The following is a 56189-nucleotide window of genomic DNA, read 5'->3' as shown; positions in this document are numbered from 1 at the left end:
TTCACGCCACGATTCCGTGATGCCACTTACAATGGCCAACCGACACATAACGCATACCAACGAGAGGCCATGTCGTCATTCCATACGCACGCCGCCAACTACGTTCCTGAAACCGCTTTTGGCATCTGGTTCCTGCGAACCCATACCTGGGAGCATCACGTCCTGCGCGTCGCGATCAACGATCTCAAGCGGCTTCTGCCCGGCCCGCTGCCTGCCGCGCCGGTGATCCTGGACGCGGGCTGCGGCCAGGGCAAATCGTTCGCACTGCTGGCGGCCGCGTTCATGCCAGTCCGCATCGTCGGCGTCGATTTCCATCGCGAGTCGCTCGACCACGCGGCCGAGGCGGCGAGCCGCTGCGGCACGGCCGTCGACCTGCACGAGGCCGATTGCGCGCAACTGCCGCTCGGCGATGCCAGCGTCGATCTGGTGTTCTGCCATCAGACCTTCCACCATCTCGTCGATCAGGAACGCGCGCTGGCCGAATTCCGCCGCGTGCTGAAACCGGGCGGCCTGCTGCTGTTCGCGGAATCGACGGAAGCCTACATCAAATCGTGGGTGATCCGCCTCCTGTTCCGCCATCCGATGCATGTTCAAAAAAGCGCCGACGGCTATCTCGCGATGTTGCGCGACGCGGGCTTCTCGTTCGGCGCTCGCAACGTCTCGCTACCGTATCTCTGGTGGAGCCGAGCCGCCGATTTCGGCCTGTTCGAACGGCTCGGCCTGCACCACCCGAAGCCGGGCAGGCGCCGCGAAACGCTCGTCAACGTGGTCGCGCAAAAGCACGCCTGACGCTGCCCGCGCGCCGCGATACGATCGCGGCGCGCGGGCGATGCATCACTTCTTCAACGTCACCACTTCCCCGGTCAGCGCCACGCCGGCCATGATCGCGCCGGCACCGCAGGTGAACTCGGTCGCACTCGCACGCAGGTCGTTCTTGTAGTTGCTCTTGATGTCGATGACGGCATTGCCGCCTTCCTTGCGAGCGCGCTCCTGCAGCGCGATTACGGCCGACAGGAAGACGTGCTGGCAGGCCTCGAGATCGGACTTGCCGAACGCGTTGGTCTTCTTGTTGGTAGCAAACTCTCCCTGCCGCTTCACGACGACCGGATGCGGCTGTCCGGCGAAGTACAGCGAGACGTCGTCACCAACCTTGCCGGCGCCGGTCTTCAGCGCGTCGTCGATCGGATAGGTGCTCACCGAGTTGCGCGCCTGCGCCTGCGAGACGGCGAGCAGCGCGACGGTGGCCGTGACAAACAGCATGCATTTCTTCATGGTCATCCCCGGGCGGTCGGTTATCGGGCATCGAGCAGCACGACGTCGCCCGACACCGCGATCGCGCCGGCGCTGCCGCTCACGCCGCAGGTGAAGCTGGTCTGCGAGTCCGAACGCGTCTCGTGGAAGCGCGTCGTCACGTTGATGACGGCGTTGCCGCCGTGCTCGGCGGCGTAGGCCCGCAGGCGGCCCAGCGCCTCGTCGAGCGCCTTGTTGCAAACCTCCTGCTCGGCGTCGGTGCCGCGCGCGAGGCGCACCGATTCAGCGTGCACGCCGATCTGCTTCTTCACGCCCGGATGCGCCTGGGCGCCGAAGTACAGCGTCACGCCGCGCGTGTCGGCGGTGGTGGCACCGCCCGTCAGCGGCAGCGAACGCACGACGGTGCCGCAGCCCGCCAGTATGGCGGTCGCGGCCAGGATGCCTGCCAGATGTCGTTGATGCTTCATCATGCTTCCCTCTCTCCTGTTCTCGGTGGTGTGGTATCGGTATGCGTTGTCATGCGCCATGCCAGGCGTCGAACAGCAGGCTCGCGCAGCTGCCGCCGAAGCCGAACGACACCGACATCGCGCGCGCGATGCGCGCCGCGCGCGTCTCGCGCACGAGCGGCACGCAGTCGAGCGCGGCATCGAGCTCGCCGCGGGTGGCGCTGCCGGCCACGAAGCCGTCGCGCATCATCAGCAGCGTGTAGATCGCCTCGTGGACGCCGCTCGCGCCGAGCGGATGCCCGGTCAGCGCCTTGGTGGACGAAAAGGCCGGCAGCGCGGCGCCAAACACGGCTGACAGCGCGTTCAGCTCCTCGAGGTCGCCGAGCGGCGTCGAGGGCGCGTGCGTATTGATGTAGTCGGGCAGGCCGTCGGGATCCCGTGTAGCGTCGTCGAGCGAGGCGCGAATCGCGCGCGCGATGCCGGCCGCGCGCGGCGTCGCCATGCCGCCGTGGTCGGTACCCTGGCCGAAGCCGCTCAGCTCCGCGTAGATGCGCGCGCCGCGTGCGAGCGCATGGTCGAGCGATTCGAGCACGACGATGCCGGCGCCCGAAGCGATCACGAAGCCGTCGCGGCCGGCGCCATAGGGCTGCGAGGCGAGTGCGGGGGTGTCATTGAAGCCGCGTGAGAGCGCCCCCATCGCGTCGAACATCAGCGTCATGTTGTCATGCAGCGCCTCGCTGCCGCCTGCCAGCACCACCTCCTGCAGGCCGCCGCGAATCAGCTGCAGCGCCTGGCCGATCGCCAGCGTCGAGCTGGTGCAAGCCGACGACGGCGTGTAGGCCACGCCTTCGATGCCGAACAGCTGCACCACGCCGGCCGACGCGGTGCTGCTCATCGCCTTGGGCACCACGTAGGGCGGCGTGCGGTCGAGGCCGCGCGCGCCGGCGATCTCCATCGCCTCGTCGTAGGCGCCGATCGAGCCGATGCCCGAGCCGATGATGGCGCCCGCGCGCGGCGAGCGCAGCGCCAGCGGGTCGAGCCCGGCGTCGTCGAGCGCCTTGCGCGCCGCATGCGCGGCGAAGCGCGCCGTGTCACCCATGAAGCGCTCGTGCTTGCGCGCGAACGGCGGCTCCGCCCGGACCTCGGCGGCCCCGGCCACTTGGCTGCGAAAGCCGCGCGCGCGCCACGCCTCTACGCGCGCGAGGCCGGTGCGGCCCTCGCGCAGCGCGGCGGCCACCGCGTCGAGTGTATTGCCGAGGCACGACACGATGCCGAGCCCGGTGACAACCACGCGCAAGCCCGTGCTGACGGTGTCGACGGTGACCATCAGGCGTCGGCGCGCCGGAACACCAGCGACGTGTTGATGCCGCCAAACGCGAAGTTGTTGCTGACCACGTACTCGGCGTCGATCGCGCGCCCTGCGCCGACGATATGGTCAAGCGGCGCGCAGGCGGGATCGACGCGGGTCAGGTTCAACGTCGGCGCGTACCAGTTGCGCTTCATCATCTCGATGGTCCACCACGCTTCAAGCGCACCGCAGGCGCCGAGCGTATGGCCGACGTAGCTCTTCAGCGAGCTGATCGGCACGCGTTCGCCGAACACATCGTGAGTGGCCTCGCTCTCCGCCACGTCGCCGCGCTCGGTCGAAGTGCCGTGTGCGTTGACATAGGCGATGGCGGCCGCATCGAGCCGCGCGTCCTGCAGCGCCATGCGCATCGCCACCGCCATGGTGGCGGCGGTCGGCTGCGTGATGTGCGCGCCGTCGGAATTGCAGCCGAAGCCGACCACCTCGGCATGGATCGTCGCGCCGCGCGCGCGCGCATGCCCGTATTCCTCCAGCACCAGCGTGGCGGCGCCCTCGCCCACCACCAGCCCGTCGCGCGCCGCGTCGAACGGGCGTGGCGTCAGCTCGGGTGCGTCATTGCGCGTGCTGGTGGCGTACAGCGTGTCGAACACGGCCACCGCCGGGCCCGACAGTTCCTCGGCGCCGCCCGCGAGCATCAGCGTCTGCTTGCCGGCCGCGATCGCCTCGTAGGCATAGCCAATCGCCTGGCTGCTCGACGCGCAGGCGGACGAAGTCGGAATCACGCGGCCCTTGAGATCCCAGAACAGGCTGACATTGACGGCCGTGGTGTGCGGCATCATCTGCACGTAGCTGTTCGAGGTGACGTCGCGCATCGAGCCGGTTTCGAGCATCGCGCCGAACGCGCGGATCGGCTCGACCGAACCCGACGACGACCCATAAGCGACACCCATGCGCCCGTCCTTGATCGACACGTCCTCGGCGAGGCCGGCGTCGGCCAGCGCGAGCTCGCTCGCGCGGACCGCGTACATCGCAACCGGCCCCATTGAGCGCGTCTTCTTGCGCGGATAGTGCGCGGGCGCGGCGAATCCGGCCAGCGGACACGCGAGCCGCGTGTGCAGCGACTCGAAACGATCCCATTCGGCCATGCGGCGCACCGCGTTGCGGCCGGCCCGCAGGCGCGCCTCGACCTCGGCCCAGGTCTCGCCGAACGCGGTCACGCCACCCATGCCCGTCACCACGACTCGCTTCATCAGATCATCCCGCCGTTCACGCCGATCACCTGCCGGGTCAGATAGGACGCGGCGTCCGACATCAGGAAGCCGACCACCGAGGCCACTTCCTCGGGCCGCCCGACGCGCCCCATCGGCACCGTCTTCAGCGCGTGTTCGAGCGGCAGGTCGTCGAGCATGCCGGTATCGACAAGGCCGGGCGCGACGCAGTTCACGGTCACGCCGCGCGACGCCAGCTCGACGGCTAGCGCCTTGGTGGCGCCGATCAGGCCTGCCTTGGCCGCGCTGTAGTTGACCTGGCCTCGATTGCCCATCACCCCCGACACCGAGGCGATGGTCACGATCCGGCCGCCCTTGCGCAGCCGCACCATCGGCATGGTCAGCGGGTGAACCACGTTGTAGAAGCTGTCGAGGCCGGTTTCGATCACGACGTCCCAGTCGTCCTCGGACAGTGCCGGGAACGCGCCGTCGCGCGTCACACCCGCGTTGCAGACGATGCCATAGTAGCCGCCGTGCGCGGCCACATCGGCCTCCAGCAGCTCGCGGCACGCCGCTCGATCGCGCACGTCGAACTGCAGCAGGCCGGCCGTGCCGCCCTGCACGGTGATTGCCTCGACCACGGCCTGCGCTTCGGCCACGCCGCCGCGGCAATGCACGGTCACGGCAAAGCCGTCTTCGGCCAGACGCAGCGCGACGGCGCGGCCGATGCCGCGGCTCGAGCCGGTCACGAGAACTCGCCGGGTCATGATTGAAGGCTCCCTTCGATGAAAGTCTGAAAATCGTCAGGCTGATAGACCTTGACGACGGCCTCGGCGCAGCACACGCCGCCGAGATGGATCGCGCAGTCGTAGGCGCCGTGCCCGGCCTCGCTGCGCAGCAGCTCGCGGGCGGTAACCGACAACGTCGCGCCGGCCTCGAACGCGAAACGGTGCGCGCGATAGCCGCTGGTGCCGAGCAGCACGCCCGGCCGCGCGCGGCCGCCCTCGCGCATCGCCAGCAGGCCGACGTGCGCGGCGATCGCCTGCGCCATCAGCTCGATGCCGATCCAGGCCGGCATCGCGCCTTCGCGATCCGCGTACCAGGCGTCGGCGCGCACGCGCGCGCGCGCCTCGATGTCGAGCGTCGTGCATTGCACGATCGCGTCGAGCAGCAGCATCGTGTCGCGATGCGGCAGCACGTCCAGCACATCGTGCAGCGGCACCGCCTCGGCGGCCTCGGGTTCCTTCGGTTCAAGCGTGTCCATCTCAGCGTCCCAGGATCAGGCTGGCATTGCTGCCGCCGAAAGCGAACGAATTACTCATCACGTAGCGCCCGCGCGCGTCGCCGCCGAGGCGCCGCGTACCCTGTACCAGATCGAGCGGCGGCAGCGCCGGGTCGGCCTCGCCGTCCCAGACGTGAACCGGCAGCGCGAGATCGCGCGCGAGCGTGAGCCAGGCGAACGCGAGTTCGGTCGCGCCGGCCGCGCCGAGCAGGTGGCCCGTCATTGGCTTGGTGCCGCTGGCCGGTACGCCGTCGGGAAACACCCGCGCCATCACCCGCGCTTCCATCGCGTCGTTGTGCTGGGTGGCGGTGGCGTGCAGGTTCACATAGCCGATCTGCGTGGCCGTCACGCCCGCGTCGGCCAGCGCCTCGTCGAGCGCGAGCCGTGCGCCGTGCCCCTGCGGGTCCGGCGCGGAAATATGGTGGGCGTCGCTCGACTCACCGGCGCCGGCCAGCCGGATCTCGCCCTCGTCGCGGCCCATCACGAACACGGCGGCGCCCTCGCCGATGTTGATGCCGCGCCGGTGGCGGCTCATCGGATTGGTGCGCTCGGGGCTGACCGATTCGAGCGACGCGAAGCCCTGTGTGGTCAGCTCGCAACGCGAATCGGCGCCGCCCACCACTACCGCGTCGCAGATCCCGAGCCGCAACAGCCGCCGCGCGGCGGCGAACGCCTTGGCGCTGGAGGTGCAGGCCGTCGACAGCGTGTAAGCCGGCCCCGCCAGCCCGAGCGCTGCCCGGACGAACGGCGCGGCGGTGCCGATCTCCATCTGCCGGTAGTCGAAGCCGGGCGGCATCGCGCCCTCGGCCGCGCGTCGCGCGAACGCCTGCTCGGCGGCCTCGATGCCCGAGGTGCTGGTGCCGATCACCACGCCGACGCGGCCCGGGCCGTGGCGCGCGACGGCCGCCTCGACGGCCGGCGCGACCTGTGCAAGCGCGGCCAGCAGCAGACGATTGTTGCGGCAGTCGTAATGGGCGAGCGCGGCGGGCGGCGCCAGATCGAGAAGCGCGGCGACTTGTCCTGCGAACGGCGCGAGCGCGGCGGCGGTCCCGGCGATTCCGGCGACGGCGGCGCCCTGCGCGACGGGCCGCGCGGCGAGCGCCGCGTCGGCACCGCGGCCGAGCGCGGCGGCGATCGCGTCGATGTCGGCGCCGAGCGCGTTGATCATGCCAAGCGCATGCAGATAGACGGGTGCGTGCTTCATGAGCCAGCCTCTTGATGTCGGGATACCGCCAGCGGCGCGAACAGCACCGAGAACACGATGCCGAGCGCGAGCGTCGTGCCAAACGCGCGCAGCGCCGGCATCGCGCTAGCGCCGAGCATGCCGAACGACAGCAGCGTGGTGGACGCCGACAGCAGCACGCCGGTCCAGACCGCGCCGAGGTTCGCCGCTTCGCGCTGGCAGCCCTCGCGCAGGAACACCGCGTAGTTCGCGCCCACCCCGAGCACCAGCATCAACGCGAGCCAGTTGAACAGCGTCAGCGGCATCCGCCAATAGCCGAACACGGCAAGCGTGAGGCCGATCGCGAACACCACCGGCAGGGTCGTCACAATGCCGCCGCGCAGGCCGTAGCGCCAAGCCAGCAGCGCCCCCACCACCACCAGCGCACCGCCGAGCCATAGCGCGCTGTCGAGCCGATACGCGCCGAACAGTCGCGAGACGCTCGCGGCCTTGTCGACGAACGTGACACCGGGCACGCGTTCGGCGCAGGCCGCGAGCGCCGCGAGACTGGCCGCGTCGACTTGGCCTGGAATCGCCAGCGCCGCATAGCCCGAAGCCGGCGCCGACACGTCGAACGGCCCGAGCCACAGATGCCGGAACGGCGCGGACCAGCTCGCCGCGAGCCAGCCGTCGACCGTCAGCGGCGCCCGCGCGGCGCGCGCGAAGCCGTCGATCCAGGCATCGGCGATGGTCTCGCGGAACCCGGCGCGCAGCAGCAGCGCGCGCAGCGCGTCGGGATCAGCGAACACTTTCGAGGCCAGCAGCGCGCGATTGCGCGCCTGCCGCTCGGCGGACGGCACGAAGTCCGCCACCGACAGCAGGCTGGGCGCCCTGTCGAGCCGGCTGACCTCGGCGGTGAGCGTCTCGGCGTGGCGCAGCACTTCCTCGGGCGTGCGGCCCTGGATCAGGAAGAACTGCGAGACGTTCGGCACGCCGACCGCCTCGCGCACCGCCTGCTCCTGCTTCACCAACCCGGCGTCGCGCTGCACCAGCAGATGGATGTCGTCGTCGCTTTGCAGGCGGAGCCAGCCCGGCACGGCCGCCAGCGTCAGCAGCGCGGCGGCCAGCGCCGCGCGCCGGCCGGCCAGCAGCGACTGCCAGCCGGCCAGCAGTCGCGCGACGCGCGCGAACAGGCGCACGGGCGAACGCCGCGACGGGCGCTCCAGCATCAGCGGCAGGAAGCCCGTCACCGCCGCGAACGCGGCGGCGATGCCGATCATCGCGAAGCAGGCGATCTGCGCGAGCACCGGGAACGGCACCCACATCAGGATCGCGTAGCCGAACAGGCTGGTGGCAAGCGCCACGGCCAGCGACGGGCGCACCGCCGCCGCGCCGCGCCACGGCCGCCAGCGTGTGCCGTCCGACAGATAGACGACGAAATACTGGATCGAATAATCGACGGCCTCGCCGATCAGGCTCACGCCGAACACCAGAGTGAGCAGGTGCAGCTTGCCGAACAGCAGCAGCGTGACGGCCAGCGAGCAGGCGATGCCGAACGCGGTCGAGACGAACGCGAGCACCAGCAGGCGCGGCGAGCGGAACACGCCGAACAGCAACAGCGCGATGCCCGCCAGCGAGACCGCGCCGATCAGATGCACGTCGCGCTCCGCGCTTGCGCGCGCCGCGTCGGCATAGAACACCGCGCCGGTGCGCACGACGCGCACACCGGGATAGGCCGCGCCGAGCGCGCCCTCGGCATCGGCCAGCGCCTGCCGCACCGCCTGCTGCACACGCGTTTCGTAGGCCGAGCCGTCGAGCGAGGCCATCACCAGCACACTGGTGATGCCGTCGCGATGCGATACCAGCATGCCGTCCTCCAGCATGAGCTTCGAGGCGGTGAGCGGCAGTCCGGCCAGCCAGTGCTGGAGCCAGCCGAACGGATCGTCGGCGAGCGCGGTCGGCAGCGCCTCGACGGGCGGGCCGTAGAGCCGCCGCGCCAGCGCGTCGGACAGGCTAGCGGTGTCACCGTGGGCCAGCGCGGCGACGTCGGCGTCGGTCAGCAGGCCGAAACGCGCCGGCAAATAGGTGGTGGCGATCCGCGACAGGTCGAACGGCGGCACCTCGACCGTCGCCGAGCGGAACGCGTGGCTTTGCGCGAGTCGCGCGCCGAGCATGCGGGCGGCGGCCTTCGCGCGCGCCGCGTTGGCATCGCTGACGAGCAGCACGGTGCGCCCGCCGAGCGCCTGGCCGAGCGCGCCGACGGCCCGTTCGGCCACCGGATTCGCCTCGCTGGCGGGTAGCAGCGCGAGCAGGTCGGTCTGCAGCGGCGACGGCCCGGCCACGAAGCGCCAGGCGCAATAGCACACGGCCGCGAGCGCGACCAGCAGCCATGCCGCGCGCCAGCGCCGGTTCCGCAGCCGACTGGCCGCTGTCGCCACGTCGTCGCGCGCCATGTCCATCAACGCGCCTCCAGCCAGCCGCGTTCAAGCGCGGACGGCGCGTCGACGCGCGTCGTGCCGCTGAACTCGAGCATCGTCTGGTTGCCGTTCGCGTAGTCGATGGCGAGCGTGCGCAACGTGTCGCCGCCGCTCATCTGCAGCACGCCGAGCGCCTGCTGCAGTTGCGGCTGGTTGGGCCGCAGCGTCATGCGCCAGCGCGCGGGCGTGCCGGCCACCGTCACGTCGAACTGCGAATAGAGCGCCGACAGGTCGCCCGCGAGCAGGCCGCGCATCATCCGCGCGACCTGCGCTACGCCGCGCCCGCCGCCGCTGCCCGTGGACCGCGGCTGGCCGTTCGCGTCGATCTCGCGCACGCCGCCGTCAGTGATCACGTAAGTGGCGCGATACGGCGTCTCGATGCGCCAAACGATGCCGGCGGCGCGGTCGATCAGCATCGAGCCGGTGCTGACGAGCGGCTTGTTCATCGCGGCGAGCGTCTGGGTCTGCGTGAAGCGCGCGCGCAACGTGCCGGCCCGGGCCAGCCGCCCGGTCACCTCGGCCACCAGCCCCGCGTCGGCCATGTGCGCGGGCGACCGGTCGGCCGGTGCCGGGTTTGAGCCTGGATTCGGGTTCGGGCCGGCAGCGGCAGACCCACCAGCCGTCTCGGCGCCATGCGCGACGCCGCAGCCAAGCGCGGCGCAAACCACCGCTGCCACGAGCGCGCCGAATCGGCCGCGACCTCCCCGGCTTATACCCATTGCGCCTCCACGCGCTCGATCAGCGCCGGCGGCGAAACGAACTGGGTTTCGCGCGTGGCCGCCTCGACCGCGAGCTGGACCGTGTAGCCTTTGGTCAGCCGCTCGCCCGACGCGAGATCGACCACCTCGTAGCCGATCTTCAGGCGGTTCTCGAATTCGAGCAGCGTCGCGCGCACCTCGAGCCGCTGGCCGTAGGTGGCGGGCCGCACGAATTTCAGATGCGCCTCGACCACCGGCCATAGATAGCCGGAGGCCTGCATCGCCGGATAGTCGTAGTCGATCGCGCGCAGTAGCGCCGCGCGTCCGCTCTCGAAATACTTCAGGTAATGGCCGTGCCAGCAGACGTTCATCGCGTCGACGTCATGGAACGGCACCTCGACGCAGGCGGCCGAGCTCAGCACGGGTCGGGCCGCGTTCACGCCGCCTCCGCGCCGATCGGCTCGCAAGCGGCCAGCCGCGCGGTCAGCGCGCGCAGCTCGGCTTCGAGCGGGCGGTCCTCCTCGACCAGCGGCGAGGCCCGATCGATCTCCGCCACGAAGCCGCGCAGCGCCGCCGGCAGCGGCGTGTCGGGCGCGATGCGCCGGCGCAGGCGCACCGCCTGCACGGTGGCGAGCGTATGCGCGGCGGCCACCTGCTCGGTCAGTTCGAGCACGCGCAGGCAGTCGCGCGCCGCGATGGTGCCCATGCTGACCTTGTCCTGGTTGTGCGACTCGGTCGAGCGCGAGAACACGCTGGCCGGCATCGTCAGCTTGAGCGCCTCGGCGGTCCAGGCGGAGCTGGAGATCTGCACAGCCTTGAAGCCGTGGTTGATCGGCGCACGCGCGGGCGGGGCACCCGTCAGGTTGCGCGGCAGGCCGTTGCTGAACTTCTCGTCGACCAGCAGCGCGAGCTGGCGGTCCATCAGGTCGGCGAGGTTGGCCACGGCGGTCTTCAGCGCGTCCATCGCGAACGCGATGTGGCCGCCGTAGAAGTTGCCGCCGTGCAGCACGCGGCCGTCGTCGGGATCGATCAGCGGGTTGTCGTTGGCGCTGTTCAGCTCGTTCTCGACGTCGCGGCGCACCCAGCTCAGCGCGTCGCGCGCCACGCCGATCACGTGCGGCGCGCAGCGCACCGAATAGCGGTCCTGCAGGCGCCGCGACTGCGAGGCGTCGCTACCAGCCAGGTCGTCGCGGATCCAGGCGGCCGCCTCGGCCTGCCCCGCGTGCGGCTTCGCCTCGAACAGCGTCGCGTCGAAGTGCGCGGCGCGGCCGTCGAGTGCGACCGTGGTCAGTGCGGTCAGGCGCGCCGCGATGCGCGTCAGGTGGTCGGCGCGCGCGAACGCGAGACAAGCGAGGCCCGTCATCACGGCAGTGCCGTTCATCAGCGCGAGGCCCTCCTTCGGCGCGAGCACGAGCGGCGCGCGGCCAAGCGAGCCCCACACGGCATCGGCCGCGTGCTCGCCGCCGTCGAAGCGCACGGTGCGCTCGCCGGCCAGCGCCGCCGCGACGTAGGAGAGCGGCGTGAGATCGCCGCTCGCTCCCACCGAGCCCTCGGACGGGATGCGCGGCAGGATCCTGTGATTGACGAGATCGGCGAGCCGTTCGAGCAGCAGCAGCCGCACGCCCGAGTAACCGTAGGCAAGCGAGGTTAGTCGCGCGGCGACGATCGCGAGCGTCTGCGCGTCGTCGAACCACGCGCCCATCCCGCAGCCGTGGTAGCGCGTCAGCTGCAGCGGCAGCGCCTCGACCAGTGCGGGCGGCACCTCGACCACGCAGGCGTCGCCGTAGCCGGTGGTCACGCCGTAGATCGTGCCGCCGCCAGCCAGGTAGTCGCGCAGCCACGCGGCGCCGCGTTCGATGCGCGCGCGCCAGGCCGGCTCCTCGCTGAGCGCCACCGGCGCGCCGCGCGAGATCGCGACCACCTCCTCTATCGACAGGCGCCGGCCGCCCACCACCACCGGCTCGTGCGCCGCCGTGGCCTCGGCCTCGGCCACGGTGGCCTCGTTCAGATCATGCTCGGCCACGTGGCTCTCCATCGGGCCGCGCCCAGAAGTCGAAGAAATTGAACCATTGGTAGGGTGCCTTGCGGCAGTAGTATTCGAGCCGCGACGCATAGCGCTGCGCCCATTCGGCGACATGCGTGGCGCGCTCGCGACGCGGCAGCTCGATGCGCTCGGCGAACGGCTCGAAATAGAGCCGGTATTCCGCCCCTTCCTTCAGGCAGAAGAACAGGTAGACGGGGCAACCGAGCGCGTGCGCGAGGATGTAGGGGCCTTGCGCGAACGGCGCCTCGGCGTCGAGAAAGCGCGCGGGCACGGTCTTGCCCGCGTCGTGGGGCGGCACGCGGTCGCCGACGATCACCAGCAGCTCGCCCGCGTCGATGCGGGCCTGCATCATCACCGCCGTGTCCGGCCCGAAGTCCGATACCTCGACCAGCTGCTTCGTGAAATCGGTGTTGGCGCCGGCCAGCACGCTGTTGAAGCGCTTCGCGTGCTCGGTATAAACGATCGCGGTGACCTTCGCGTGCGCGTCGCGTCGCGCCAGCGCGCGCGTCATCTCCAGGTTGCCCAAATGCGCGCCGATCACCAGCGCGCCGCGTCCGCTCGCGGCCAGCGCGTCGAACGCGGCGGCGTTGTCGAAGCGCACGCGCAGGCGGTCGGCGCGGCCCGACCAGGCCACGAACTTGTCGAAGCCCGACTGCGCGAAGCTCAGCATGTGCCGGTACGCGCTGCGCCAGCTCGGCCTTGGCTGCGTGCCGGTGTCGTCGGCCGCGACGAGACGCTGGAAATAGGTCTGCGAGGCGAGCCGCGCGGCGCGGTGCGTGAGCACGAAGTAGCCAACGATCGGATAGAGCCAGACCGAGGTGAAACGCGTGCCGAACCAGCGGCAACTCAGCGCGAGCAGTGCCATGCCGGCGCGGCTGCCGCGCTCGGGCATGCGCCACCATGAGCGCGTGCGCGCCGCCGTGCCGGGATCGCCGCGCTTACCGGCGAGTCCGGCGAAACGGGTGAAACGAATGAAACGGCGCGCCAGCAGCCACGGCGCGCGCGCCAGCATGCCGAACACCAGCCGCGTGTGGCTCGCGCTGATGCGCACGTTGTCCCACAGCACGTCGAAGTGCGAGACGCCGTCTTCCGGATAGACCACGCGCGTGGCGATCGCGCGGAATGGCAGCCCGCGCCAGTGCAACCGCACCAGCACCTCGCTGTCGAAGCACATGCGCGTGGGCAGCCGCACTTCGTCGATCAGCCTGCACACCGCGTCGATCGGATAGAGCCGGAAGCCGCACATCGAATCGGCGATGTCGAACGACAGCGTCTCGATCCAGACCCAGACATGCGTCAGGTAGCGCCCGTAGAGCCGCGCCTTCGGCACGCTGGCGTCGAAGCGCGGGCGGCCGAGCACCACCGCGTCGGGTTCGGCGCGCGCGGCCGCGACGAAGGCCGGCACGTCGACGGCGTCGTGCTGGCCGTCTGCATCGATCTGGATCGCGTGCGTGTAGCCGGCCGCGCGCGCCGCGCGAAGCCCCTCCATCACCGCCGCGCCCTTGCCGCCGTTTTGCGGCAGGCGCAGCAGCGTCAGGCGCCCCGCGTAGCGTTCGGCCAGCGCGGCCAGCGTGCCTTGCGTGGCGGCGTCGCTGCCGTCGTCCACCACGATCACCGGCAGCCCATGCACCATGAGGCGCGCGAGCGTGCCGCCGATCGCCTCGCCGTGGTTGTAGATCGGGATGACGATGCAGATCGCATCCGTCATGCCGCCTCCGCGTAGACAATCGTGCCCGAGGTGCAGTCGCGTTCGCCGCGCCGGAACGCGAAGCGCACGCGGCGCCGCTCGGCGTCATGCGCGAGGCTCAGCACGAGCACCGCGCCGGGCAGCACGGGGGCCTTGAATTTCAGATGATCGATCGAGCGCACCGCATGCGGCGCGCCGATCTCGCCGCCCGCCAGCCGCACCGCCCAGTCCACCTGCACCACGCCGGGCAGGATCGGGCAGCCCGGGAAATGCCCGACGAAATGGACCAGCGACGGCGGCACGCGCAGCTCGGCGTGCCAGCCCCGCGCATCGCGCCACTCGGCCAGCAGTTCGTAGCCTTCCGGAGTCGGCGCGAACGCGCCCGAGACCGCAGCGGCCGGCAGCTTGCCGCGCGCGTCGAACGGCATGGCGAGCCGGAAACGCCAATGGCGCGGCAGCGCGGCCGCGTCGAAATAAGTGCTCAGCTCGTGGCGCAGGCTCGCGGCCAGCGCGAGCCGCCCCTGCGCGAGCAGCGCCTCGCGGCCCGCCTCGCTGAGCACGGCCACCACCCCCACGCGCTCGCGCGAGGCGCCGTCCACCACCGTGGCCGCGGCCTGCGCGACGAAGCGGTGTTCGATGATGCGCGCCTCCAGCTCGGGCAGCGATACGCGCTTGCCGTCGAGTTTGACGACGCGGTCGAGCCGCCCCGTCAGCGCGAAACGACCGTGCGCGTCGAAGCACACCGAATCGTCGGTGCGGTGCCAGCCGTCGTGGCCGAGATGGGCGGAACGCAGGCGCAGCGCGCCGTCCTCGTCGCGGCGCACCGCGATGGCCGCGAACGGCTGCCAGCTGGCGTCGAGATCCTGGCGGCGCCAGGCGATGCCGCCTGTCTCGGTGCTGCCGAAGATCTCGAACGGCGCGGCGCCAAAGCCCGCCGAATACGCCACCGCTGCCTCGGCCGGCAGCGCGCCGCCCGACGAGAAGAACAGCACGGGCGCCGCCGACGGTGCCACGAATCCCGGCAGTTGCGGCCAGCGCGCCAGTTGCGATGGCGTCGAGACCACGATCGCGGCGCCGCAGGCGGCCATGCGGGCGCGCCAGTGCTGCGGCTCGGACGACAGCGCGCGATCGAATGCGCGGCCTGCCGCGAGCGGCCAGAACAACCGGAACAGCAGCCCGTAGATATGGTGATGCGGCACGCTCGACAGCGTCACGGCCGCGCCGATCCGCGCGCCCCATTCGCCCTGCAGCGTGCGCACCTCGGCGTCGAATTGCGCGAGCGTCTTGCGCACCGGCTTGGCCGCACCGCTGCTGCCCGAGGTGTAGAGCGTGATCGGAGCGTCGGCTGCGATCACGCGCGATGCGGCCGGCACCGGCGCAGAAACCGCCGCCGCGCCGGCTTCGAGCGCGGCGAGCCGACCCGCGTCGAGCAGCAGATCGTAGGCCGGCGCGAGTTCGACGAGATAGGCCGGCGCCGCGCTAGCCGGGATCACGGCCTCGCCGCCCGCCGCCATCACGGCGAACAGCGCGCAGGCGAAGTCGTAGGGATCGTCGCTGCAGATCGCGACGCGCCACGCGCCATTGCCGTCGCGAGCGTCGCGCTCGCCCGCGACGAGTGCATCCGCGAGCGTGGCGACGCGGGCGCGGAACCCGGCCAGCGTCAGCGCCTGGGCACCGTCGCGGCACACCACGGTGGCGCCGTCCGCGTCGGCATGCAGAAGCTCGTGCAGCGCGATCATGCAACGCCCCCTACCCGGCGAGGCAGCACGAACGCGTGGCGCCACAGCCACTCGCCCGCCAGTAGCGCGCCGATCAGCGCATAGACGATCGCGCCGTTGTAGAGCGACCAGGCGGCCCGGCTCCAGTACAGCGCGGTATAAACCGAGAACGCGCCATTCAGTGCGAAGAACGCGCACCAGATCTGCGTGACGCGGCGCGTGTAGCGACAGATCTCCGGCCCCGGCTCTGGGTAGCGCAGCCGCGCGAACTTCTCGATCATCGACGGCCCGCGTAGCAGCGTCGCGCCGAACGCGGCCAGCAGGCCGGCGCTGACGAAGGCCGGATACAGATGCAGCAGCCGCTCGCTGTCGGTCGCGGTAATCGCAATCGACAGGCAACCCAGCATCGCGGCCACGCACCAGTCGAGCCACGTGAGACGCCGCAGCGCCGCGGCCACCGAATTGCGTCCGGCACCGCAGCGCAGCCACAGCATCAGGATCAGCAGCCCGCCGAGGCAGCGCGGCGACACGCCCCGCCACGCCAGCAGCATCACGAGCGGGTAGCCGAGCGCAAGCGCGACGCGCACGGCCACGCCGCGCGGGCGCATCGCGCCGGGCGCGGGCGCGCTCATCGCGTACACGCGAACAGCGTATGCACGGCGGCGATCACGTCGCCCACCGTGCGCACGGACTTGAACTCCTCCGGCTTGATGCGCTGCCCCGTCATCTCCTGCAGCTTGATGGCGAGATCGACTGCGTCGATGCTGTCGAGATCGAGTTCCTCGAACAGGTGCGTCTCGGGCATCACGCGCGCCGGTTCGATGCCGAAGTTCTCGTTGAAGATGGCGCGGATGCGCTCAAGGATTTCTGCGTCGGTCACGAATCACTCCCCGTTGGCCATGACGATCCGGTTCGCTTCGCGCGGCGCCTGCTGGCTCGCGATCAGCGCGGCCAGCGTGTTGATCGAGCGGAAATGCTCGCGCGTCGAGGCGTCGTTCGCGGCGATCGTCAGATTGAATTGTTTGCGCAGCATGATGCCGACTTCGAGCGCGTCGACCGAATCGAGGCCGATGCCGTCGGTCGTGAAGAGCGGCACGTCATCGCCGATATCGTCGACCGTCATGTCCTGCAGGTCGAGCAGATCGATCAACAGTCGCTTAATTTGCAGCTTTAAAGTATCCATGCTCGAACAGATGCAGGGTGATGTGCGCCTCGACCGACCGTGCGATCTCACGGGCGGCGAGCGGCGTCGCGGCGGTCTCTCCGGACAGCCGATCGGAGTCGATCGGGTCGAGCACGTTGATGCGCATGCGAAACGCACGCGGCGGCACGTGGTACCAGCGCAGCGCCTTGGTGAACACCGGCGGATCGCAGTCGATCAGCACCGGCTGGATTGGGCTGCCCGACTGCAGGGCCATGTGGGCGAAGCCGCGCGAGAACGCGTGCAGGCGGTTTGCGCCGGGGCTGCGGGTACCTTCCGGGAAAATGATCATGGTGTAGCCGGCCGCCAGATGCCGCGCGCCGGCTTCGACCAATTCCAGGGCGTCGGCGTTGCTGACGTACTCGGCCGCGCGCACGATGCCCCAGAAGCACGGGTTGCCCCAATGGCCGCGCTTGACCACGCAGCAGGCCTTCGGCGTCAGCGACAGCAGCACCATCACGTCGAGCCAGGTCGGGTGGTTGGCGACGATGATCGAGGCGCGCCGCTCACGCAGCCGCGCCGCGCCCGTCACCTCGAGCGTCATCACGCCGGCGCGCTGCAGCACCGCCACCAGCAGGCGGAAGAAATGGTGGATGACGAACGTCACGGCGCGCCGGCGCGAGTCGCGGTGCGGCCACAGCGCGCCCGAGAGCATCACGGTCAGCGAGAACAGAGACCCGCACAGTGCGAAGAACGCCAGGCCGAAGCCGGTGGCGAACAGGCGCCAGCCATAGTCAGGCCGCGTGGTCATGCCAGCTCCATCGCCAGGCGGCGTCGCTGCCGCGCCAGCTGGCGTCGCGGCGGTCTGACAGGCAGCGTCGCAGCGCCGCGCTCTGGGTGGCTTCGACCTCGGCGTCGGCCCCGCCGATCGCAGCGGCGGCCCCTGCCATCGCCCCGACCGTCACCTCGCAGCGCAGGTAACCGCGCGCGCTACGCGCGTCGAGCAGGATCGCTAGCGCCTCGCTCTGACCGATGTCATCGTGAGCGGCGTAGATGTCGCAGGCGGGTTCGTGAGCGTAGACGAGCAGCACGGGCGGCGCGTCCGCCGGGTCGGATTCGGCTTGGGCATGCGCTTCGAGCAGCGCGTAGCCGAGCGTTTCACTGCCCGCGGAGAGCGCGGTGGCGGCCGAGCGGTCGCCGCGCACGATACCGAAGATGCCGCTGGCGGCGTTGAGGACCGACAGGCCGAATGCCGTCGGCGAGACCGGCTCGCCGGCCGTGATAGCGTCGAGCAGTGTGGTGGTGCGGATCAGTTCGCCATGGCGCGAGGCAAACACCATGCGCAGCGCGCCGTGCCCGTCCGCGCAGTCGTGGGCCGCCTGCAAGGCGAGCTTCGACAGCCGACTGAGCCGCCGGCGCACCATCGGTTCGATGAATTCAACCCCCGCCACCTCTGTCGTCGAAATCGACGTCCATCTGGCGATTGGCATGGTCCAATGCAAATCGGCCACTTTTGCACTCGTTAAAGTTTTTGTCGAAACGTCTTGTATTGCCGATCGACACGGACCGGAATCGCGTTGTCACGCGTTTCCACCATGGCCCGCATGTCGATCTATTTTCTTCAGTGGTTCGCGAGGGAGCCGGCCCCGCCGCCTTAACGCGTGCCGAACCGGTCGTTCCGGCTCCCCGTGACACACTACTGGCGGTTCGGCGGTATCGCCACCCGGAATCTCAAGATCCGGCGTTAACGATTTCCCCGCATGCAAACATGCCGCACGACACCCGCGTGCGGCGCGAATTCTAACAGATGCCTACTTGAAAGCAATCACCTGAAACCCGATAAATACCAGACATGGCGCGACAATACGTCTTCCCGACAGGTTCCTCGCTCAAAAGGAGTATTCCGCCGCCGCTCATCACGCTGACATCGGGGAACCACGGCCGCGAAACGATCGATGACACCGGCCTATGCGAGGGCATGGCGCCCTCCGCGTCTTGCGGAAAAACGACAGGCGCCGGCCATGCTCTGCTGGATTCCCTGACTAGACCCCCTGATGCGAAGCCCCCGCCGGATCGGCAACGGCGTTTTCGAAGCGCCGCTCCGGATGCATGCGGAACGCGCAGACCACGCCGATCGCCATCAGCAGCATGCTGCCGTAGAACGGCAACTGCCAACTGCCGAAGCGGTCGATCAGCACGCCGCCGATCACGGGCGAGACGATCGCCGCCGCCGCCGAGCCGGTATTCATGATGCCGCTGGCGGTGCCCGAGAACTCCGGCGCGATGTCCATCGGGATCGCCCACATCGGCCCGATCGTCATCTCGGCGAAGAAAAAGCCGAGCGCGAGGCAGCCCATCGCCGCGTACACCTCGTGGACGAACGCGAGCGGCACCAGCGCCAGCAGCGTGCAGAGCATGCAGATCGACACCATCGTGCTGCGCGCACGCGCGAGGCTGCCGGTGCGGCGCAGGATGCGGTCGGTGACGATGCCGCCCGCCGTGTCGCCGATCACCCCGGCCAGGAACACCACCGACGAGAACAGCGCCGACTTCTGCAGATTCATGTGGTAGTAGTGGAGGAAGAACTGCGGAATCCAGCTCAGGAACAGCCACAGGGTCCAGCCATAGCAGAAGTAGACGATCGTCACCGGCAGCATGCGCCGCGCCAGCGCGCCCCAGCGCAGGCCCGTGGCGCGCGGCTTCGGCGCCGGCAGCATGGCCAGCTCGGCCTCGGTGATGCGCGGATGGTCGCGCGGCTGCTCGGTATAGGTGAGCCACCAGCCGAGCACCCAGCACAGGCTCAGCGCGCCGCACAGGTAGAACGCAGCGCGCCAGCCGAAGCTGGCCATCACCGCCACCACGGCGGCCGGCGCGAGCGCGTTGCCGACCCGCGAGGCGGCGTGCGTGACGCCCTGCGCGAAGCCGCGCTGGTCCTTCGGCACCCAGCGCGTCATCGCGGCGGTGGCGGCCGGGAACGTGGCGCCCTCGCCGAAGCCGAGCAGCAGGCGCGCGGCGAGCAGCGAAACGAGCCCGCCCGCCATGCCGGTCAGCACCGTCGCCACGCCCCAGACGGCGCCGCAGAACAGCAGCGTCTTGCGCGCGCCGAACCGGTCGCTGACCCAGCCGCCGATGATCTGGAACACCAGGTACGGATAGGCGAACGCCGAGAACACCAGGCCGATCTCGGTGTGGGACAGGCCGAACTCCTTGCCGAAGCCGACTGCCGCCGTGCTGACGTTGACGCGATCGAGGTAGGTGATCAAATACATGACGCACAGCATGACGAGCACGACGTTGGTCGCGCTCGTCAATCGATACCGTTTCATGTGAGTCTCCCGAATTGGAGTGTGGGTTGCCGCAGCGTTACTGCTTGCCCCGCGTTCCTCGCGCGTGGGCCGACCTCCCTTGCTGGCGTCATGGCGCGCCGTCGTTTCGATCACCTCGCCGCCGCGCGGGGCGCAGCCGTCCCCGACGGCCCTCGCCCGCCCCGCCCGGCGGCCTCGTTCAGGCTGCGGACTGCAGCGGTTCGCGCACCGCCTGGGTGGCCAGGTAGTCCATCGCGGCAGGCAGGCCGCTGCCCGCGAGCGGCACGCCCGCGATGCGCAGCCCCATCTCGCAGCCGGCCAGCGTGGCCATCAGCGTCAGGTCGTTGCAGTCGCCGAGGTGGCCGATCCGGAACATGCGGCCCTTCAGCTTGCCGAGCCCGGCGCCGAGCGACATGTCGAAGCGTTCGTAGATGAGCTTGCGCACCGCGTCGGCATCGACGCCCTCGGGCATGCGCACGCCGGTCAGCACCGGGCTGTAGACGGCCGGGTCCGCGCACTGGATCTCCAGGCCCCAGGCCCGCACCGCGCGGCGGCTCGCCTCGGCCAGCCGCAGATGGCGCGCGAACACGTTGTCGAGCCCCTCCTCGGCCAGCATCTCCAGCGCCTCGGAGAGCCCGTACAGCAGGTTCGTGTTCGGCGTGTACGGCCAGTAGCCGCCCTTGTTCATCTCGATGATTTCCGCCCAGCCCCAGAAGCTGCGGGGCAGCTTCGCGTTCGCGCTGGCGGCCAGCGCCTTCGGCGAGACGGCGTTGAAGCTGATCCCCGGCGGCAGCATCAGCCCCTTCTGCGAGCCGGACACGGTCACGTCCACGCCCCACTCGTCGTGCCGGTAGTCCGCGCTCGCGAGCCCCGAGATGGTGTCGACCAGCAGCAGCGCCGGGTGACCGGCCGCGTCGATCGCCGCGCGCACCGCCGCGATGTTCGAGGTCACGCCCGTGGAGGTTTCGTTATGGACCACGCAGACGGCCTTGATGCGGTGCTCGCCGTCGTCGCGCAGGCGCGCCTCGATCCGGTTCGCATCGACGCCGTGGCGCCAGCTGTCCTCGCCGTCGCGGCCCAGGAACTCGGGCTTGAGGCCGAGGTTCTCGGCCATCCGCTTCCAGAGCGTCGCGAACTGGCCGGTCTCGTACATCAGCACCGCGTCGCCGGGGCTCAGCGTATTGGCGAGCGCGGCTTCCCAGGCGCCGGTGCCCGAGGCGGGATAGATGATGACCGGCTCGCGCGTCTTGAAGACCGCCTTGATGCCGTCGAGCACCTTCCGGCCAAGCGCGCCGAACTCCGGCCCGCGATGGTCGATGGTCGGATAGCTCATCGCCCGCAGGATGCGGTCGGGCACCGGGCTCGGCCCGGGAATCTGCAGGAAGTGGCGGCCCGACGGATGGAAGTCCAGCTTCAGCATGCTTGCTCTCCTTTTGAATTTTGCATGCAAAAAACTATATTCTTCTCGATGGTCACCCGACAACTCTTGCGCGCATGTGGTTTACCCTCGGGATTCAGTGGCGTATTTGTCGTTATCGGCTCATGTAAAATCACCACCAGATTGCCACAAGTTTTTTGTATGCAAAATAAGCTGATCGATCCCGTAGCGAAAACCGTCCTTCCGCCCGTCGAACGGCAGCGCCTGCACGACACCGTGGTCGAGCATCTGCGCAATTTCATCGTCGAGGGCGCGCTCGAGCCGGGACAGAAGCTCAACGAACGCGAGATCTGCGAGATGCTCGGCATCTCGCGCACACCGCTGCGCGAGGCGCTGAAGGTGCTCGAATCGGAGGGGCTGGTCGATATCGCGCCGAACCGCGGCGCGTCGGTGTCGAAGATGAGCGAGGCTGAAATCCGCGAGACCTTCGAGCTGATGAGCGGGCTCGAGGCGTTCTCGGGCGAGCTGGCGTGCGAGCGCATCACCGAGGCCGAGGTCGACGAGATCAAGGCGCTGCACTACGCGATGCTCGCCTGCCGGGCGCAGCACGATCTGGCCGGCTATTACAACCGCAACCGCGCGATCCACGACTGCATCAATCTCGCCGCGCGCAATGCCGCGCTGCGCCAGACCTATCTGGCGATCAACCGCCGGCTGCAGGCGCTGCGGTTCCGCTCGAACTTCGAGGCGGCGAAACTGGATCGCGCCGTCGACGACCACGGCGAGATGATCGAGGCGCTCGAGGCACGCGACGGCCGGCGCCTCGCGGCGATCCTGCGCCGGCACCTGCTCGACAAGCGCGACGCGGTGCTGCGGCTCGATGCCGGCGCGCAGTCGAGCGCGGGCGCGCCGCCGGCCTGAGCGGCGCTCGTCCTGTTGCATTGACGGCGTTACGCCGTGTCCTCATTGCGTCTGCATGACCGCGCCGGTCACGCCAGCCAGGCGGGAGCGTGTGGCACGGTCGCGTTCTGCTCGATGTCGTGATTGACGAGCAGGCGCGCACCCTCGGCCGCCAGCAGCGCGTCGATCCGGTCCATCGACGCCACCGAGCGCAGCGCATCGGCATTGAAGGCCGGCACGCAGCGGCACCGGAAGTTGTAGCGGTTGTGCGCGACGTCGCCGCTCAACACGACGCGCCCCATCTCGGGCAGGTTCAACAGCAGCGAACAATGGCCCGGCGTATGGCCCGGCGTGAATACGATGCGCACCGCGCCGTCGCCGAACACGTCGTGGTCGCCCTCGATCAGGCGCAGCCGGTTGCCGCGCAGTGATTCGTACAGTTCGGGCCGAAAGCCGAACGCGCCGGGATCATCGCCGAACATCGCGCCGTATTCGGCCTGCTGCACGACCCATTCGGCCCGCCGGAACAGTCGGCAATTGCCGACGTGATCGTAGTGCGCGTGCGAGAGCGCGAGCGTGCCGATCTCGTCGGGATCGACGCCGATCCCGGCCAGCTGCGAGGCGATCGTCCGGCCCACGGTGCCGCGGATGCCGTGGGCGATGACGCGGCCCGCCGGCTCGTCGATCAGGTCGTCCTGGGTGCCGGTGTCCCACAGCATCCACCGCCCGCGGTGGAGAATCAGATACGCGTTGCAGCTCAGCGTCATCGGCTTGCCGACGTTGACGCCCGGCGAATAGATCGACGCGTCGTCGACCCGCGCGATGCCGCCGTCGAGCACGTAGAGCCGCTCGATGGTCGCGTCATGGTTCATGATCGTCTCCCCTCTTCGTGTCGTCCGGATCCGCGCAGATGGACGGCCAGCTCGCCGAGCCCGTCGATCGCGGACACCACCGTGTCGCCGGCGCGCAGCCAGCGACGCGTCTCGAGCGGCCCCGGCTGCCCCCAGATCACGCCGGGCGGCGTGCCGGTGAACATCACGTCGCCGGGCTCGATCGTCATGATGCTGCTGACGTAATGGATCAGGTCGCGGCAATCGAAGATCATCTCGCGCGTGTTGCCGTCCTGACGAAGCTCGCCGTTGAGCCAGGTTCGCAGCCGCAGATCGTTCGGCTCGGGGATCAGGCCCGCGGGCACGAGCCATGGCCCGAGCGGCGCGAAGCCGTCCGAGGTCTTGCCGGCCATGAACTGCGTCGTGAGGTTCTGCAGCGTCCGGGCACTGAGATCGTTGCCGATCGCGTAGCCGGCCACCGCGGACAACGCGTCGTCCTTCGACAGGTCCCGGCAGCGCCGCCCGAACACGATCACGAGCTCGGTCTCGTAGTCGAACGCGTGGTCCATCCGGGTGGGGAGCTCGACCGTGCCGTCGTGATGATTGAGCGCATTGGCAAACTTGCCGAACAGCGGGGGCGCCTTGGGGATCGCGGTCTTCGTCTCGGCGGCATGGGCCTGGTAGTTGAACCCGACGCAGAGGATCTTCTGCGGGCGCGTCACGAGCGGTGCGAACGCCGGCTGCGCCACCTCGAACGCCCCGGCGGCGCCCTCGCGCCGCAAGCGTGCCACCAGCGCGGCGACCTCGGCGGCCCGCTGCCGCTGCAGCAGCTCGTCCATGTCGCGCGGCACCGGCAGCTGAAGCCGCGCGCCGGCCAGCGCGAGATTCACGATCCGGCCGTCGAGTTCGGCGCCCAGCGCAGCGGCGCCGCCGATCCGCAAGTTGGCCAGCTTGAGACCCAGTTGCGCCACGTCCAGGTCGGGATGGTCCATGTTCGATCTGCACTCCTGACAGATTGTCATACAGGGAAATGAGAGCCGGATGCCCGGCCCGGCGGCTGGACGAAATGGCAAATTTGAGAATATATCTTCGATAGTAGAACGTCAACGATCAATGAGGACCGGGCACGATCGGGCCGATGGCGCGGGCTTACTTGTCGTCGCGGCAGGAAATGACGAGGTAGTAGGCGCAGGGCTTGCGCGAGCGATTGCTGAACGCATGCTCCTGGCGCGCCTCGAAGAACAGCGTATCGCCCGCCGACAGCGCGATCTCCCGATCGGGCAGTTCGACCACCAGCTCGCCTTGCGCCACGGTGACGAGCTTCTCGGTGCCGCTGCGGTAGGCGGGCATCATGCCGGTGGACACGCCGGCCGGCAGCCGGTGCAGCAGCAGCTCGACCGCGCTGCCCGCCATCGACGGCGACAGGATGTGGCGCTCGAAGCCCGTCTCGCTGTCGCGAAACACATGGCGCTGATCGTGCTGCACGACCACCACGGCCTGCCGGTCCTCGACGCCGCCGGTGAGGAAACTGAGCGTGGTGTGAAGCGCATGCGCGATCCGCTTCGCCACGCCGATGGTGGGGCTCTTCTCGCCGCGCTCGACCTTCGAGAGCATCGCGCGGCTCACGCCGGACCGGACCGCCAGCGCCTCGAGCGTCAGCTCGGCCCGCTCGCGCAGCGCGCGCACGCGACGCCCGAACTCCAGGTTCAGTTCGTCCTGGTCGTCGGCGGGATCGAGGGCATCGGCGGGGTCAACGCGGTGGATCATGGATCGGGATGGATGGCGGCGTGAGCGGATCGGGGAGAGTCTAGCGTATCGTCGCCATCGGCTCCCGCCCTGCGGGCGATGCGGCGGCACTCGCAACGGGCCGAAGACGACGCCCGCACCCGGCACATGACCCGCCCCACCCCGACACCGCGGCGCACCATCGCCGCTTCGCGAAGCCCCCGCGCCGGCCTTCCGCGCTGCAAAACGCGCCGTTCGCGCAGCGCATCATCTAGCGCGGGCCGAGCCTGCCGCAGTAGTATGTGAGGCCCTCACTGCCAGGGGCTCCCGGGGACGGCGCGCAACGCCGTCAACTCGTCAAAAATACCGACCGGGATCGAACCACAGCACGCATACGGAAAAAATGACCGCCACCGCCGCAGTCGATCAAACCGCGTTCCGACGCATCATCCAGCGCAACATCGCCCTGCCGCTGGGCATGGGCATCGTGACGGCCGGCGTGTTCATCGCGCTGGTGTTCTATCTGGTCTCGACCATGAGCTGGGTCGAGCATTCCGAGCGGGTGATCGGCGACGCCAACGAGATGCTACGCCTCGCGGTGGAGCGGGAATCGTCGCTGCGCGGCTACCTGATCACCGGCAACGAAAGCTTTCTTTCCCCCTACGAACTCGACGACGCGCGCTTTCACGCCGAGATCGAATCGCTGATGACGCTGGTGGCCGACAATCCGCCCCAGGTCGAGGCGCTGCGGCGGATCCAGGCAATCCAGGAGCGCTGGAACCGCTACTCGGGTGAAATCATCGATCTGCGGCGCAAGAACCTCGACTACCGCGCCCCCGTGCAGGCCGGCCGCGGCAAGCTCGAATTCGACGAGACGAGACGCGAGTTCGGCTCGTTCCTCGACGTCGAACTCGCGCTGCGCCAGCAGCGCAGCGCCGCCGCGAAGAGCCTGACCTCGACGCTGGTGGGCATCTTCCTGCTGTTCAGCGTGCTGGTCAGCGGCGTGCTCGCGTGGCGCGGACGCCGCGAGCTGCTCGACCTGTCGCGCACCTACGACGGCGTGCTGCGCCGGCAGGCCGAACAGACCGAGGTGCTGCAGCAGCAGGTGTGGCTGCGCTCGGGCCAGCGCCTGCTGGCCGAGAAGGTGGTCGGCCAGGGCAGCACGGCGCTGGTCGGCCTCGCGATGCTCGATTTCCTCGCGCAGTATCTCGACGTGGTGGTATCGGCCGTCTACGTGCGCGCCGCCACCACCGGCGAGCTGTGCCGCGTGGCGGCGCACGGCTTCAACCACGAGCACCAGAGCGCGGGCCGCAACTTTCGCGAGCCCGAAAGCCTGGTCGGCCAGGCGGCCGCCTCGCGTCGCACGATCGTGTTGCGCGACGTGCCCGACACTTACCTGACGGTCAGCTCGGGGCTCGGCGCGAGCCAGCCGCGCGGCATCGTGGTGCTGCCGATCCTCAACGATGACGCCGTCAACGGCGTGGTCGAACTGGCCTTCATGCGCGAGATCGAGCCGCGCGACCTCGAACTGCTGGAGCTGATCGCCACCAGCATGGGCGACTTCCTCGCTGCGGCGCAGTATCGCGAACGCCTGCAGGAGACGCTCGCCGAAACCCAGCAGCTCAACGAGGAGCTGCAGGTGCAGCAGGAGGAGCTGCGCGTGTCCAACGAGGGACTCGAGGAACGCGGCCGCGCGCTGACCGATTCGCAGGCGCGGCTCGAGGAACAGCAGGCCGAGCTCGAACAGACCAACGAACAGCTCGAGCAATACGCACAGCGGCTCGAACGGCAGAAGGCCGAGCTCGTCACGGCGCAGGAGGCGCTGTCGGCCAACGCCGCCCGCCTCGAACAGTCGAGCCGCTACAAGTCCGAATTCCTCGCCAACATGTCCCACGAGCTGCGCACGCCGCTCAACAGCTCGCTGATCCTCGCGCGGCTGCTGCAGGAGAACCGCGCCGGCAACCTGACCGACGAGCAGGTGCGCTACGCCGAGACGATCCACGCCTCGAACAGCGACCTGCTGGTGCTGATCAACGACATCCTCGACCTGTCGAAGGTCGAGGCCGGCCAGATCACGATCGAGCCCGAGACGGTCTCGCTGGAAGCGCTGATGCAGTCGCTGCGCGAGACCTTCGAGCCGATGGCGGCCTCCAAGGGCCTCGCGCTCACGCTCGAACGCACGCCGGGCACGCCCGCCACGCTCGTCAGCGACAGCCAGCGCGTGACGCAGATCCTGCGCAACCTGCTGTCGAACGCACTGAAGTTCACCGAACACGGCGAAGTGTCGCTGACCATCTCGGCCGACGACGCGGGCATGGTGCGCCTCGACGTGCGCGACTCCGGCATCGGCATCGCGCCCGACAAGCTCGAGCTGATCTTCGAGGCGTTCCAGCAGGCCGACGGTTCGACCAGCCGGCAATACGGCGGCAGCGGCCTCGGCCTGTCGATCTCGCGCGAGTTCGCGCGACTGCTGGGCGGACGCATCGGCGTGGCGAGCGAACCGGGCAAGGGCAGCGTGTTTACGCTGTGGCTGCCGCTCGATCCGGTGTTCGCGGTGGCGCCGAGCCAGGCCACCGTGACGGTCGCGCCGGTCGACATGGCCGCGCCGCCGGTGCCCGCCGCCAGCGCGGAACCGCGCGCCAGCTACGTCACGCCGGCGCCGCATGCCGCGCACGCGGCGCTCGCGCCTCATGCGCCCGCCGCCCCGCACCGCGCCGCGAACGACGCCGAGAGCCGCGGCGCCGCGCCGATCGCCGACGACCGCGACGCGCGCCAGCGCCCGCACCGCCTGATCCTCGCGATCGAGGACGATCCGGTGTTCGCCGCGATCCTGCGCGATCTGGTGCATGAACTCGACTTCGATTTCGTCCACGCCAGCGACGGCACCTCGGGCATCGCGCTGGTGCGCGACATGCAGCCGACCGCCGTGCTGCTCGACATCGGCCTGCCCGACCGTTCGGGCCTGACCGTGCTCGAATGGCTCAAGAGCGACACGCTCACGCGCCACATCCCGATCCACATCGTGGCGGCCACCGATCATACCGAGAAGGCGCTGCACCTCGGCGCGGTCGGCTACACGCTCAAGCCCACCGCGCGTTCGACGCTCGAAGCGGCGATCCGGCGCCTCGAAGGGCGCCTGCAGCAGCACGTCAAGCGCGTGCTCGTGATCGAGGACGACACCGCGATGCGCGAGAGCATCCGCGTGCTGCTGGAGGGCGAGACCACCGAGATCGTCGCGGTGGCCACGCTCGCGAGCGCGCTCGAACAGCTCGCGCAGGGCGGCTTCGACTGCGTGGTGACCGACCTCGCGCTGCCCGACGGCACCGGCTACGACCTGCTGGAGCGGCTCGCCGCCGACGCCGCGCGCCCGGCGCTGCCGGTGATCGTCTACACCGGCCGCATGCTGTCGGCCGACGAGGAACACCGGCTGCGCCGCTACTCGAAGTCGATCATCATCAAGGGGGCGAAATCGCCCGAGCGGCTGCTCGACGAGGTCACGCTGTTCCTGCACAGCGTCGAATCCTCGCTCGCGCCCGAGCAGCAGCGCATGCTGCGCACGGTGCGCCAGCGCGACAACGCGTTCGAGGGCCGCGCGATCCTGCTGGCCGAGGACGACGCGCGCAACATCTTCGCGCTTTCGCACGTGATCGAGCCGCTCGGCGCGAAGCTGCTGATCGCGCGCAACGGCCGCGAGGCGCTCGACGTGCTGGAGCGCGGCGAGGATGTCGACCTGGTGCTGATGGACGTGATGATGCCGGAGATGGACGGCCTGACGGCCACCGCCGAGATCCGCCGCAATCCGCGCTTCGCGCACCTGCCGATCATCGCGCTGACCGCCAAGGCGATGGCGCACGACCGCGTGCGCTGCCTGGAGGCCGGCGCGGACGACTACATCTCGAAGCCGCTCGACGTCGACCGGCTGCTGTCGCTGTGCCGCGTCTGGTTCCGGCAGCGCTGATGCAATAAGGCACCGCATGCAATCCCGTCCGCCCCTCGCCCCGTCGCGGCACACGGCCGATTTCGATATCGAGCTGACGCTCCTGCTCGAGGCGATCTACCAGAAGTACCAGCACGATTTCCGCCACTACGCGCCGTCCTCGCTGCGCCGCCGCCTGAGCCAGGCGCTGGCCGAGTTCGGCCTGCCCACGCTCTCGCAGCTGCAGGACCGGATCCTGCGCGACGAGACCGAGTTCACGCGGCTGTTCCAGTACCTGACGGTGCAGGTCAGCGACATGTTCCGCGACCCGCCCTACTTCCTCGCGCTGCGCGAGCACGTGCTGCCGCTGCTCAGGACCTATCCGTCGATCAAGGTCTGGGTGGCCGGCTGCAGCACCGGCGAGGAGCTATGGTCGCTGAAGATCCTGTTCGACGAGGAAGGGCTGACCGAGCGCACGCTGTTCTATGCCACCGACATCAGCCCGGACGCGCTCGCGCGCGCCGAGGCGGGCATCTACACGCTGGACCGGATCGCCGGATTCTCGCGCAACTATCTGGCCGCGGGCGGCAAGCGCTCGCTGTCAGACTACTATCACGCGGCCTACGGCGGCGCGCGCTTCACCGGCTCGCTGCGCGAACGCGTGGTGTTCGCGGATCACAGCCTGTCGACCGACGAGGTGTTCCTCGAGGCGCACCTGGTGTCGTGCCGCAACGTGCTGATCTATTTCGATCGCGCGCTGCAGGATCGCGCGCTCGCGCTGTTCGAGCGAACCCTCGTGCGGCGCGGCTTCCTCGGGCTCGGCAGCAAGGAAAGCCTGCGCTTCTCCGCGCTGCAGGAGGCGTTCGGCGAGTTCCGTGAACGCGAACGCATCTACCAGAAACGCTAGCCACCATGGCCCTGTCCCTCACGCCTTGCCTGCCCTCGGGCGCCGCCCGGAGCCGCGCATGAACCGCCCGCCGCCGCCCGCCACCACGGAGCACCCGTCCGGGCCGGCCGGCGCGCGCGCTTTCGAGGCGGTGGTGATCGGCGCGTCCGCGGGCGGCATCGAGGTGCTGAACGTGCTGCTGCCCGCGCTGCCGGCCGGCTTCGGCGCGGTCGTGCTGATCGTCACGCATCTGCCGGCCGATTCGCCGAGCCATCTGGTGCAAACCTTCACCGGCCGCTGCGCGCTGCCCGTTATCGAGCCCGATGCCGGAGAGCCGCTGCTGCCGGCCCATGTCTACGTCGCGCCGCCCGCCTATCACATGCTGGTGGACGACGGTCGCACCGTGGCGCTGTCGATCGACGCGCGGGTGCGGTTCTCGCGGCCGTCGATCGACGTGCTGTTCGAATCGGCCGCCCATGCCTACCGCGAGCGGCTGCTCGGCATCCTGCTGTCGGGTGCCAACGATGACGGCACCGCCGGCCTCGAGGCGCTGCGCGCGCGGGGCGGCACGGCCTGGGTGCAGGCGCCGGATTCGGCGGCCTCGCCGTTCATGCCGCGCACGGCGATCGAACACCACGCCGCCGACGAAGTGCTTTCCCCCGCCGCGATGGCCCGCCGGCTCGCGGACTTGCCGGTTTTCTCCTGATTCATTCCATGACCTCAGTCAACATCCTCATCGTCGACGACGTCGTCCACAACATCACCGCGTTGCAGGCGCTGCTCGCGCGCCACGACGTCGAGCTGCTGGTGGCCAACTCGGGCACGGCGGCACTCGACCTGTTGCTCAAGCACGAGGTCGCGCTCGCCATCCTCGACGTCAACATGCCGGTGATGAACGGCTTCGAACTCGCCTCGCTGATGCGCGGCAGCCCGCGCACCTCGCACGTGCCGATCATCTTCCTCACCGCCACCGCCGAGGATGCCTCGCGCACCTTCCGCGGCTACGAGGCGGGTGCGGTGGATTTCCTCTACAAGCCCGTCGATCCGATGATCCTGCGCTCGAAGGTGGACGTGTTCGTCCAGCTCGAACAGCACAAGCGCCTGGTTGCCGAGCAGCTGCAGACCACGCGGCAGCTGCTCGAAGCCAACGAGATGCTGATGGCGGTGCTCGGCCACGACCTGCGCACGCCGCTCGGCGCGGTGCTGGCCTCGGCCGAATACCTGATGCGCGATCCGTCCGGCACGCAGACCGCGGCGGTGGCCGCGCGCATCAAGAGCAGCTCGCTGCGCATGGCGCGGATGGTGCATCAGCTGCTCAATCTCGCGCGGCTGCAGGGCGGGCGGCTGCGGCTGCAGACGCGGCAGGTGGAGCTGGCCACGCTGTGCCGCGCGGTGGTCGACGAATTCGGCGGCACCGCCGGCAGCGAGCGCATCGCCGTGGCTGCGCGCGGCGACACTCACGGCGAGTGGGACGCGGACCTGCTCTGGCAGGCGGTGTCGAACCTCGTCAGCAACGCGCTGCATCACGGCGAGCCGAGCGGCACCATCGTCGTCGACGTCGACGGCGAGTCGCCCCACCAGGTGCGCCTCAAGGTCAGCAACCACGGCGCGATCCCGCCGGCCGTCCTGCCCCACCTGTTCGAGGCGTTCGTGCCGGGCGCGGCCATGAAGCAGCCGCGCGACGGCCTCGGGCTCGGCCTTCACATCGTGCAGAAGGTGATCCAGATGCATCGCGGCTCGGTGCGCGCGCTGTCGGAAGGCGCGGGGCAGACGGTGTTCGCGGTGGAACTGCCGCGCGCGGTGAAGGGCACCGCCTGAGCGCGGGCGGCCCGGCCGCCGCGTCACGTCGATCCGGCCCGTCCGCCCGGCCCGCGAGAGCGGACGGGGGGACGGTGTTGCATCCTTGCAGCGACTCTTGCCCTAGCACTCCCACCCCACCCCGGACAGGGTCATTTCGTAACATCAAATAAAAATAATTATCATTCGCATTCATGCGCCGAATGCGCGATGGATCCTGGCCGAGGAGACCGCCATGCAGATCGCCGCCGGCCTCGTCTCGACGCTCACGCGGCAATCGCCGCCGCGGCACGCCGTCGCCCGCTCACCCGAACCCATCCACCGGAGTCATCGATGCCGTACACCCTGCCCCCGCTGCCGTATGCCTACGACGCGCTCGAACCGCACCTCGACGCGCAGACGATGGAGATCCACCACGGCAAGCATCACCAGACCTACGTCAACAACCTGAACGCGGCGCTCGAAGGCGCGGGCCTGCCGTTCCCGCCCGTCGAGGAACTCGTGGCCGGCCTCGCGTCGCTGCCGGAGGCCGTGCGCGGCGCGGTGCGCAACAACGGCGGCGGCCACGCCAACCACAGCCTGTTCTGGAGCGTGATGTCGCCGGCCGGCGGCGGCCGTCCGCAAGGCCGGCTCGCCGCGGCGATCGACGCCGAGCTGGGCGGCTTCGACGCGTTCCGCGACGCGTTCACGAAGGCCGCGCTGACGCGCTTCGGCAGCGGCTGGGCCTGGCTCGGCGTGAGCCCGCAGCGCACGCTGGTGGTGGAAAGCAGCGGCAACCAGGACAGCCCGCTGATGACGGGCAACACGCCGATCCTCGGCCTCGACGTCTGGGAGCACGCGTACTACCTGAAGTACCAGAACCGCCGGCCCGACTACATCGCGGCGTTCTACAACGTGGTGGACTGGGTCGAGGTGGGCCGTCGCTACCAGGCCGCGCTCGGCTGAGGCGGCGCCTGCACGGCGCTTTCAGCGCTTGCCATGAGCGGGCGGATGCGGTATCAAATCCGAAACATCCCGACACCGTTCCCGCTCATGAGAAAGTCCAGACAGGAGGCGGCCGAAACCCGCCAGCGCATCGTCGAGGCCGCGTCGCGGCGCTTCCGTGAAAAAGGCATCGAAGCGACCGCGCTGTCCGACGTGATGGCCGACGCCGGGCTCACGCACGGCGGGTTCTACAAGCACTTCGCCTCGAAGGACCATGTCGTGCTCGAATCGCTGCAGCTCGCCACCGATTCGATGCACGCCTCGATGTCGGCCACGCTCGAGCGCTGGCCCGGCAAGCGCGGCATCAACGCCGCGATCGAGCAATACCTCTCCGAATCGCATTTCCACGACATCGGCTGCGACTGCACGTTCGTGTCGCTGGCGAGCGAACTCGCGCGCCGCAGCGACGACGTGCGCGACGCGGCCTCGGCCGGCATGGTCTCGCTGATCGAGCTGTTCACGAACGGATTGATGACGGAACTGACGCCGGCCGCGGCCCGCAAGCGGGCCACGGTGATCGTCTCGACGATGATCGGCGCGATGACGGTGGCGCGCCTCGTCAACGACGACACACTCGCGGCGTCGGTGTTGCGCGAGGCGCGCAAGACGCTGCAGCAGTAACCGCAGCGTCGCGGCGGCCGGTGGTGGCCGCCGGTGGTGGCCGCCTACGGCGGCAGGCCGGCTCAGCCGGCCGTCGCGCGGCGCGCCGCGGGCGTGGCCGCCGGGCTTGCGGAGCCCAGCGAGTCCACCGGGTCCGGCGTGCCGGCCGGGCTCGCTGCGGCGGCCGGCGGCGTGGCCGCCGTCCCCGATGCCGAGGCCGGTGCCGACGCGCTGGCCGTGCCGGTCGACCAGCCGCCGCCGAGCGCCCGGAACACCGACACCGCCGCGCGCGCGGCGTCCGAACGCGTCGCGTCGAGATCGTCGCGCGCGCCCAGCAGCTGACGGTCAGCGTCGAGCACGTCGGTCAGCGTGATCGCGCCGGCCTTGTAGGCCTTCTGCGACAGGTCGCGCGCGCGCGTCAGCGAGGCGACCTCGGCATCGAGTTCGACGCGCCGCGTCTGCGTCTCGGCCAGCGTCACGAACGCGTTCTCGACGTCCTCGGCCGCCTTCAGCACCGCCTGCCGGTACTGCGCCAGCGCCTCGGCGTTGGCCCCGCGCGCCGACTTGACCTCGGCGTCCACCTTGCCGAAATCGAACAGCCGCCAGCGCAGCCCCGCCGTGACGGTGGGCTGGAACGCGCGCGCCGTGAACAGCTGGCCCGCGTTGATGCTGTCGAAGCCGAGCAGCCCCGAGATCGAGAGCTTCGGATAGTAGTCCGACAGCGCCGCGCCGATCCGTTCGTTCGACGCCGCGAGGCGTCGCTCGGCCGCGATCACGTCGGGGCGGCGGCGCAGCACGTCGGTGGGCGTCGCGCTCGCGTCGATCGACGGAATCCCGGGGATCTCGCCCGGCACCGCGAGCTGGCTCGCGTAGGTGCCCGGCTGCGCGCCCATCAGGATGTCGAGCCGGTTCAACTGCGCGACGAGGCTGGTGCGCAGCGTCGGCACCAGCGCCCGCGCCTGGCGCAGCAGCGCGTCGGCCTGCGCGACCTCGCGCTCGTCGGCGGCGCCCGCGTGGCGGCGCGCCTTCACGAGTTCGAGCAGTTGCGCGTCGGTCGCGATCTGGTCGTTGGCCACCGCGAGCCGCGCCTGGAAGCCGCGCACCTGCAGATAGGCGTCGGCCGCGTCGGCGGCCACGCTCACGCGCGTGCCGAGCCGGTCCGCCTCGGCCGCCTGCGCCTCGTTGGCGGCCGCGGCCGCGTTGCGCCGCAGGCCGCCCGCCAGATCGATCTCCCAGCTCGCCGCGCCGCCCAGCGTGTACTCGCGCTGGTTGCGGCTGTAGCCCGGGAACGCGCGCGCGAGCGAGCCGGTCGGGCTCAGTTCGCTCTGGTGCTGGTCGGTGGCCGCGCCTTCGAGATCGAAGGTCGGCAGCAGTTCCGCGCCGGCCCCCGAGGCGGCCGCGCGCGCCTGCTGCACGCGGGCCAGCGCGGCGGCCAGGTCGAGATTCTGCGCCAGCGCGCGATCGACGATGGTCACCAGCATCGGATCGTGGAAGCCGGTCCACCACGCGTCGAGCGGCGCGGCCGGCCCCGCCGCGCCGTCGTGTCGGTCGGCGGGCGCATGGTGGAACGGCTGCAGCGCGTCGGCGGGCGCCTTGTAATCGGGGCCGACCGCGCAGCCGGCCAGCGCGAACGCGAGCGCCGCGGCCAGCGCGAGGCGTGGCGCAAGACGTGGGGCGAGGTGCGTGTTCAGGACTGGATTGAAGGTCGTCATCATGCGTGCTCCTGGCTGCCGGCGAGCGTATCGCCGGCGTGTTGCTTGCGGCCGAACCGCCGGATGAAGACGTAGAAGGTCGGCGTGAACAGCAGGCCGAAGCCCGTCACGCCGAGCATGCCGAACAGCACCGCGGTGCCGAGCGACTGCCGCATCTCCGCGCCGGCGCCGGTCGCCACCGCGAGCGGGGCCACGCCGAGAATGAACGCGAACGAGGTCATCAGGATCGGGCGCAGCCGCGTGCGGGCCGCATGCACGGCGGCGCCGGCCGCGTCCGAGCCCTCGTCCTCCTTCTGTCGCGCGAACTCGACGATCAGGATCGCGTTCTTGGCCGCCAGCCCCACCAGCACCACGAAGCCGATCTGCGCGAGGATGTCGATCGGCATGCCGCGCAGCGACAGCCCGGTGACCGAGGCGAGGATACACATCGGCACGATCAGCACGATCGCGAGCGGCAGCTTCCAGCTTTCGTACTGCGCCACCAGCACCAGGAACACGAACAGCGCGGCGGCGCCGAACACCACCAGCGTCGGCGTGCCCTTTTGCTGCTGCTGGTAGGCCAGGTCGGTCCACTCGAACGAGATGCCCTGCGGCAGCACCTGACGCGCGAGTTCCTCCATCTGGCGCAGCGCGGTGCCGGTGGCCACGCCCGGTGCCGCGGCGCCCTGCACCTCGGCGGCCGGATACAGGTTGTAGCGCGGCACGCGGTACGGGATGGTGCGGTCCTCGAACTGCGCGACCGAGCCGATCGGCACCATCTCGCCGGCGGCGTTGCGCGTCTTGAGCCGCGAGATGTCCGCGCCGCTGCGGCGGAAGCTGCCGTCGGCCTGCACGATCACCTCATAGGTGCGCCCCAGATAGTTGAAGTCGTTCACGTACTGCGAGCCGAGATAGACCTGCAGCGTCGAGAACACGTCGGTGGGCGTCACGCCGAGCTTCTGCGCCTTGACGCGGTCGATGTCGGCGAACACCGACGGCGAGCCCGCGTTGAACAGCGTGAACACGCCGGCGAAGTGCGGGTCCTTGTTGGCGGCGGCCACCAGCGACTTGGCCGCCTTGACGAGCGCCTCGGGGCCGAGCCCCGCGCGGTCCTCGAGCATCAGCTTGAAGCCGCCCGCGCTGCCGAGGCCCTGCACCGGCGGCGGCGGGATCGTCAGCACGTAGGCGTCCTTGATGCCCGACAGACGACGGCGCAGGTCGGCCAGCACCGTCTCGGCCGTCACGCCCGGCAGCGAATGGTTGTAGAGCGACGGCAGGCCGGTGAACACCGTGCCCGAGTTCGACGCCACCGTCAGCGTGGTCGCGTCGAGGCCGACGAACGGCGCCGCGTGCTCGATGCCGCGCGTATTCAGCGCGATGTCGGTGACCTGGCGCACCACCTTCTCGGTGCGTTCGAGCGAGGCGCCCGGCGGCAGCTGGATCACCGTGATCAGGTAGCCCTGGTCCTGCTCCGGAATGAAGCCGGTGGGCGTGCGCGAGAACTCGAGCCCGGCCACCGCGATCAGCGCCACGTAGATCGCGAGCATCACCGTGAGGCCGCGGATCAGCCGGCGCGTGAGGTTGCCGTAGCCGAACGAGAGCTTGTCGAAGCCGCGGTTGAAGCGTGCGAAGCCGGCCTGCACGAAGCGCGCCACGCGCCCGCCGCCGGCGCCGGCCGTGTCGTGCTCGTGCGACTTGAACAGCACCGCGCACAGCGCCGGGCTCAGCGTCAGCGAGACGAAGCACGAGATCACCGTGGAGGCCGCGATGGTCACCGCGAACTGCCGGAAGAACAGCCCCGAGATGCCGCTCAGGAACGCCGACGGCACGAACACCGCGCACAGCGTCAGCGCGATCGACAGCAGCGCGCCGCCGACCTCGTCCATGGTGCGGTGCGCGGCCTCGACGGCCGACATGCCGGCCTGGATGTTGCGCTCGACGTTCTCCACCACCACGATCGCGTCGTCCACCACGATCCCCACCGCCAGCACCAGCCCGAACAGCGACAGGTTGTTCAGCGAGATCCCGAACATCGACAGCACGATGAACGAGCCGAGCAGCGACACCGGGATCGCCACCACCGGGATGATGGTGGCGCGCCAGTTCTGCAGGAACACGAACACCACGCCCACCACCAGCAGGATCGCCACGAAGATGGTGGTGATCACCTCGTTGACGGACTTGCCGATGAAGATGGTCGGGTCGTAGATGATCTGGTAGTCGACGCCGGCCGGGAACTCCTTCTTGAGTTCCTCCATCGACTGCAGCACCTCGTGCTCGACGGCGAGCGAGTTGGCGCCCGGCTGCGCGTAGATCAGCATCGCGGTGGCGTCGTCGCGGTCCTTGAACGAAGTCGAGCCGTAGTCGGCCGCGCCCACCTCCACATGGCCGATGTCGCGCACGCGCGTGACGCGCCCCTGCGGGTCGGACTTCAGCACGATGTCGCCGAACTGCTCGGGCGTGGTGAGCCGGCCGAGCGCCTCGACGTTGACCTGATACGCGTCGCCGTGCGCGACCGGCGGCTGGTTCAGCACCCCCGCCGAGACCTGCACGTTCTGCGCGCGCAGCGCGGCCAGCACCTCGCTCGCGGTCATGTCGCGCGCGGCCACGCGGTCCGGATCGATCCAGATCCGCATCGCGTATTCGCGCGCGCCCTGGATCTGCACGTCGCCCACGCCCTGCAGCCGCGCGAGCGCGTCCTTCACGTGCAGCGTCGCGTAGTTCGACAGGTAGAGCGTGTCGTGCGAGTGGTTCGGCGAGTACAGATGCACCGCCAGCAGGATGCTCGGCGTGGACTTGCGCACCTGCACGCCGAGCCGCTGCACGTCCTCGGGCAGCCGCGGCAGCGCATCCTGCACGCGGTTCTGCGTCAGCATCTGCGCGACGTTCAGGTCGGTGCCGATACGGAACGTGACCGTCACCGTCAACTGGCCGTTGCCGGTGGACTGGCTGCTCATGTAGAGCATGTTCTCGACGCCGTTGATCTGCTGCTCGAGCGGCGTGGCCACGGTGCGCGCGATGGTGTCGGCCGAGGCGCCTGGATAGGACGTGGTGACCTGCACCGTGGGCGGCACGATCTCCGGATACTGCGCGACCGGCAGCACGAACATCGCGCCGAGCCCGATCAGTGTCAGGAACGCGCTGACCACCGTCGCGAAGCGCGGGCGGTCGATGAAGAAATGGGCGATTCGCATGGCCTGGTCGCCCCGTTACTGCGCTTGCTGCGCGGTTTGTCCGGCCGGCGCGGCAGCCGACTGGTCGGCGTAGCGGATCGCGCCGTCGTGGGTGGCCACCTTCGAGCCCGGCGCCGCGAACGGCAGCCCGTCGATGATCACGCGGTCATCCTTGCTCAGGCCCGAGCGGATCACGCGCAGCCCGCCGCGCACGTCGCCCGTCTCCACCTGCTTGGGCACCACCGTGCCGTCGGCGCCCACCGTCAGCACCAGATGCTCGGACTGGTTCGGCAGCACCGAGGCGTCGGGCACCAGCAGCGTCGGGGTCGGCACCGCCACCGCCACGCGCACGCGCGAGAACTCGCCGGGCGTGAACTGGCCGTCGGCGTTGGCCACCGTCGCGCGGGCGTGGATCGTGCCGCTCGAGCGATCGAGCACGTTGTCGACGAAGTCGAGCGTGCCCTGCCGGTCATAGGTGGTCGAATCGCCCGCGGCCAGCTCGACGCGGTTCGACGGCATGCCGGCCGCATTGCCGCGATAGCGCTGGAACGCCTCGTAGTCCGACTCGCTCATGTCGAAGTCGAGATAGATCGGATCGAGCGAGACGATCGTGGTGAGCAGCGTGGTCGGGCTGGTCGCATAGCGGCTGCCGGCGATCAGGTTGCCCACCGACACCTGGTGGCGGCCGATGCGGCCGGTGAACGGCGCGACGATGCGGCAATGGTCGAGGTCGAAGCGTGCGTCGCGCGCCTGCGCGTCGGCGTCGTCGAGCGCGGCCTGCGCGGCGTGCAGCTCGGAGGTGCGCTGCTCGGTGTTCTGCGTGGTGCCGGCCTGGCTGCGCTCGAGCTCCTGCGCGCGCGCGAGTTCCTGCTTCGCGAGCACCAGGCGCGCCGCGGCGGTCTGCTGCTGCGCCTTCGCCTGCGCGTAGCGGATTTCGTAGGGCACCGGATCGATCGTGAACAGCAGGTCGCCCTTGTGGACCACGGCGCCGTCGCGGAAATGGATGCCCGTCAGCGTGCCGCCCACCTGCGCGCGCAGCTCGACCTGATCGACCGCCGAGAACTGGCCGAGGAAGCCGATGCGCGTGTCGAGATCGCGCACCAGCGGCCGGCTGACCGTGACCTCGTGCGGCGGCGGCGCGGCGTTGGCCGCGTTCGCGCCGTTCTGCGCGTGATGGAACCACAGCCCGCCGCCGATCACGACGATGCCGGCCGCGATGGCCAGCGCCCTGGCACGTCGCTTCGGCGTGCCGTTCGGGCCACCACGCAAGCTCGCGCCATCTTCCAGTCTTGTTTTCGTATCCACCTGCATCACCCTGGAAAGCGTTGTGGCCGGGCCGTCGCGCAACGCCGCGACGGCCCGGCCGGGGTCGGCCTCGACAGGCCCACTGCCGGCCGTCGATCCACACTTGGATGTCAATGAGCATCCAAAAGCCGATAGATTAGCGATAACATCTAAATGAGCAAGCGGGTGATTCGCGAAGGCAACCTGTCGTTTTGCCTACAACCGGCCGCAAAACCCCGCCGGATAAGGGTTTGCACGAACCTGGCGAGATTGTTGGCCGCTGCCGGTTTCTGAATTCATGCAGACACGACAGCACTTCGCCCCGCGAAGGCGGCCCGGGCGCCATGGCTCGAATACCGCCGCAGTTGGCAGATTCGCACGTGGCGGGCGCCGCGCGCGCTGGCTAGACTGCTAGCAGATCGGGCGGATGCCGACGGCGGGAACCGCGGATCATGCGCGTGGCCGCACGGCCGCGCGCGGCACGCAAAGGAGAATCGGCATGACGGATGCGGAACCGGGCACCGGCACGGGCCACTACGAACCCGCGAACCTCGTCGAGCGGCTGCGCGCCGCGCTGGCCGCAAGCGGCCTCGACGCCCGGCCGCTGCGCCCCGAGGATCTCGCGGCGCTCGACCAGTTTCACTCGCGCGGGCTTGCCGCCACCAGGGAACTCGCGCGGCAGCTGCCGCTCGGGCCGGCCACGCGCGTGCTCGACATCGGCGCGGGCCTCGGCGGTCCGTCGCGCTATCTGGCGGCCCACCATGGCTGCGAGGTGCAGGGCATCGACCTGAGCCGCTCGTTCGTCGAGGCGGCGCAGTTCCTCGCGCAGCGCTGCGGGCTGGCCGGGCGCGTCGGCTACCGGCACGGCAACGCGCTCGCGCTGCCTTACGAGGCCGACAGCTTCGACGTGGCCTGGACCCAGCACGTGGCGATGAACATCGCCGACCGCGATACGCTGTATGCCGAGGCATTCCGCGTGCTGCGCCCGGGCGGACGGTTCGCGATCTTCGACGTGGTGGCCGTCGGCGACGCGCCGCTGCACTTCCCGGTGCCGTGGGCGCCGGGGCCGACGTCGAGCTTTCTCGTCACGGCCGGCGCGATGCGCACGCATCTGGAGAAGGCGGGCTTTCGCGTGATCGACTGGACCGACAGCACCGCCGAGGGCATCGCCTGGTTCGCGGCACGCGCGGCGCAGGCGCGCGAGGCCGGCACGCCACCGCCCGCGCTCGGCCTGCCGCTCGTGATGGGCGACGGCTTCGGCGAGATGACCGGCAACCTCGCGCGCAACCTGCGCGAATCGCGCGCGGCGCTGATCCAGGCCGTGCTCGAAAAACCATGAAAAAAACCCTCGCACCGGGCGAGGGTCTGGGTCACGGACACGGCAGCCGCGTGGGCGCAGGCCGTGCCGGATGCCAGCGCGGTCCTTATCTTCGGACCACGCCAAGCAGCAGCGTGACGAGGAAGATCACCACGAAGATGAAGAACAGGATCTTCGCGATTTCGGCCGCGCCCGCCGCGATGCCGCCGAATCCGAACACCGCCGCGATGATGGCGATGATGAAAAAGATGACCGCGTATCGAAGCATGTCTACCTCCTGATTGAACCTTTGAAACTGGATCCCTGAAACCGCCGTCGCGAAGCGGCGCGGCCGCCGCGCGCCTCAGATCGGCACGCGCCGGCGCAGCTCGGCCGGCAGGATCTTCATCGCCTGCCGGTACTTGGTGACGGTGCGCCGTGCCAGCACCACCCCGCGGCCGGCCAGGCGCTGCGCCAGCGCCACGTCGGAGAGCGGTTCGCCGCCGGGCTCGGCCGCGATCATCTCGCGGATCAGCACCTTGGCCGCGGCCGCCGAGCAGGCACCGCGCCCCGCCGCCTCGAGCTTGCGTGGGAAGAAGTGCTTGAACTCGAAGGTGCCGTGCGGCGTGGCCATGTACTTGTTGCCGGTCGCGCGCGAGATGGTCGATTCGTGCAGGTCCAGCTCCTCGGCGATATCACGCAGCACCAGCGGCTTCAGCGCGATCGCACCGTAGCGGAAGAAATCGCGCTGCCGCGCGACGATGCATTCGCCCACGCGCTGGATCGTGTCGAAGCGCTTCTGCGCGTTGCGGATCAGCCAGCGCGCTTCCTGCAGCTGCTGGCCGAGCGGCGACTGCGCCGATTCGCTCGACTTCGCGAACAGTTCGGCATAGAGCTTGTGGATCCGCGCGCGCGGCATCACCGCCGGGTTGATCGTCACCACCCAGCGTCCGCTCACCTGCCGCACGATCACGTCGGGCACCACGTAGTCGCCGCTCGCGCCGCCGAAATGGTTGCCGGGGCGCGGATCGAGCTTGCGCACCAGCGCGCAGGCCGCGCGCAGCGTGCGCGTATCGCAGCCGATGCGGCGCTGGATCTCGGCCGTCTCGCGGCGCGCGAGGCGTTCGAGATGATGCTCGGCGATCACCTTCGCGCACTCCACGTCGTCGCGTCCGCCCGGCATCGCGTTCAGCTGCAGCGTCAGGCATTCGGACAGCGAGCGCGCCGCGAGTCCCGGCTTGTCGAGCGACTGCACGAGCCGCAGCGCCACCGAGAGTTCCTGTTCGCTGAAGCAGACGTCCGAATCGGCGATCGTCTCGGCCAGTTCGGTCAGCGACTGGCGCAGGTAGCCATCGTCGTCGAGCGCGTCGATGATGGTGCGCGCGGCGGCGCGGTCGCGCACGTTGAGCGGATAGAGGCAGAGCGCCTCGTGCAGGTGCTCGTGCAGCGACGGCTCGAGCACGAGGCGGTCCGACGGTTCGACGTCGAAGCTCTCGTTCGAGCGGCGCAGCGAGCCGCGCATCGACGGCTCGGCGGTGTACAAAGGTTCGCCGTCGGGCGGCCCCGGTTCGGCGGTGACGAGGCTCGCGGGCTCGGAGGTTTCGGCCGATTCGGCCGCGGCGGTCGCTTCGTCGAACGGCGTGCGCGTATCGTCGTCGCCGGAAATCTGCACGTCTTCGAGAAACGGATTGGTGTCGAGCGCCTGACGTAGCTCCTGCTGAAATTCGAGCGACGACAGCTGAAGCAGTCGCAGCGACTGTTGCAGACGAGGCGTCAGCGTCAGGTGTTGCCGCATCTGCAGCGCGAGCGTAACTGGCATCCGGATGCTCCTGGTCGGTTGAGTGGTCCTGCCTTCCCTCGTGCAACATCCATACCAGCTTGCCCGAACCGCTCCCGGCGGGGCTTCGGCGCCGGCGCGCGTGACGCGAGCGGCCTGCGTGAAGCATTTTTTACAAGCGGATTCGCAAGATTTGGGCCGCCGGTTGCGGGCTGTCGCGATAGCGGCCGCTCCGCCGCGGCGCCTGCATCTCGCGCTGCCGGTTCGCCATGCGCGCTCACCGACACGGCGCGCCGCCCTCCACGGGCCCGTCCCGCGCCGCTTTCGCACGCCGCGCGGCGGCCTCGATTCGACATCGCGCGCGGCATCGGCCGCCATCGGGAACGCGTCGTGCTCAACAGCATCGCCCGCCCTCGATGGCGCGGGACCGGCGAAGGGGTACCGAAGGGGGTCGCATTCGCCGGGCAGTCCTTATTCACTGGTCGCGAGACACCGGCGCCGCGAGGCGCGCGGATTGAGCAACATCATATGAACAAGAGTTCAGAGAGGAAGAACATGAAAACGATTCGTACCCTGGCGGTGATGGTTTCGGCAGTGGCAGTGCTCGCCGCTTGCGGCGGCGGCGACGGCAACGACATCGGCACGATCATCGGCGTCTCGAAGCCGCAAGCGCGCTTCATCAACGCGGTGCCGCTCGGCCCGAACGTCGACTATTACCTGAACACGCAGCTCAATACGGCCAACATCGCCTACAAGGGCGTGACGCGCTACGGCGACGTGAACAGCGGCGCCACGACGACGTCCTACAACTCCACCGGCACCAGCACGGCGATCGGCGCGCAGTCGTTCACGACGGCCAACGGCCATCACTACACGACGATCGCGCTGCCGAGCACCTCGTCGCCGATCTCGGTGATCGACGACCCGTATGACAAGGGCCTGCTGTCGAACCAGGCGCGCCTGCGCAGCTTCAACGCCTCGCCGAACGCGCAGAACCTGGACATCTACGTGGTGACGGCCGGCAACACCAACATCACGGCGGCCAACCCGACGCTGTCGAACGTCACCTACCAGAACGCGGTGCCGGCCACCACGCAGGATTCGATCTACCTGAACGGCGGCAGCTATCAGATCATCGTCACGACCACCGGCTCGAAGACGCCGGTCCTGACCACGGCGCCGTTCAACCTCGCGAACAACGCCGACTGGCTGGTGCTGACGATCCCGGCGGGCGGCATCGCCGACGTGGTGCCGAACGACATCCACGTGCTGATCGCGCAGGGCAACGACGCCGATTCGTCGGCGCAGGAACTCGGCCCGCAGTAATCGCCTTCAAGACGAATGACGCATCGACACCCCGCCGCGAGGCGGGGTGTCGATGCGCAAAAGGAAGGGGATGGATGACGGCGCACGCGCGACCGCATTCGCGCGACCACGTTCGCGCGGCGGCGAGCCCGCGCGACTCGTCGGCCCGGCCGGCGGCCGGACCGGCATGCGTCAGAAATCGATCAGGATGACGAAGGTTCGAGCCGGATCACGCGAACCGTGCGTGCGCCGTTGGTGCGGCCGGCATCGACGATGCCGGTCTGGCTGACCTGCCAGCCGAAGCGCGTCTCCACGGCCGGCTGCAATCCGCCGCGACGACAGGCGAAGCCTGCCAGGCCGTCGTCGGGCGTCACGACGCTGTCGTCGAGCGAGGCGTTCGAGTGGATCACGTTGTCGTGCCAGTGCGACGCATCGCGGTGCGCGTCGAAGCTCTTGCCGTCCACGTCGACGCTGTTGCCCGACGCGCCCATCGCCGCGTTGTCGAGCGTCGCGATCCGGCTCGCGGCGCGGCGCACCGGGTCGCCGTGCTCGAGCGTGTAGCGCGCGCGGTCGATCGCCGGCAGGCCGGTCGGCATCTTCGAGGCGATCCGCTCGGGAGTCAGCCTGCGTTCGGCGCCGCGCTCGGCCGCGGCCGTCGACGGCGCCGCGTTCAATCCGGGGGCCGGCGTCTTCACCGGGTTTTGATTCCGTGCCTGCTCCATCGTCTCCTCCTGTACGGGGTGCCTCTCTCGCCGCGCGGCCGGGCCGCGCGACGGGCATGGATGCCAGAACTAGAACTGGTAATTGATCGACAGATCGAACGTGGCGTTCGCGGAACTCTGCGTGATCGGGCTGTGACGGGCGCTGCCCACCAGTTGCTGGATCGCGCCGTCGGCCGTGAGGAACCAGTGCTTGCGGAAGAACCACACCATCGTGATGCCGCCGCCATAGGATCTCAGGCCCGCTTTCGCAGAATACGCCGGAATCCCCGAGCGCGCCGACTCCCCCTGGTTTACCCCGAACCAGCTGTTCATGTAGCGCGAATCGGCAAACGTCACGTTCGGACCCGCGAACCAGAAGAAGCGCTCGGAGCTGCCCGGCAGCGGCATGTAGGCCGCGAAATCGGCCACCCAGCCGTTCGCGCCGCCGACGTAGCGCTGCACGTCGCCGCGCAGCACCAGCGGGAAGCGCTTGGACAGCACGTAGTCGGCCGACAGCTTGATCTTCGGCGCCGGATTGATGTTGTCGAGGCCGTTCAGATGGCCGAGATCGTCGGCCGAGCGGCGCCCGAGATCGTAGCCGACCGACAGCGTCGCGCGCCAGTTCTGGCCGCGCAGGAAGTTCACGCCAAGCCCCTCGCCGGTCGAGAGGAACAGCAGGTCGCGGTAGCGCACGTCGATGCTCGGGCCGGCCATCGCGCGGTACTGGTCGGAGCCGTCGTAACGCGGCCGGAACGTGGAGGCCACGCCCACCCGCACGTCCCATTTGTCGGGCGGGTTCGGATTGAACAGGCTCTCGAGCGGTACGCCGGCCGAGTACTGCCACTCGCTGAGCGGGCCCGGCGTCTGCGCGCGGGCCGTCACGGCGGCCGCGCAGCACACCGTCAGAACGGTCAGCCGCGACGGGACGATCGCGCGGCGCATCAGGCCCATGCGGCGCGGGGAAACGGGAACGGCACGGCATCGAATCATCAGCTTTTCCTCTTTGTGTTGTACGTTCTGCTGAGAGAGTCCCGCAACCGTTCCGCCAGCGCCGCGCCGCCGCCGTTTCCGGCGGCGGCCGGCGCGCGCGTGCCGGTCCTCGTACCGCTGCTGCGCGTGCTGCCGCCAGTCATGTTACCCGTGCCGCGCGCGGCGTGCCCGGACGCAACTTCCATCGACACGCCCCGGCTCCTCCGGACCACCCGGTTGAGCCGGCGCGCCGCCGCCGCGCACCCGCCAGACGCTCGGGCGGTTGCCGCGACGGCGGATCGCCTTCCGGCGGCTGCCGCGGCATCGGCGGATCGGGCGGCCCGTCGTCGCCGGGCTGCCGCTCGGGGTCGATCTCGGGCACGGGCGGCGGCTCCGGGCGATGCATCCCCAGACCAACGAGCCGCTGCGCCCGCGGCACGGTGAACACGGATGGCGAAGCAGGCATGAGCTTCACGGTCGGTCCTCCCATTGCAGAATCAGCGGTTTTAATTGCAAATTGCGTGCCAGAAGACCGCGCATGGACGCCATCATGCCCCGTATCGGCGCCAGCTCGGCCGGCCGCCGCCGAATGCGTCAGTTCCGTGAAATCGTTACATCGGAACTGCAAATTTTCCAGTTGAAAGGATTTGCCGACCCGCGGCGCGGCGCCCGGCAGGCGGGGCGCATCCGGCATGCCGCTTGCTCGATCGAACACACGCCCCAACCTTCGGAGGACAAGCGATGCGAACTGCTTCCCAGCCCATTCCGCAATCCGATGCCGCGAACCGCCAGCCGCTGCGCGGCGCCTCGAAGCACGAGCGCCCCCCCGCACGGCCGCCTGAAAAGCGCATCGACGAAACGCTCGAGGATACGTTCCCGGCGAGCGATCCCCCGGCCACGGGCGGCGTCACGCGGATCGATCCCGAGCCGCACCCGCCGTCCCACCGGTCGCCCGATCGCGGCGAACCGGGGACGCCCTGACGGGTGCCGCCGGCTGCTGCACTGAATGCCGTGCAGCCCGAGGCGGCGGCGCCTGGCGCCCCGCCGTCCCGTCCTGCCACCCTGTCCCATCGCATCCCGCAAGGAGGTCGACGATGAATCCGCATCCCGAGACCGGCACCGAATCCGGCGCCTCCGGCCGCGCCCCTGATCGAATCGTGGGCCGCGCCACGCCCACCGACGGCCCCGGCCCCGACGTGATGGCCGCGGCGACGCTCGACGGCAACCGCGTCTATGCCACCGACGGCGTCCATGTCGGCCACATCAAGGACATCATGCTCGACGTGCGCGGCGGCCGCATCGCCTATGCGGTGCTGTCGAGCGGCGGCCTGCTCGGCATCGGCGACAAGCTGATCGCGGTGCCGTGGCACGCGCTGACGCTCGATACCGACCGCAAGTGCTTCCTGCTGGCCGTCACGGCGCAGCAGGTGCGCGACGCGCCGAGCTTCGATCGCCACCGCTGGCCGTCGTTCGCCGATCCGGCCTGGGTCGCCTCGACCGAGCCCGCCGTGGCGCAAGACACCGGCTGGGAACCTGACGACGTCGGCCGCTTCGACGTCGATACCGGCATCGACATCGATGCGCCGCCGCACGAAACCTCGCCGAGCCGCCCCGAACCGCGCGGCGGCCAGCATTGATCCATACCGCGTTGCTCGTCGCCGGCCGCGAGGCCGGCCCGTTTCCAGGAGCGTCCTTCACGGACGCTCTCTTTTTATCCGGCGACGCATCGCGCCACCACCGCGTGCCGGCCCGGCGGGTTGCCCCACGCGTCGCTCAACGCGCCAACCCGCGCGGTTCGCCCGCGTCGCCCTGCGCCGGCCCCGGCGTTACCTCCTCGGGCGGCGGCAGCACGGCGGCGAGTCCGAGCGCGTCGAGCCACAGCTCGCGCGACCAGCCGCGCGCATGCAGCACGCGCGGCTCGCCGTCGGTCTCGACGGCCTCCACCATGTCCTTCAGCACCTGCGCGACGGGCCCCGTGATGCGCTCGGCCGCGATGCCGAGCAGCGTGCGATTCAGCTGGTCTTTGGTCTCGACCAGCAGCACGCATTCGGCCGCCACGCGCTCGGCGGCGGCGCGGTCGTCACCCTGCGCGGCGTAGGCGATCACCTCAAGCAGCGACTTGCCAAGCGCGGCGGCGGCGGTGCGACCGCGCGAAGTGGTGTCGGCATCGAGCCCGAGCGCGTCGAACGCCGTGCCGAGCAGTTGCGCCCGGCGCCGCGCCGCGTCGCGATGCGCGCGCCACTCGTCGCCGAGTTCGTCGCGCGTCGCGCAGGCCAGCGCCGCGTCGTAGACGGCGATCGCGCGCAGCGTGGTTTCGCGCGTCTGATACAGCAGTTGATTCAGCCCCTCGCGATCGAACGCGGTCGTCATCGTGGTACCTCCCTCGTATCCGGCATCGACATGCCTCACCTCGCCCCACCGGCCTCGCGGCCGGCCTGGAAAAACGGGCCGTGGCGCGCGCGCCCGGCCCGTCCGTGCCGCTGATCAGCTGCGGAGGTTCCGTGCGTCAGCTGCCCACCTGCTGCGCGAGCTTCTGCGCGGCGGCCAGATGCTTGCGCAACATCGGCAGGCCCTGCTGCGCGAACGCTCGCAACTCGGTCGAGTGGCCGCCGCGCGCCTCCGCCTCGAACAGCCGGATCGCCTGACGGTGCGCGGCCGGCCCCGCCACCGCCACGTAGGCGAGATCGAAATCGTGGCCCTGCTTGCCGCGCAGCGCCTCGACGTCGGGATCGACGATCTTCGCCGCCTGCGCCGGCACGCCCTGCTTCGCGGCGATCACGCGCAATTGCTCGTTGGCGCGGCCGTGGTCGTCGAGCATCATCTTCGCGAACTCACGCACCGCCGGCGAGGCCGAATGCTCGATCGCGAGCTGGCTCGCCTGCACCTCGCGCTTGCCGGCCAGCGAAGCCTTGTCGACGAACTCCGGATCGATGCCCTGCGGGCGCTTCGCGATCTCGGCGTCGCCGACCGGCGAGGCCGGCTTGACGATCTCCGCGCCGACTCGCGGGTCGGCCGCGGGCGGATCGTGCGGGGTCGGATTCGGGTCGGTCTGGGCGGATGCCGCGAAGACCGCGCCGAGTGCGGCGGCGATTGCCGCCGCGCGCCATGCTCTGCTGCGTCGTTTCATCATCGCTCTCCTGATCGCGTTGCGGATCGGACCGGCGCGCCTGGCGCCAGCGCGACCCCTGGAACCACGGGCGAAATCACCGACGAACCACCGGGACGAATCACGCACGCACTCGCCCGCGGCGGCGCGCCTAGCGCGCGTGGATGGTCAGTTGGTCCTCCACCCCGCGCACGCCGTCCACGCTCTTCACGGCGGCGATCGCGAGCGGGCGCTGCGACTCGTCGGGCACGCTGCCGGTGAGCGTCACCTGGCCGTTCTTCGTGCTGACGTGGACGTCGCCCGAGTCGAGCCCGCTCGCCTGCACCAGCGCGGCCTTCGCCTTGGTGGTGAGGGTCATGTCGTGCATCTTCGCGCCGGCCGAGTGCGTCGCGCTGGCCAGCGTGTCACCGCTGTCCGCCGCGTTCGCATCGAACGCGGCACCGGCGCAGAACGCAGTGGCCGCCGTCAGCGCGACCGCCAGGAGGCGGCGTGCCGGATGCCGCCGGCGCGGCGTCGACAGGAACTGGCGTGCGAGGCGGTGTGTCATCGTGAGCTCCCTGGATCAAGCCGGCCCGACGCCGGCGGTACCTGTCGGCCCGCAACACCCGTTCCCGGCCGCCCGGCCGCGCCGCGTCGGGCGCCGCGGCAGGGGGCACGCTTTTCGGCAAGCTGATTGCAAGATTTACGAGGCGCGCGACGCATGCGAAAGCTGAGCGTGCGGAAGAGATGCGGCGGGAAGGAGGGCCGGGCGAGCCCGACGGCGCCCCGGCACGCGGATGCCGGGGGCGGCCCGTTCAGGGCGTGGTTCCGCGCGCGCAGCGAGGAACCGGATGCGGAACCGGACGCAGGCTCAGTCGGGCAGCCGCGAGCCGAGCGCCTGCTTCGGCGGCAACACGCGCGGCGGCAGCGCCGCGCCGCGCGCCTGCGTGGTGCGCAGGATCTCGCGCGCGAGCAGCTGGATGTCGACCGGCTTGCACAGGTAGCCGTCGAAGCCGGCGGCCAGCACGCGCCGCTCGTCGGCCTGCCCCGCGTGAGCGGTCACGGCCAGCACCGGCGCGGCCGTGTAGCTGCCGCCGCGCAGCGCGTCGAGCAGCCAGAAGCCGTCGCCGTCCGGCATCGCGAGGTCGGACAGCACCACGGTCGGCCGCGCGGCCTCGATCCTGGCGAGCGCGTCGCGCCCCGACTCGGCCACCACGATCTCGGCGCCGAGCGTGGCGAGCGCGGTGGCGAGGCTGGTGCGCGAGGTGGCGTCGTCGTCGACCAGCAAGATGCGCTGGCCGTCGAGGTGCAGCCGTTCGTGGGAGGCCGGCACGCTCGCCGTCGTCTGGGAGGCCCAGGTCAGCGCGCCGGCCGGCTGCCAGCCGGCCGGCAGCGCGACCTCGAAGGTGGTGCCGCGCCCGGTGCCGTCGCTCGTCACGCGCGCACTGCCGCCATGCAGCTCGGCGATGTGGCGCACGATCGACAGGCCCAGCCCGAGGCCGCGGCGCGGCGAGGCCGGCGAACCCTCGGCGCGCCGGAACGCCTCGAACACATGCGGCAGGAATTCCGGCGCCACGCCCTGGCCCGTGTCGGTCACGCTCAGCAGCGCGCGCGTGTCCTCACGCACCAGCGCGACCGTCACGCGGCCGCCGCGCGGCGTGAACTTGAACGCGTTCGACAGCAGGTTCGAGAGCATCTGCCTGAGCCGCTCGGCGTCGCCCGACACGACGCAGGTGTCGAGCGCGCAGCGCGTCTCGAGCGTGATGCCCTCGGCGGCCGCCGTGGTGCCGAGCGAGCCGGTGGCGTCGGCCACCACGCGCACCAGGTCGACCGGCATCGGGTCGAGCCGCAGCTTGCCGGTGGCCAGCGACGAGGCGTCGAGCAGGTCGGCCACCATCCGCGACAGCGAACGCGCGCTGCGGTCGATCGCGTCGATCGCCTGGCGCTGCAGCGCCTCGGCCACCGGGTTGCGCATCACCTCCACCCAGCCGTAGATCACGTTGAGCGGCGTGCGCAGCTCGTGCGAGACGATCGCGAGCAGTTCGTCCTTGAGGCGGTTCGAGGTGTCGGCCTGGCGCCGCGCGTCGCGCGCGCCACGCAGACGGTGATGATTGCGGCGCTCGCGGCGGCGCTGCATGCCCGTGTCGCGCAGCGTCAGCGACAGCGCCACGCAGACGTTTTCGTCGTCGAACACGGGCGAGGCCGCCAGCGTCGCGCGGAACCGCACGCCGTCCTCGCGCAGGCAGAGCAGGTCGACGCCGGCCACCGCGTCATGCACGTCGCGCACCGCCACGTCGAGCGGATGGCGCTGCTGCCAGCGCGGCGCGACCAGCATGCCGGCGTCGCGGCCGAGCGCCTGCGCCTCGGCATAGCCGAACATGCGCTGCGCGGCCGGGTTCCAGCTCGTGATCAGGCGATCGGCGCCCACCCCGATGATCGCGTCGGGCGAGGCATCCACGAGCCGCCGCAGCATCTGGTTCGCGGTGGCGCGCTCGTGATCGGCGCTGACGTCGCGCAGCACCAGCACCGCGCCGCTGCGCACGCCGTCGGGGTCGCGCAGCGGCGAGGCGACGGCCGCCACCGGAATCCGCGCGGCCTGCCCGGCGGGCCGCAGCCACAGCAGGTCCGAGGCGCTGCCCTCGCCGCCGCCGAGCACCCGCTCGAGCACGGTGGTCGAGCGCGTGCCCGCGCCGTGGCCGTCGTTGCCGTGCAGCGCGTCGGTGAGCGCGCGGCCGCGCGCGGCGCCCGCGTCGAGATCGGCGAGCGCGGCCGCGGCCGGGTTCAGGTAGGTGATGCGCCCGGCCGGATCGGTGACGATCACGCCCTGCGTCAGCGACGCGAGCATCGCCTCGTATTGCTGGCGCGCGGCGGCCTCGCGGCGGCGCAGCGCGTCGTTGGTCAGCCGCGAATGGCGGAACGCGGCCACCACCGCGCAGACCACGCCCGACACCAGCAGGAACAGGCCGATCTGCATCGCCTGCATGGCAGGCGACAGCGGATAGGCGAGCGGGTCGCCGACGAACAGCAGCCAGATCAGCAGCGCGCTCGCGAGCGACGCGACGAGGCCCGCGCCGAACGAAACCGTCCACGCCACCCCCGCGATGAACGGGTAATAGAGCAAGAGCGGCATGTTCGGGCCGCCGTAATGGACGAGCAGCGACTGCAGCACCGTCGCCATCGCGACCAGCGCGGCACCCGTCATGCCGTTGCGAATCCAGCCTGATTGCATTTGGGTCATCCGTTCGTTTCCCGTCCAGGCCGCCGCCGCACCGGCCGGACGCCTCCGCCGGCCGCCATGGCGGCCCACCCTGCCGTGGATGTCGGGACGTCGCGCGCCGGCGCCAGGGCCGATGCGGCGCTCACGACGTGGTCTTGTCTCCGCCTTCGAGCTGCGCGAGGCGGTTGTAGATCGTCTTCAGGCTAATGTCGAGCACCTCGGCCGCGTGCGTCTTCACCCCGCCGCATTGCGCCAGCGTGCCGAGGATCACGCGCCGGTCGACTTCCTCGAGCGTGGTGCCGAACGGCACCGACACCGTGTCGTCGGCGCCCGCCGCATCACCCGACACCTCGGCCATGATCGGCGGCGGCAGCGTGTCGATCACCTCGCCGTCGTTGAAGATGCTCGCGCGCTGCACGAAATTGCGCAGCTCGCGCACGTTGCCGGGCCACTCGTAGCCGGCGAGCGCCGCCAGCGCGGCGGGCGCGAAGCGCATCTTGCGGCCGCTCTCCTCGTTGAGCCGGTTCAGGAACGCCACGGCCAGCATCGGGATGTCGTCGCCGCGTTCGCGCAGCGACGGCAGCGTGATCGGGAACACGTTGATGCGGTGATAAAGGTCGGGACGCAGCCGACCCTCGGCCATCGCGGCCTCGGGGTCGCGGTTGGTGGCGGCCACGATCCGCACGTCCACGTCGAGCTCGCGCGCCGAGCCGAGCCGCGTGAGGCGCCCGGTCTCGAGCACGCGCAGCAGCTTGACCTGCGACTCCATCGGCATCTCGGTGATTTCGTCGAGGAACAGCGTGCCGCCGTCGGCGCGCTCGAAGAAGCCCTTGTGCTGACGGTCCGCGCCCGTGAAGCTGCCGCGGTCGTGGCCGAACATCTCGCTCTCGACCAGGTTCGCCGCGATCGCCCCGCAGTTGATCGCGAGGAACGGCCCCTTGCGGCGCAGGCTCAGATCGTGGATGGTCTGCGCGGCCAGTTCCTTGCCGGTGCCCGACTCGCCCTTGAGCAGCACCGATGCCTCGGTGCTCGCCACGCGGCTGATCGCGTCGTACATCGCCTGCATCGGCGGCGAATTGCCGAGCATGCGGCCGAAGCGGCCCAGCTGCTTCAGCTCGCTGCGCAGCGAGGCGATCTCCTCGTGCAGCACGCTGGTGCGCGGCACGCGCGCGAAGATCGCGTTCAGCCGCTGCATGTTGAGCGGCTTGACGAGGTAGTCGGTCGCGCCGCGCCGCAGGGCATCGATCGCGGTCTCGAGGCTCGCGTGGCCGGTGGTCAGTACCATCTCGCAATGGACGCCCTTCGGCAGCTCGTCGAACAGGTCCATGCCGCTGCCGTCGGGCAGCACCAGATCGCACAACACGAGATCCGGCGTGTGCTGGGCGATCAGCTCGCGCGCCTGCGCCAGCGTCGCCGCGGTATCGCAGGTCAACTGCTGCGTCTGCGCGAGCGCGGAAAGCATGTCACGGGTATCGGCGTCGTCTTCGACGACCAGAATGTAGGGCATTGACGCTCCATCGCGGAACACGCGCCAGCGAGCCGCGAAGGCTCGCCTGTCGGCGACGTGCTGTATCGGGTAACGGTCGAATAACGGGCCGGGCAGCAGTCGAATCGAAATCGGAAACGATGACCGATAGCGCGCGCGAAGTCGGTAACGATGACAGATCGCGGCGGCCGTGCCAGCGGCTCATGACCTGTTGAATAGACCTTCGGTGAGTATAGGGGACAACGTGGTAACGCCGGGCATTATCGGTTTTTTCTATCCGCTACGCAGTTGCACATTGGAAATTTCAATTCATTAAGCGCGGCAGGATTCGATACGCTTGCGGTTATAAAAATTACACGCTGCGCGGTGACCGTCCACGGAGGCGCCTCCTTTCTACCACGAGAACCATTCATGTCGAGACTCCCTAGCGAAGGCCGTCGTCTGGCCGGCTCCTCGCCGCGCATCCAGGCGCTGCTGTCGAAGATCGAGAAGATCGCCGCGACCCGCGCGAGCGTGCTGATCGTCGGCGAAAGCGGCGCGGGCAAGGACATCGCCGCGCGCCTCGTCCATGATTCGAGCCCGCGCGCGAGCGGCCCGTTCGTCGCCGTGAACTGCGGCGCGATCCCTGCCGACATCGCCGAATCGCAGCTGTTCGGCCACGAGAAAGGCAGCTTCACCGGCGCGGCCGCGCAACACATCGGTTTCTTCGAGGCCGCGCGCGGCGGCACGATCTTCCTCGACGAAATCGCCGAGATGCCGCGCGACTTGCAGGTCAAGCTGCTGCGCGCGCTCGAATCGAACACCATCATGCGCGTGGGCGGCACCGAGACGATCGCGCTCGACGTGCGCGTGGTGGCGGCCACCCACCACAACCCCGCCGACGCGATCCGCGACGGGCGCCTGCGCGAGGATCTGTTCTACCGGCTCGCCGCGATGGCGCTGCACGTACCGGCGCTGCGCCACCGCGACGGCGACGTCGAGGAGATCGCGCGCGCGCTGATCGACACGCTCAACGCGCAGCACGGCACCAGCAAGGCGCTCTCGGCGCAGGCGCTCAAGCTGCTGCGCAGCTACCCGTGGCCCGGCAACGTGCGCGAGCTGCGCAACACCATCGAACGCGCGTTCATTCTCGCCGACGACACCATCGAGCTCGACCTGCCGCGTCAGCTGCCGCCGCGCGCCGACGTGCGCGACAACGTCATGTCGCTGCCGCTTGGCGCGACGCTCGCGCATGCGCAGCAGCGCTTCATCATGGCGTCGCTGCGGCACTTCGAGGGCGACAAGCCGCGCACGGCGAAGGCGCTCGGCATCAGCCTGAAGACGCTCTACAACCGGCTCGCGCTGATGCGCGAGCACGGGCTGCAGCACGAACCCGACGAGAGCGCGCGCCGCTAGGCACGCGCGCTCGCATCGGCGCGTCGACACGACGGGCCGCACCGCCCGTCACGGTCGGTGGCGCTGCCGGTCAGCCTCGGGGCCGGCCGGGCCGGTCGACGGTTCGGCCGCGCCCGCCGGCCCGATCGCGCCGGACGGATGCGCGGCCGGCGCGGGCGAGGCCGCCGGCGAGGTCGGCAGCGTCGGCTGCGCCTCGCGCGGCACCGGATAGGGTTCGTCGCCGGACGCGGCGCGCGCCACGCGCACGCGATTGTCGACGTCGCGCACCCATACGCAGCTGTCGGCCAGATCCTCGATCTCGTGCTTCATCCAGCGCTCCGGCACGGTGCCGTCGAGCTGCACGCAGGCGTCCGTCACCGTCACGCTGACCTCGCTGACGTCGATGTCGATCGCATAGGCGAGCCGCTCGCAGACGTCCTCGCGAATCCGTTCGTCCGAACGCGTGTAGCCCTTCGGCCCGCGCAGCCGCGGCGCCGTGCTGGCCGTGCGCGCGACACGGGCCGCGTCGCGCGCCGGATGCCCGGGCGGATCGTAGCGCGCGTGGGACGGCGCGCCATGGCCGCCCCGGCTGCGCTCTTCCGGATAGTGGGGTTCGGCGCGGCGGCCGCCGCGCGCGTCGTAGGGCACGCCGCCGCGTTCGCTGCCGCGCATCGGTGCCGGCGCGGCGCGTTGCGGGCCGCCATAGGGGCGTGTCTCGTCGCGCCCGTGTTCATCGCGCCCGCGCCGCGCGCCCTGCCGGTCGCGATCGTTGTCATGGCCGCGCTCGTAGCCGGAATCCCGGCCGGCGGCACGGTCGGAAACGCGCTCGACATCGCGGCCCTCGCGCGCCTCGGCCTGCGCCCAGCCGCGCTCGTCGCGCCAGCGGCGCTCGTCGATGCGATCGGCGGGCCGCTGCTCGCGCGCGTCGTGCAGATCGATCTCGCGTTCGTCGTCGGGCAGCAGCACGTCGTCGTAATGCGGCAGGTCGTTCTCGTCGTTGCCCCAGTACGCGCGTTCGTTGCGTTCCTGCCAGTTGGCCGGCCCGCGCATGTCACGCGAGCGGTTCGGATGGCGTCGTTGCATCGCATGCCTCCTCGATCGGTTCGCGGGTACCTGGCCCGGTACCGGATCCGGCCCCGGGCCACGGCCTCCGCGCTTGACTTTCGTTGACCTCAAAACTTCAAGCGATTGAAAGAATTCCCGGCTCAGCGCCGCAGGCCGCGCTCGGCCTCGGCGCGTGCGCGGGCCTCGGCGTCCTCGAGCGCTTCCGCCTCGTCGGCGATCGAGTCGGTGCGATCGGGCTCGATGTCCCCGCTGTCGACCAGCGTCGAATCGCCGTCGGCCGAGGCGCGCTCGCCGGTGCCGGCGCGATCGGTGCCGGCCGCGCCGGCCGCCTCGCCGCGTTCGAGCGCGTGCGCGTCGAGTTCGCTGTCGATGTCGAACGGGCGACGCTTCGCGCCGCGCGTGTCGCTGCCGCTGTCGGACGAATCGCTCGGGCCGAGCGTGTCGCCGTCGGGCGCGCCGCTCGCGCCGGAATCGAGCGGCGTGTTGTCGGGATTCAGGGTGCTGTTCATGCGGCCTCCGTCAGGTTGCGCCGGACGCTTATCGCGCCGGCGAACAGGTGAATGAGCGCGTCCGCGTTCGGGGCGGCCGCGCCCGCCATCGCTTGCCGTCAGCCGCCCGAGGCGCCCGAGGCAGGAGCGGCACTCGATGCGCCGGACGCGTCGGATCCCGCGCCCGCATCGGACGAGGCGGCCGGCGGCGCCATCGGCGCCGGCGACACGCCGCTGGCCGCGTCCGCCTGCGATGCCTCGCTCGACGCGGCCGGCGCGCCGGCCGCGCCCGTGTTGTCCCTCTGCTTCGAACAGCCCGCGGCGGCCAGCAGCCCCGCGCACATCGCGCTCATCGCCAGGGTGCGCCACACGGCTCGTGTCGGATCGAATTGCATAGGACCTCCGGTGGTGAATGGAACACCTTGAGCAGCAATCGCCATGCCGCGCCCGCCGGCGGCCGGGCATGGCGCTTGCTGAAGCGCAGCGGGGTCCGGAACGAGACCGCGAACGCATCGCAAGCACCGAACGGAAGCAAC

52 protein-coding genes are annotated in these 56189 nt (G+C 70.2%); 13 read left to right on the top strand and 39 right to left on the bottom strand.

What is annotated here, in order from left to right:
• Positions 1-69 precede the first annotated feature (69 nt).
• Positions 70-789 (top strand): class I SAM-dependent methyltransferase, encoded by a 720-nt coding sequence (locus bpln_RS06425; RefSeq protein WP_042624485.1) that lies wholly within the window; start codon positions 70-72, stop codon positions 787-789.
• 45 nt (positions 790-834) lie between these two features.
• Here the strand turns inward: bpln_RS06425 and bpln_RS06420 are convergent, their stop codons facing one another.
• The 20 genes from bpln_RS06420 to bpln_RS06325 all read right to left on the bottom strand — a co-directional run bounded on the left by bpln_RS06420 (position 835) and on the right by bpln_RS06325 (position 21145).
• A complete protein-coding gene (locus tag bpln_RS06420; protein WP_055139464.1) occupies positions 835-1272 on the bottom strand; it encodes a hypothetical protein in 438 nt (145 codons plus the stop codon).
• Between the two features lie 20 nt (positions 1273-1292).
• On the bottom strand, positions 1293-1718 hold the full coding sequence (locus bpln_RS06415; RefSeq protein WP_042626492.1) for a signal peptidase: 426 nt from the start codon (positions 1716-1718) through the stop codon (positions 1293-1295).
• Positions 1719-1767: 49 nt separating this feature from the next.
• Positions 1768-3024: a beta-ketoacyl synthase N-terminal-like domain-containing protein gene (locus bpln_RS06410; RefSeq protein WP_042624484.1), complete on the bottom strand. Its 1257-nt coding sequence runs from the start codon at positions 3022-3024 to the stop codon at positions 1768-1770.
• On the bottom strand, positions 3024-4253 hold the full coding sequence (locus bpln_RS06405; RefSeq protein ID WP_055138352.1) for a beta-ketoacyl-ACP synthase: 1230 nt from the start codon (positions 4251-4253) through the stop codon (positions 3024-3026). Before bpln_RS06405 ends, bpln_RS06410 begins: the two co-directional genes overlap by 1 nt.
• Positions 4253-4978: a 3-ketoacyl-ACP reductase FabG2 gene (locus bpln_RS06400; protein WP_042624482.1), complete on the bottom strand. Its 726-nt coding sequence runs from the start codon at positions 4976-4978 to the stop codon at positions 4253-4255. Before bpln_RS06400 ends, bpln_RS06405 begins: the two co-directional genes overlap by 1 nt.
• Positions 4975-5475, bottom strand: coding sequence for a hotdog family protein (locus tag bpln_RS06395; protein ID WP_055138351.1), 501 nt, complete (start codon positions 5473-5475; stop codon positions 4975-4977). The genes bpln_RS06400 and bpln_RS06395 overlap by 4 nt, the downstream gene beginning before the upstream one ends.
• Before the next feature lies 1 nt (position 5476).
• Positions 5477-6697, bottom strand: coding sequence for a beta-ketoacyl-[acyl-carrier-protein] synthase family protein (locus bpln_RS06390; RefSeq protein ID WP_055138350.1), 1221 nt, complete (start codon positions 6695-6697; stop codon positions 5477-5479).
• Positions 6694-9114, bottom strand: coding sequence for an MMPL family transporter (locus bpln_RS06385; protein WP_055138349.1), 2421 nt, complete (start codon positions 9112-9114; stop codon positions 6694-6696). Before bpln_RS06385 ends, bpln_RS06390 begins: the two co-directional genes overlap by 4 nt.
• Positions 9114-9851, bottom strand: coding sequence for a LolA family protein (locus tag bpln_RS06380; protein ID WP_148653942.1), 738 nt, complete (start codon positions 9849-9851; stop codon positions 9114-9116). Before bpln_RS06380 ends, bpln_RS06385 begins: the two co-directional genes overlap by 1 nt.
• On the bottom strand, positions 9842-10270 hold the full coding sequence (locus tag bpln_RS06375; RefSeq protein WP_042624477.1) for an acyl-CoA thioesterase: 429 nt from the start codon (positions 10268-10270) through the stop codon (positions 9842-9844). The genes bpln_RS06380 and bpln_RS06375 overlap by 10 nt, the downstream gene beginning before the upstream one ends.
• The gene (locus bpln_RS06370) at positions 10267-11853 is read right to left on the bottom strand and encodes an HAL/PAL/TAL family ammonia-lyase (protein ID WP_042626491.1); all 1587 of its coding nucleotides are present in this window, start codon (positions 11851-11853) and stop codon (positions 10267-10269) included. The genes bpln_RS06375 and bpln_RS06370 overlap by 4 nt, the downstream gene beginning before the upstream one ends.
• Positions 11840-13582 carry a glycosyltransferase family 2 protein gene (locus tag bpln_RS06365; RefSeq protein WP_055138347.1) on the bottom strand — a complete coding sequence of 581 codons (1743 nt, stop codon included), beginning with the start codon at positions 13580-13582 and terminating at the stop codon, positions 11840-11842. The genes bpln_RS06370 and bpln_RS06365 overlap by 14 nt, the downstream gene beginning before the upstream one ends.
• Positions 13579-15300, bottom strand: a complete 1722-nt coding sequence (locus tag bpln_RS06360) for an ApeI family dehydratase (protein ID WP_055138346.1) — start codon at positions 15298-15300, stop codon at positions 13579-13581. The genes bpln_RS06365 and bpln_RS06360 overlap by 4 nt, the downstream gene beginning before the upstream one ends.
• Positions 15297-15911 carry a COG4648 family protein gene (locus bpln_RS06355; protein ID WP_042624474.1) on the bottom strand — a complete coding sequence of 205 codons (615 nt, stop codon included), beginning with the start codon at positions 15909-15911 and terminating at the stop codon, positions 15297-15299. Before bpln_RS06355 ends, bpln_RS06360 begins: the two co-directional genes overlap by 4 nt.
• Positions 15908-16159: an acyl carrier protein gene (locus bpln_RS06350; RefSeq protein ID WP_042624473.1), complete on the bottom strand. Its 252-nt coding sequence runs from the start codon at positions 16157-16159 to the stop codon at positions 15908-15910. The genes bpln_RS06355 and bpln_RS06350 overlap by 4 nt, the downstream gene beginning before the upstream one ends.
• A 3-nt stretch (positions 16160-16162) precedes the next feature.
• On the bottom strand, positions 16163-16462 hold the full coding sequence (locus tag bpln_RS06345; RefSeq protein WP_042624472.1) for a phosphopantetheine-binding protein: 300 nt from the start codon (positions 16460-16462) through the stop codon (positions 16163-16165).
• The gene (locus tag bpln_RS06340; protein ID WP_055138345.1) at positions 16437-17231 is read right to left on the bottom strand and encodes a lysophospholipid acyltransferase family protein; all 795 of its coding nucleotides are present in this window, start codon (positions 17229-17231) and stop codon (positions 16437-16439) included. Before bpln_RS06340 ends, bpln_RS06345 begins: the two co-directional genes overlap by 26 nt.
• A complete protein-coding gene (locus bpln_RS06335; protein ID WP_055138344.1) occupies positions 17215-17931 on the bottom strand; it encodes a beta-ketoacyl synthase chain length factor in 717 nt (238 codons plus the stop codon). Before bpln_RS06335 ends, bpln_RS06340 begins: the two co-directional genes overlap by 17 nt.
• Before the next feature lie 531 nt (positions 17932-18462).
• Complete coding sequence (locus bpln_RS06330; RefSeq protein ID WP_042624469.1) at positions 18463-19746, bottom strand: MFS transporter; 1284 nt, start codon at positions 19744-19746, stop codon at positions 18463-18465.
• A gap of 178 nt (positions 19747-19924) precedes the next feature.
• On the bottom strand, positions 19925-21145 hold the full coding sequence (locus tag bpln_RS06325) for a pyridoxal-phosphate-dependent aminotransferase family protein (protein ID WP_042624468.1): 1221 nt from the start codon (positions 21143-21145) through the stop codon (positions 19925-19927).
• 159 nt (positions 21146-21304) lie between these two features.
• Between bpln_RS06325 and bpln_RS06320 the strand changes: the two genes are divergently transcribed.
• A complete protein-coding gene (locus bpln_RS06320) occupies positions 21305-22024 on the top strand; it encodes a GntR family transcriptional regulator (RefSeq protein WP_055138343.1) in 720 nt (239 codons plus the stop codon).
• A gap of 68 nt (positions 22025-22092) precedes the next feature.
• Here the strand turns inward: bpln_RS06320 and bpln_RS06315 are convergent, their stop codons facing one another.
• From bpln_RS06315 to bpln_RS06305, 3 genes are all read right to left on the bottom strand, one after another.
• On the bottom strand, positions 22093-22875 hold the full coding sequence (locus bpln_RS06315) for an N-acyl homoserine lactonase family protein (RefSeq protein ID WP_055138342.1): 783 nt from the start codon (positions 22873-22875) through the stop codon (positions 22093-22095).
• The gene (locus bpln_RS06310) at positions 22872-23825 is read right to left on the bottom strand and encodes a fumarylacetoacetate hydrolase family protein (RefSeq protein ID WP_055138341.1); all 954 of its coding nucleotides are present in this window, start codon (positions 23823-23825) and stop codon (positions 22872-22874) included. The genes bpln_RS06315 and bpln_RS06310 overlap by 4 nt, the downstream gene beginning before the upstream one ends.
• A gap of 157 nt (positions 23826-23982) precedes the next feature.
• Positions 23983-24600, bottom strand: a complete 618-nt coding sequence (locus bpln_RS06305) for a helix-turn-helix domain-containing protein (RefSeq protein WP_055138340.1) — start codon at positions 24598-24600, stop codon at positions 23983-23985.
• Positions 24601-24961: 361 nt separating this feature from the next.
• Between bpln_RS06305 and bpln_RS06300 the strand changes: the two genes are divergently transcribed.
• The 6 genes from bpln_RS06300 to bpln_RS06275 all read left to right on the top strand — a co-directional run bounded on the left by bpln_RS06300 (position 24962) and on the right by bpln_RS06275 (position 32762).
• Positions 24962-28516 (top strand): response regulator, encoded by a 3555-nt coding sequence (locus bpln_RS06300; protein WP_042624465.1) that lies wholly within the window; start codon positions 24962-24964, stop codon positions 28514-28516.
• Between the two features lie 16 nt (positions 28517-28532).
• A complete protein-coding gene (locus bpln_RS06295) occupies positions 28533-29381 on the top strand; it encodes a CheR family methyltransferase (protein ID WP_042624464.1) in 849 nt (282 codons plus the stop codon).
• Positions 29382-29439: 58 nt separating this feature from the next.
• Positions 29440-30066, top strand: a complete 627-nt coding sequence (locus tag bpln_RS06290; protein ID WP_055138339.1) for a chemotaxis protein CheB — start codon at positions 29440-29442, stop codon at positions 30064-30066.
• An 8-nt stretch (positions 30067-30074) separates the two neighbouring features.
• On the top strand, positions 30075-31178 hold the full coding sequence (locus bpln_RS06285) for a hybrid sensor histidine kinase/response regulator (protein ID WP_042624462.1): 1104 nt from the start codon (positions 30075-30077) through the stop codon (positions 31176-31178).
• A gap of 312 nt (positions 31179-31490) precedes the next feature.
• Positions 31491-32102 (top strand): superoxide dismutase, encoded by a 612-nt coding sequence (locus bpln_RS06280; protein WP_042624461.1) that lies wholly within the window; start codon positions 31491-31493, stop codon positions 32100-32102.
• Positions 32103-32189: 87 nt separating this feature from the next.
• Positions 32190-32762, top strand: coding sequence for a TetR/AcrR family transcriptional regulator (locus bpln_RS06275; protein ID WP_042624460.1), 573 nt, complete (start codon positions 32190-32192; stop codon positions 32760-32762).
• A 62-nt stretch (positions 32763-32824) separates the two neighbouring features.
• Here the strand turns inward: bpln_RS06275 and bpln_RS06270 are convergent, their stop codons facing one another.
• From bpln_RS06270 to bpln_RS06260, 3 genes are read right to left on the bottom strand one after another with little or no spacing between them, the layout of a single operon-like run.
• The gene (locus tag bpln_RS06270) at positions 32825-34456 is read right to left on the bottom strand and encodes an efflux transporter outer membrane subunit (protein ID WP_226993611.1); all 1632 of its coding nucleotides are present in this window, start codon (positions 34454-34456) and stop codon (positions 32825-32827) included.
• Entirely contained in the window at positions 34453-37626 is a 3174-nt protein-coding gene (locus tag bpln_RS06265; RefSeq protein WP_042624459.1) for an efflux RND transporter permease subunit, read from the bottom strand. Before bpln_RS06265 ends, bpln_RS06270 begins: the two co-directional genes overlap by 4 nt.
• 15 nt (positions 37627-37641) lie before the next feature.
• On the bottom strand, positions 37642-38910 hold the full coding sequence (locus tag bpln_RS06260) for an efflux RND transporter periplasmic adaptor subunit (RefSeq protein ID WP_042626487.1): 1269 nt from the start codon (positions 38908-38910) through the stop codon (positions 37642-37644).
• A gap of 478 nt (positions 38911-39388) precedes the next feature.
• Here bpln_RS06260 and bpln_RS06255 point away from each other — a divergent pair, with 478 nt between their 5' ends.
• A complete protein-coding gene (locus bpln_RS06255; protein ID WP_055138338.1) occupies positions 39389-40228 on the top strand; it encodes a class I SAM-dependent methyltransferase in 840 nt (279 codons plus the stop codon).
• An 85-nt stretch (positions 40229-40313) separates the two neighbouring features.
• Here bpln_RS06255 and bpln_RS33620 read toward each other — a convergent pair whose 3' ends face one another.
• A complete protein-coding gene (locus bpln_RS33620; RefSeq protein ID WP_012735230.1) occupies positions 40314-40475 on the bottom strand; it encodes a DUF1328 family protein in 162 nt (53 codons plus the stop codon).
• 75 nt (positions 40476-40550) lie between these two features.
• A complete protein-coding gene (locus tag bpln_RS06250; RefSeq protein ID WP_042624458.1) occupies positions 40551-42005 on the bottom strand; it encodes an RNA polymerase factor sigma-54 in 1455 nt (484 codons plus the stop codon).
• Positions 42006-42518: 513 nt separating this feature from the next.
• Here bpln_RS06250 and bpln_RS06245 point away from each other — a divergent pair.
• Positions 42519-43289, top strand: coding sequence for a DUF4397 domain-containing protein (locus tag bpln_RS06245; RefSeq protein ID WP_042624457.1), 771 nt, complete (start codon positions 42519-42521; stop codon positions 43287-43289).
• A gap of 182 nt (positions 43290-43471) precedes the next feature.
• Here the strand turns inward: bpln_RS06245 and bpln_RS06240 are convergent, their stop codons facing one another.
• The 3 genes from bpln_RS06240 to bpln_RS35125 form a co-directional block, all read right to left on the bottom strand.
• The gene (locus tag bpln_RS06240) at positions 43472-43990 is read right to left on the bottom strand and encodes a DUF3005 domain-containing protein (protein ID WP_055138337.1); all 519 of its coding nucleotides are present in this window, start codon (positions 43988-43990) and stop codon (positions 43472-43474) included.
• Between the two features lie 69 nt (positions 43991-44059).
• Positions 44060-44959, bottom strand: a complete 900-nt coding sequence (locus bpln_RS06235) for a MipA/OmpV family protein (protein ID WP_042624455.1) — start codon at positions 44957-44959, stop codon at positions 44060-44062.
• A 139-nt stretch (positions 44960-45098) separates the two neighbouring features.
• A complete protein-coding gene (locus bpln_RS35125; protein ID WP_148653941.1) occupies positions 45099-45632 on the bottom strand; it encodes a hypothetical protein in 534 nt (177 codons plus the stop codon).
• A gap of 47 nt (positions 45633-45679) precedes the next feature.
• Here bpln_RS35125 and bpln_RS06230 point away from each other — a divergent pair, with 47 nt between their 5' ends.
• Entirely contained in the window at positions 45680-45919 is a 240-nt protein-coding gene (locus bpln_RS06230) for a hypothetical protein (protein ID WP_338025965.1), read from the top strand.
• A 113-nt stretch (positions 45920-46032) separates the two neighbouring features.
• Positions 46033-46575 (top strand): PRC-barrel domain-containing protein, encoded by a 543-nt coding sequence (locus bpln_RS06225; protein WP_055138336.1) that lies wholly within the window; start codon positions 46033-46035, stop codon positions 46573-46575.
• Between the two features lie 136 nt (positions 46576-46711).
• Here bpln_RS06225 and bpln_RS06220 read toward each other — a convergent pair whose 3' ends face one another.
• The 5 genes from bpln_RS06220 to bpln_RS06200 form a co-directional block, all read right to left on the bottom strand.
• The gene (locus bpln_RS06220) at positions 46712-47308 is read right to left on the bottom strand and encodes a hypothetical protein (RefSeq protein WP_055138335.1); all 597 of its coding nucleotides are present in this window, start codon (positions 47306-47308) and stop codon (positions 46712-46714) included.
• A 136-nt stretch (positions 47309-47444) separates the two neighbouring features.
• Positions 47445-48068 carry a DUF4142 domain-containing protein gene (locus bpln_RS06215; protein WP_055138334.1) on the bottom strand — a complete coding sequence of 208 codons (624 nt, stop codon included), beginning with the start codon at positions 48066-48068 and terminating at the stop codon, positions 47445-47447.
• Between the two features lie 127 nt (positions 48069-48195).
• Positions 48196-48591, bottom strand: a complete 396-nt coding sequence (locus tag bpln_RS06210) for a BON domain-containing protein (protein ID WP_042624450.1) — start codon at positions 48589-48591, stop codon at positions 48196-48198.
• Between the two features lie 303 nt (positions 48592-48894).
• Positions 48895-51261, bottom strand: coding sequence for a hybrid sensor histidine kinase/response regulator (locus bpln_RS06205; protein WP_244132104.1), 2367 nt, complete (start codon positions 51259-51261; stop codon positions 48895-48897).
• A 121-nt stretch (positions 51262-51382) separates the two neighbouring features.
• Positions 51383-52747 carry a sigma-54-dependent transcriptional regulator gene (locus bpln_RS06200; RefSeq protein WP_042624449.1) on the bottom strand — a complete coding sequence of 455 codons (1365 nt, stop codon included), beginning with the start codon at positions 52745-52747 and terminating at the stop codon, positions 51383-51385.
• 390 nt (positions 52748-53137) lie between these two features.
• Here bpln_RS06200 and bpln_RS06195 point away from each other — a divergent pair, with 390 nt between their 5' ends.
• Complete coding sequence (locus bpln_RS06195) at positions 53138-54121, top strand: sigma-54 interaction domain-containing protein (RefSeq protein ID WP_042624448.1); 984 nt, start codon at positions 53138-53140, stop codon at positions 54119-54121.
• Positions 54122-54169: 48 nt separating this feature from the next.
• Here the strand turns inward: bpln_RS06195 and bpln_RS06190 are convergent, their stop codons facing one another.
• The 3 genes from bpln_RS06190 to bpln_RS36970 form a co-directional block, all read right to left on the bottom strand.
• Entirely contained in the window at positions 54170-55183 is a 1014-nt protein-coding gene (locus tag bpln_RS06190) for a BON domain-containing protein (RefSeq protein WP_055138332.1), read from the bottom strand.
• 122 nt (positions 55184-55305) lie between these two features.
• Positions 55306-55674, bottom strand: coding sequence for a hypothetical protein (locus bpln_RS06185; RefSeq protein WP_055138331.1), 369 nt, complete (start codon positions 55672-55674; stop codon positions 55306-55308).
• 98 nt (positions 55675-55772) lie between these two features.
• Positions 55773-56048, bottom strand: a complete 276-nt coding sequence (locus tag bpln_RS36970) for a hypothetical protein (protein WP_162492375.1) — start codon at positions 56046-56048, stop codon at positions 55773-55775.
• Between the last annotated feature and the right edge of the window lie 141 nt (positions 56049-56189).

Origin of the sequence: Burkholderia plantarii (assembly GCF_001411805.1) — a bacterium.
Classification (GTDB): Bacteria; Pseudomonadota; Gammaproteobacteria; order Burkholderiales; family Burkholderiaceae; genus Burkholderia; species Burkholderia plantarii.
This window is presented reverse-complemented; position numbering and strand designations above follow the sequence as displayed.

What these genes read in the sequence shown, in the direction of transcription:
- bpln_RS06415 (WP_042626492.1), bottom strand. Translation starts at nt 1,718, where the DNA reads ATGAAGCATCAACGACATCTGGCAGGCATCCTGGCCGCGACCGCCATA.
- bpln_RS06315 (WP_055138342.1), bottom strand. Translation starts at nt 22,875, where the DNA reads ATGAACCATGACGCGACCATCGAGCGGCTCTACGTGCTCGACGGCGGC.
- bpln_RS06320 (WP_055138343.1), top strand. Translation starts at nt 21,305, where the DNA reads ATGCAAAATAAGCTGATCGATCCCGTAGCGAAAACCGTCCTTCCGCCC.
- bpln_RS06235 (WP_042624455.1), bottom strand. Translation starts at nt 44,959, where the DNA reads ATGATTCGATGCCGTGCCGTTCCCGTTTCCCCGCGCCGCATGGGCCTG.
- bpln_RS06295 (WP_042624464.1), top strand. Translation starts at nt 28,533, where the DNA reads ATGCAATCCCGTCCGCCCCTCGCCCCGTCGCGGCACACGGCCGATTTC.
- bpln_RS06220 (WP_055138335.1), bottom strand. Translation starts at nt 47,308, where the DNA reads ATGACGACCGCGTTCGATCGCGAGGGGCTGAATCAACTGCTGTATCAG.
- bpln_RS06405 (WP_055138352.1), bottom strand. Translation starts at nt 4,253, where the DNA reads ATGAAGCGAGTCGTGGTGACGGGCATGGGTGGCGTGACCGCGTTCGGC.
- bpln_RS06300 (WP_042624465.1), top strand. Translation starts at nt 24,962, where the DNA reads ATGACCGCCACCGCCGCAGTCGATCAAACCGCGTTCCGACGCATCATC.
- bpln_RS06395 (WP_055138351.1), bottom strand. Translation starts at nt 5,475, where the DNA reads ATGGACACGCTTGAACCGAAGGAACCCGAGGCCGCCGAGGCGGTGCCG.
- bpln_RS06270 (WP_226993611.1), bottom strand. Translation starts at nt 34,456, where the DNA reads ATGATGACGACCTTCAATCCAGTCCTGAACACGCACCTCGCCCCACGT.
- bpln_RS06380 (WP_148653942.1), bottom strand. Translation starts at nt 9,851, where the DNA reads ATGGGTATAAGCCGGGGAGGTCGCGGCCGATTCGGCGCGCTCGTGGCA.
- bpln_RS06185 (WP_055138331.1), bottom strand. Translation starts at nt 55,674, where the DNA reads ATGAACAGCACCCTGAATCCCGACAACACGCCGCTCGATTCCGGCGCG.
- bpln_RS06390 (WP_055138350.1), bottom strand. Translation starts at nt 6,697, where the DNA reads ATGAAGCACGCACCCGTCTATCTGCATGCGCTTGGCATGATCAACGCG.
- bpln_RS06275 (WP_042624460.1), top strand. Translation starts at nt 32,190, where the DNA reads ATGAGAAAGTCCAGACAGGAGGCGGCCGAAACCCGCCAGCGCATCGTC.
- bpln_RS06420 (WP_055139464.1), bottom strand. Translation starts at nt 1,272, where the DNA reads ATGAAGAAATGCATGCTGTTTGTCACGGCCACCGTCGCGCTGCTCGCC.
- bpln_RS06285 (WP_042624462.1), top strand. Translation starts at nt 30,075, where the DNA reads ATGACCTCAGTCAACATCCTCATCGTCGACGACGTCGTCCACAACATC.
- bpln_RS06290 (WP_055138339.1), top strand. Translation starts at nt 29,440, where the DNA reads ATGAACCGCCCGCCGCCGCCCGCCACCACGGAGCACCCGTCCGGGCCG.
- bpln_RS06215 (WP_055138334.1), bottom strand. Translation starts at nt 48,068, where the DNA reads ATGATGAAACGACGCAGCAGAGCATGGCGCGCGGCGGCAATCGCCGCC.
- bpln_RS35125 (WP_148653941.1), bottom strand. Translation starts at nt 45,632, where the DNA reads ATGCCGGATGCGCCCCGCCTGCCGGGCGCCGCGCCGCGGGTCGGCAAA.
- bpln_RS06310 (WP_055138341.1), bottom strand. Translation starts at nt 23,825, where the DNA reads ATGGACCATCCCGACCTGGACGTGGCGCAACTGGGTCTCAAGCTGGCC.
- bpln_RS36970 (WP_162492375.1), bottom strand. Translation starts at nt 56,048, where the DNA reads ATGCAATTCGATCCGACACGAGCCGTGTGGCGCACCCTGGCGATGAGC.
- bpln_RS06205 (WP_244132104.1), bottom strand. Translation starts at nt 51,261, where the DNA reads ATGACCCAAATGCAATCAGGCTGGATTCGCAACGGCATGACGGGTGCC.
- bpln_RS06345 (WP_042624472.1), bottom strand. Translation starts at nt 16,462, where the DNA reads ATGGATACTTTAAAGCTGCAAATTAAGCGACTGTTGATCGATCTGCTC.
- bpln_RS06280 (WP_042624461.1), top strand. Translation starts at nt 31,491, where the DNA reads ATGCCGTACACCCTGCCCCCGCTGCCGTATGCCTACGACGCGCTCGAA.
- bpln_RS06240 (WP_055138337.1), bottom strand. Translation starts at nt 43,990, where the DNA reads ATGGAGCAGGCACGGAATCAAAACCCGGTGAAGACGCCGGCCCCCGGA.
- bpln_RS06190 (WP_055138332.1), bottom strand. Translation starts at nt 55,183, where the DNA reads ATGCAACGACGCCATCCGAACCGCTCGCGTGACATGCGCGGGCCGGCC.
- bpln_RS06325 (WP_042624468.1), bottom strand. Translation starts at nt 21,145, where the DNA reads ATGCTGAAGCTGGACTTCCATCCGTCGGGCCGCCACTTCCTGCAGATT.
- bpln_RS06360 (WP_055138346.1), bottom strand. Translation starts at nt 15,300, where the DNA reads ATGATCGCGCTGCACGAGCTTCTGCATGCCGACGCGGACGGCGCCACC.
- bpln_RS06210 (WP_042624450.1), bottom strand. Translation starts at nt 48,591, where the DNA reads ATGACACACCGCCTCGCACGCCAGTTCCTGTCGACGCCGCGCCGGCGG.
- bpln_RS06265 (WP_042624459.1), bottom strand. Translation starts at nt 37,626, where the DNA reads ATGCGAATCGCCCATTTCTTCATCGACCGCCCGCGCTTCGCGACGGTG.
- bpln_RS06425 (WP_042624485.1), top strand. Translation starts at nt 70, where the DNA reads ATGTCGTCATTCCATACGCACGCCGCCAACTACGTTCCTGAAACCGCT.
- bpln_RS06255 (WP_055138338.1), top strand. Translation starts at nt 39,389, where the DNA reads ATGACGGATGCGGAACCGGGCACCGGCACGGGCCACTACGAACCCGCG.
- bpln_RS06250 (WP_042624458.1), bottom strand. Translation starts at nt 42,005, where the DNA reads ATGCCAGTTACGCTCGCGCTGCAGATGCGGCAACACCTGACGCTGACG.
- bpln_RS06340 (WP_055138345.1), bottom strand. Translation starts at nt 17,231, where the DNA reads ATGACCACGCGGCCTGACTATGGCTGGCGCCTGTTCGCCACCGGCTTC.
- bpln_RS06410 (WP_042624484.1), bottom strand. Translation starts at nt 3,024, where the DNA reads ATGGTCACCGTCGACACCGTCAGCACGGGCTTGCGCGTGGTTGTCACC.
- bpln_RS06230 (WP_338025965.1), top strand. Translation starts at nt 45,680, where the DNA reads ATGCGAACTGCTTCCCAGCCCATTCCGCAATCCGATGCCGCGAACCGC.
- bpln_RS33620 (WP_012735230.1), bottom strand. Translation starts at nt 40,475, where the DNA reads ATGCTTCGATACGCGGTCATCTTTTTCATCATCGCCATCATCGCGGCG.
- bpln_RS06245 (WP_042624457.1), top strand. Translation starts at nt 42,519, where the DNA reads ATGAAAACGATTCGTACCCTGGCGGTGATGGTTTCGGCAGTGGCAGTG.
- bpln_RS06195 (WP_042624448.1), top strand. Translation starts at nt 53,138, where the DNA reads ATGTCGAGACTCCCTAGCGAAGGCCGTCGTCTGGCCGGCTCCTCGCCG.
- bpln_RS06305 (WP_055138340.1), bottom strand. Translation starts at nt 24,600, where the DNA reads ATGATCCACCGCGTTGACCCCGCCGATGCCCTCGATCCCGCCGACGAC.
- bpln_RS06225 (WP_055138336.1), top strand. Translation starts at nt 46,033, where the DNA reads ATGAATCCGCATCCCGAGACCGGCACCGAATCCGGCGCCTCCGGCCGC.
- bpln_RS06400 (WP_042624482.1), bottom strand. Translation starts at nt 4,978, where the DNA reads ATGACCCGGCGAGTTCTCGTGACCGGCTCGAGCCGCGGCATCGGCCGC.
- bpln_RS06355 (WP_042624474.1), bottom strand. Translation starts at nt 15,911, where the DNA reads ATGAGCGCGCCCGCGCCCGGCGCGATGCGCCCGCGCGGCGTGGCCGTG.
- bpln_RS06200 (WP_042624449.1), bottom strand. Translation starts at nt 52,747, where the DNA reads ATGCCCTACATTCTGGTCGTCGAAGACGACGCCGATACCCGTGACATG.
- bpln_RS06330 (WP_042624469.1), bottom strand. Translation starts at nt 19,746, where the DNA reads ATGAAACGGTATCGATTGACGAGCGCGACCAACGTCGTGCTCGTCATG.
- bpln_RS06365 (WP_055138347.1), bottom strand. Translation starts at nt 13,582, where the DNA reads ATGACGGATGCGATCTGCATCGTCATCCCGATCTACAACCACGGCGAG.
- bpln_RS06385 (WP_055138349.1), bottom strand. Translation starts at nt 9,114, where the DNA reads ATGGACATGGCGCGCGACGACGTGGCGACAGCGGCCAGTCGGCTGCGG.